The organism is Bradyrhizobium sp. 147 (assembly GCF_023073935.1).
Classification (GTDB): Bacteria; Pseudomonadota; Alphaproteobacteria; order Rhizobiales; family Xanthobacteraceae; genus Bradyrhizobium.
The window spans coordinates 167,450-220,632 of the sequence record NZ_JADPKL010000087.1 but is presented as its reverse complement, the minus strand read 5'-3'; the positions used below and the strand labels follow the sequence as shown (position 1 = coordinate 220,632).

The following is a 53,183-nucleotide window of genomic DNA, read 5'->3' as shown; positions in this document are numbered from 1 at the left end:
CAAGACACTCGCCGAGCAGGCCCATCAGAACCTGCCTGAGAAAGAGCTGACCAAGGCCGAGGCCTCCGAGCTAATCGACACGATGCGGCAAAAGGCCGGGCTGGAGGAATGACCCCCATGATTGCGGGAACCCGGGGCCGTGTGTATGCAAACGAAATTGGGAATCGAAAATGCCTTATTTCGTTTGCGCCCGCGACGGTGCCGGGCAGATCATTTTGAAGAGGGACACCAGGGAAGCGGCCGAGAAGAAGGCCGCCGAGCTCCGTGACGTCGGCTACTTCGAAGTCGAGATCATCGCGAAAGCGGCCGAGAAGGCCGCCTGAGCAACTGGTGTCGCGTTGCGCGCCCTGGCGGAGGTGCTCCTCCGTCTGCGCCGCATTTGGGTCGCCCCTGCCAGAACGGATGCAAGCGTGCGAGGGCGCGGCGGGCCCTGCCGTCCATGGGGAATGGACGACCGCTGCTCGTTTTGGCTAGGCTGATCCAAATTCTGGAGAAGCCAAGATGCCGTACTTCACATCCAGGCAGGACCAGGCGCAACGCATTTGCAAGGTGCTGGCCGACGTCTTCTGCGCGATTTTGCTCGCGACCTTCTCGATTGTGTTCTTCGGACTGCTCGGCGGCATTGCCGCCTTCGTTGTAGTTGAGGCCGGCCTACTTGCGATTGATTGGCTCTTGCCGAACGAGGACGATGCGGCAGGCGTAGTTCGCTAATGGACTTTCCCGTGGCTCCATACCGAAGCAGGCGGGGCAGTCGAGCTTTGTCAAAACAGATCGCCTATGAACTTGATGATGCTGACGATCAGGCCAGAGAGACATGCTGCAGTGCCGAGGTCGGCCAGATAAAGCAACACGTCACGTTCGTCCTCACTTAGTTCTGCCAGTGCCTTGCGCATCTTCCCTCTCCATGGCCTCGATCAGCTCTTCGTCATCGAGAACATCCAGCAGATCATTGATTGTCTTATTGCCGTCGCGCGACCCCGGCTCGACATAACTTGCTAGAATAACCTGGGCCTGTTTGACGGCTACCCTCACGCGATCCGGTTTCACGGCCGGTACTCTACTCACACTGTGGAAGCTAAAACGCAGATAGGAACGGCGCGTTCCTTTGCTCAGCCCCTTGAATAAGCTGGCGCGCAACAACCCTTCGGATGTGATGTCGCGAGACTCCACGTCAGCTTAGAACTTCGGCTCGACTCTGACGGGCTTGTCAGAAGGACTTGGCCAGCGGGCCACAGGACGCTGTATTCCGCTCACGCACACCTGCGCCCGCCCCCTGCCCCTCATTCCCTTTTCCTGCTATCTCCTAGCCCTCGCCGTCCCGGCCGAAAAGCAAGACCCTCCATCCGTTCTAGGGAGCAACAACCATGCGATACCTCCACACCATGCTGCGCGTGCGCAATCTCGATGTCGCGCTCAAGTTTTACCAGGATGCGCTGGGCTTGAAGGAGGTGCGCCGGATCGAGAACGACAAGGGGCGCTTCACGCTGGTGTTCCTGTGCTCGACGGATGATCTTGAAGGGCTGAAGAAGCAGCCGCAGACGCGCGGCGCGCCGCTGGTCGAGCTCACCTGGAATTGGGACGAGGAGAAGTACGGCGAGGATCGCTTCTTCGGCCATCTCGCTTATGAGGTCGACGACATCTACGCCACCTGCGAGAAGCTGATGCAGGCCGGCGTCACCATCAACCGGCCGCCGCGCGACGGCAACATGGCTTTTGTCCGCTCGCCCGACCTGCACTCGATCGAGCTGTTGCAGAAGGGCGAACCGAAGCCGCCGCAGGAGCCTTGGGCATCGATGCCCAATACCGGCCATTGGTAAGACCCAGCAGGAACAAGCCCTCTCGCCCGTCGTTCTCTTCCCAACGAAGCCGATTGGAGGAGGATGCGATGGCGAGAGGGCTGTTGCTGTGGATGCTTGGCGTGCCGATTCCGGTGATCATTCTGTTGTGGCTGTTCTTCGGCCGCTGAGCGTCGCGTTGAATTTGCAATGAAGGCTCCGCCCCGGGCGGAGCTTTTTGCATGAGGGGCTCGGCGCAATCGCGCATCGCTCGCTGAGGCGAATTCCGCTATCAGGCGCGCAAACGACAACGCCGCGGGAGACGCCTCATGCCTGACACCAAACTGACGATTTGGGGCCGCGCCAACTCGGTCAACGTGCAGAAGGTGCTGTGGTGCCTCACCGAGCTCGGCCTGCCCTACGAGCGCATCGATGCCGGCATGCAATACGGCAAGACCCGCGAGGCCGAGTATCTGGCGATGAATCCCAATGCGCGGATTCCGACGCTGGTCGAGGGCGATTTCGCGCTGTGGGAGTCCAATTCGATCATGCGCTATCTCTGCCTCGCCCATGGGCGCAGCACGCCGATCTACCCGGAGGCGCCGAAGTTGCGCGCCTCGGTCGACCGTTGGCTCGACTGGACGCTGTCGACGGTGCAGCCGGTCGATCGCCCGGTGTTCTGGGGCATCGTTCGCACCGCGCCCGCCGAGCGCGACATGCTCCAAGTGCAGCGCGATGCCGATGCCGCTGCCGAGGTTTGGGCCATCGCCGACGGCCTGCTTGCCTCGCGCCGTTTCATCGAGGGTGATGCATTCACGCTCGCCGACATCGCGATCGGGTCCTACGCGCGGCGCTGGCTCGGCGTCGAAGGCATCAGCCGTCCGGCGCAGCCGCACCTCACGCGCTGGCTCGCCGAGCTCGGCAAGCGGTCCGGATTTGCGCAATTCGTCGCACCGCCGATGTCGTGACCACTGACGCGGCGTAAGTTGCGATGATCGCGCGAGGAATCGTCGTCGCGGCGCAAGCGCCCGGCGTCACGGCAGCACTTGATGGCTACTGTGCATGGGGTTGTTTTCGCATATTTTGTTGTGGCCCTAGAGCCAGCCGCGTTCGACCAGCAGCACGCAGATGATCAGCACCAGCGTCACCGCCGCGGTGGCGAGCCGTGCGGTCCAGCTGAGGCCACGGCCGACCCACCACAGCAGCGCGCAATACATCAGCACGGGGACGAGGATATCGAGCCGCAACAGGTCCGCCGACATGGGCCTTAGCGGCGGATGCTGGTGTCGACGCTGACCGAGCCGCCGACCTTCACGCAGGTCCCGGTGGCCTCGACCATGACGAAGCGCGGACCATAGGAGGCGCAGGAGCCGGCCTTTCCCGCACCGGCCGTGCCCTTCAGCGGCAGGGTCTTGCCGGTCTCCTTGCCCGTCTGCGGCCGCTCCGCAGGCGGCAGGTGCAGGCTCTCAGCCGCGCTCGCGGACACGGCAGCAAACGTGATCAGGATGAGGAGCGGCATGCGCATGGCCGCGTTGTAGCCCGGACGGGCCGTACGCGCCATCGCATCGGCGCACAGCGATGTCAGAGGAATTTGATGCCGGCCGACTTGCCGCGGCGCCAGACCACCTGGCAGCTTCGCCCGGTCCGCGCATCGCGCGCGAAGGCCATCCGGATTACTCCGGGAAGCTGGCTCGCGTCCTCGTCCATCGTGATCTTCGCGCCCGTAGCCGAGATGTCCTGGACCAGGCAATGCCGCGCCGCGAATCCGCCGTCGAGCGTGATCCAGGCGTGCCGCGACAGCAGCTTGCGCTCTGAGCGCTTCTTGGGCGGTGGCATCGGAAAAATCTCCCACTCCAGCGCTACTCAGGGAACCCTAAGAAACCGTTGAATTCGCCCCCTGATCATCCCGGCTCGGCGCTATCCACCGGGAGCAAAAGAGCGTTCCCGAACGGCTTGCCCGGGAGCGCAAAGGCCACTATACGTTCGCGCGCTGCAAGCTGCCGGGCACTGTTCGGCCGGCCAGCGGCCGTGCCGCGGAAAGCGGCGGGGCCCTGCGTTTGCTCCCTTCGTCTATCGGTTAGGACGCCACCCTTTCACGGTGGAGAGAGCGGTTCGATTCCGCTAGGGAGCGCCACGCTCTATCGAGCTCCCGCCTCTTCAGCCTGCCATTTCGGGGCAAGGCGCGCCTGATGCAGGCCGCCTGCACGTCATCAGCCCAATATCCGACCGATCCGCGCATTTACCGGAAATTTACCCCTGCTCCTGCGCGATGGTATCGTTTGCTTAGAATTTGGCCGCTACCGTCGAATTACGGAAATCACCCCGAAACCCCCGGTTGGCGTTCATGTCTGTTGCAGAGTTCCTGAGGCAGCGTGCAGTGGAAGTCACCTTGAACGGCAGCTACTCGCTGCCGCGCTGGTATGATTGCGAGGGCAAGCTGCGCAGCTTCGCCTGCCGCACGAAGCGCGTCTCACCCTTCCGCATGATCGTCGACGTACCTGTGGTCGGCAAGGTCGGCGAGCGCTTGACCTCCTACTTCCAGGATTTCGGCGAATTCCAGTGCACGATCAGCGCGACGCTGAAGTCAGGCTTCCTGATGGAGCTCGACATGACGCGGGCGCGGCGCGCCTGGATGTCCGAAAAGCTCACCTGGCTCGAGAAAAAACAGAAGGACGCCAGCGTTCAGGAGTTGCGGCAAGACGCGCGTTTCGTTCCGCAAGTCCCGCACACGTTCCTGACGCTTGCCAACGGCAGCACCCATTCGTGCTTCATCATCGACGTCTCCACCGCAGGCGTCGCGATCTCCTGCGAATACGACCCGCCGATTGGAACCCCGCTTGCGGTCGGCGCCTGCGTCGGGCGCGTGATCCGCAAATTCCACCACGGCTTTGCGGTCAAGTTCGCCGAGAAGCAGTCCCGGGACGACCTCGTCCGGCTGATTGTCCGCACGCCCATGCTCCAGTCGGCCTGAGAAGCCGGGCAGATCGCTGCCCTATCGCGGCCCCATTGCAGGATCAGTTTTTGCCGATCCGGATGTCACATTGCAGACTTGCGATCGGGGGACCGAATGGCAGTCGACAAGATCACGGTTGATAAGATCACAGTTGATAAGATCACTTGGGACAGGGTTGGCCGGGTCACCGAGCCCGGACGCTACATCTATACCTTCGGCTGGCTCACCATCACCGCCGGCGATCTCGAAATCTGGAAGCGATATCCGCAGGCCGCCTTCACGCTGCTAGCGCAACCAGCCGAGCCGGACGATTCCGTTGGCGCGGAATTCCATCTCGGAGCCTTCGATATCGCTCCCAGCGGGCCACCGCCGTTCACCACCCATTGAGCGAGGAAACCCACCCATTCGCTTGATCTGACTTACCAATCAGATCCCGTGACGGGGCGCGCTGCCACAGGTGACGAGCTGGCTTTGCCATGCAATTGATGATGCTCACATTTGGCGTTTGGCGCCCTGATGAAGCTGGCTGTCGCGCTCGTTAAGCGAGCCGACAGCGAGCGCATGACACATGGTCGCACCGGTGAATGTAGATAAGCTCATCAAGGGAACCTATTTTCGGCGCCGATGTACCTGATTGAAGCGCTACCCACTGTCATCGGAACTGCCGCCGTCGCGCCTGCGCTGCTGATGCTGTGGCTTGTCATCGCCGCCGAGGAGCGCCCGGGCCCGCCCGCCCAGGTCTGGACCGCCTTCCTGCTCGGGGCGGCCAGCATCTCGCTGCTGGGCCTCGCCCGTGCCCCCTTCGCCAAGATGGTCGCAGCGCCCGACGATCCCTGGGCGGCGCTCGCCATGCATTCGGTCTTCGGCGTCGCGCTGCCGGAGGAAGCCGTCAAGGTGATCGCCATCGTGCTGGTCTCCTCGACCAAGCGGCGGACCTTCGCCAATCCGATGGACACCGTGGTCTATGGTGCCGCAGTCGGCCTCGGCTTTGCCGCTTACGAGAATCTTGCCTACCTGGTGCAGCATGCCGAGATGTGGCGCTCGCTGGCCGCCCTGCGCAGCGTGCTGACGGTGCCGTTCCACGGCGCGCTCGGCATCATCGCGGGCGCCTACCTCACCATTGCCCGTGCCGGCACGGCGCTCGGAGCCAACCGCCACCATCGCGACTGGGCCCGCCTGTCCAGCCGCTTGCTGATCTTCGCCGGCCCGCTCGCGCTGCATTCGGCGTTCGATTTCCCGCTGCTCACTCTCCAGCGCATGCCGGACCTGGACCCGACGCTGCGGATGTGGCTGGGCGCGGCGAGCCTGTTGATCGGCTTCAGCTCGATCGCGTTCGCCATCCGCCTGGTCCGGCGGGTCGCGCGCCATCACGCGCCGCGGACCGAGGTCGCCCGCGAGCGGCTCAGCCAGCTGCGCCGGATGTGGGCGCTGCTGCTTGCCGGCGGCGGCGTCGGCTTCCTCGGCCTCGCCTTCGTGCTGACCTCGCTCCATCACTGGCTCATCAATCCCGAGCGCAATCTGACGCTGGCGCTGATCCCGATCGGCCTCACCTCGATCCTGCTCGGTCTTGCACTTCTGATTGTCACGACCGCGATCTACATTCTCGGCCGCAACCGCATCCGCACCAGCGCCGAAGGTTTTTCCTCGGCGCCCGGCGGGGGGTGACCCTCGCGGGATGGCCAGCGCGCCACGCACCTAGTAGATTGAGTCCAGCCCTCTCGTCCCGGAGCCTGCCGATGACATCGCCCGAGGAGTTTTCACGGATGCAATCGGCGATGAGCCAGGCGGTCAAGGCGCATTGGAAGGCCTTTCTGTTCGAAGGCATCCTGCTCGCCGTTCTCGGCATTGCCGCGCTGATCCTGCCGCCGCTCGCGAGCCTTGCGACCGCGATCTTCCTCGGCTGGATGTTCCTGATCAGCGGCATCGGCGGATTGATCGCGACCTACTGGGCGCGCAGCACGCCGGGGTTCTGGTGGTCGCTGATCTCGGCCGCGCTGGCGGTGCTCGCCGGCGGAATTCTGCTGGCGCGGCCGATCCAAGCGGTGCTGACGCTGACCATCGTGCTCGGTGCGTATTTTCTCGCCGAAGGCGTCACCACCATCATGTACGCACTGGAGCACCGTCGCGAGCTGAGCAGCCGCTGGTCATGGCTTCTGATCTCGGGCCTCGTCGACATCGCGATCTCCTTCATGGTAATCGCCGGACTGCCAAGCTCGGCGGAATGGGCGATCGGCGTCCTGGTCGGTATCAACCTGCTGTTCGGCGGCGCCACCCTGATCGGCATGGCCCTGGCGGCACGCAAGAGCAACACCTGAGACGCTCGTTGCGCCGTGTTCTGTTTGGGGGGTGACAACCCGCCAGCGCCGCGCTATATGGCCTGCCATGATCACCGTCACCACCAGCTATTTTTGGTACTTTAGCTACGACAGCTCGCTGGCGGCGGGAGGATCGCGCTCAATCTGACACATTGCAGCAAACGTCCGAACAAGCCGCCAGACCTGGCGGCTTTTTTATTGGCCGGCAGGTTCTTAACAGACAGGAGCCCGCCGTGCTGAGCACGACCGACGATCTTCGTATCCGCGAACTGAAAGAGCTGAACACGCCGGAAGAGGTGATGCGGGAGGTCCCGCGCACGCTCACCGCGACGCGTGTGGTGATGGCGGCGCGCAACGCCATCCATGCGATCCTGGGCGGCCAGGACGACCGCCTGCTGGTCGTGGTTGGCCCGTGCTCGGTGCATGATCCCAGGGCCGCGCTCGACTACGCCGAGCGCCTCGTACGCTTGCGCGAAGACCTCGCCGACCAGCTCGAGATTGTGATGCGGGTCTATTTCGAGAAGCCGCGTACCACGGTCGGCTGGAAGGGCCTGATCAACGATCCCGATCTCGACGGCAGCTTCGACATCAACAAGGGCCTGCGTCTGGCGCGCAACGTGCTGTCGGCGGTGAACAATCTCGGCCTGCCCGCCGGCACCGAATTCCTGGACATGACGACGCCGCAATACATTGCCGACCTGGTGTCATGGGCCGCGATCGGCGCGCGTACGACCGAGAGCCAGATCCATCGCGAGCTGGCGTCGGGGCTGTCCTGCCCAGTCGGCTTTAAGAACGGCACCGACGGCAACGTGCGGATCGCCGCGGACGCGGTGAAGTCGGCCTCGCATCCGCATCATTTCATGGCGGTGACCAAGCTCGGCCGCTCGGCGATCGCCTCGACCGCGGGTAACGAGGACTGCCACATCATCCTGCGCGGCGGCAGCAAGCCGAACTATGACGCGGCAAGCGTCGCGGCCGCCTGCAACGAGCTGACCAAGTCCGGCGTTGCGCCGCTCGTGATGATCGATGCAAGCCACGCCAATTCGAGCAAAAAGCCGGAGAACCAGCCGCTGGTGACGACCGATATTGCCGGCCAGATCTCGAGCGGCGAGAACCGCATCATGGGCGTGATGATCGAGAGCAATCTGGTCGCCGGCCGTCAAGATGTGGTGCCCGGCAAACCGCTCACTTATGGACAGAGCATCACCGACGGCTGCATTGACTGGACGACCACGGCCGCCGTGCTTGAGCAGCTCGCCGATGCAGTCGAGATCCGCCGCAACACCCAGCGCGCTGGTCTGCACGAGCGATCAGCTTAGGAGGTGACGAGGCGAAGTGCCAGTCGCGGGCTCAATTCTTCACCTCTCCCCGGCGGGGAGAGGTGCGGTCCCTAGCAGCCCCGGCAGATGCTCTTGATCTTCTTGTCGAGCGCCTGGTTTTCCTTGCTCAAGGGATCGTTGGCGTCGCTCAGATTCTTTTCGCTCGGCACGTCGGCCGCGCGCGGCTGGCGGTGACCGACAGGTGCCGGCAACACCGTTCCAGAGGTGGCGCCGCCCGATGTCGATCCCTTGGAGCCGCCGGTCTGTGCAACCGCCGCGCCACCGAGCAAGACCACGAGCGATGCTGCCACCATGATCTTTTTCATGTCCGCTTCTCCATTCTCAAACCGACGCACGCTCCGGCACCGCTCATGTTTCCGGCGGATAGAGATGAACGTCGCCGCAATAGTCCATGATACGATAGCGCGTTTCGGCTCCCGCTTCACCCGCATCGCCTGCGGTATTTTGTGCCACCACCACATAATTCGGCCCGACCGGCGACTTGCCGGCGCCGCCGGGAATATCGACGACATAATCAGGCTGACACAGCCCTGACACCCGCCCACGCAACTGCCGCATCAATTCCTGTCCCTGCGCCAGCGTGGTTCGCAGATGCGCAGTGCCCGGCGCGAGATCGCCATGATGCAGGTAATAGGGTTTGATCCGGCATTCGACGAAAGCTCGCATCAAATCCGACAGAGCGGCGACGTCGTCATTGACGCCGCGCAAAAGCACGGACTGGCTCACCATGGGAATGCCGGCATCAACGAGCCGCGCGCAGGCGGCGCGCGCCGTTCCGGTCAGTTCCCGCGCATGATTGGCGTGCAACGCGACCCAGGTGGTCGCTCCCTCGACCTTGAGCGCGGCGACCATCTCGTCGCTGACGCGTGCGGGATCGGCCACGGGCACGCGGGTGTGAAGACGGATGATCCTGACGTGATCGATCCCCGCCAAATCGGCCATGATCTCGCTCATGCGGCGCGGCGACAGCATCAGTGGATCGCCGCCGGTAAGGATGACTTCCCAGATCTCGCCATGCGCGCGGATGTAGTCGATCGCTGCGCGATAGGCGCTGTCCGAGAGCGCGTTTTCCTTACCGGGCCCGACCATCTCCCGGCGGAAGCAGAAGCGGCAATAGACCGCACAGACGTGAACCAACTTGAACAGCGCGCGATCCGGATAGCGGTGGACAATTCCGGGAACCGGCGAGTGCGGATGATCGCCGATCGGATCGGCGTTCTCGCCCGGCTGTGCGCTCAGCTCGGCCGCGCTCGGAACGAACTGCCGTGCGATGGGATCGTGGGAATCGGCGGTATCAATCAGCTCGACCAGCGCCGGCGTAATCGCCACCGCATAGCGCGCGGCAACGCGCTCCAGCGCCGGCAGCGTCGCTGCGGGCGCCAGGCCTTCGGCGACGAGCTCAGCCGGCTCGCGCAAAGTGCGTGCAAGATTGGTCTTCGTCATGCCTCACCCGCAGGCGGTGTCCACACCACCTGATCAATTCGCGATGCGCCGCTCGCCAGCATGACCAGCCGGTCGAAGCCGAGCGCGACGCCGCTCGCCTCCGGCATCGCAGCGACCGCGGCCAAAAAGTCCTCGTCCAGCGGATAGGCCTCGCCGTAGCGGCGCTGCTTCTCCGTCATCGATTCCGCGAAGCGCTTGCGCTGCTCCTCGGCGTCGGTGAGTTCGCCAAAGCCGTTGGCAAGCTCGACCCCGCAGGCATAGACCTCGAACCGTTCCGCAAGCCGCGGATCATCAAGCTTCACCCGCGCCAGCGCCGCCTCTGGAGATGGGTATTCGAACAGAATGGTCAAACGACCCTGCCCCAGATGCGGCTCGACATGCTCAACCAGAACCTTGCTGAAGATGTCGGACCAAGTGTCGTCCTCGGCCACACGGACCTTGGCGCCGGCCGCCTCGGCGAGCGCGGCACGGTTACCCTCGCCGCCCGAGATTGTCGACAGCAGGTCGATGCCGGCGAACCGCTCGAACGCCCCCGCGACCGTCACAAGCTCCGGCTCGGCGAAGGGATCGGCGGTCCGGCCTCGGAACGAGAAGGTTCCGATGCCGGTCGCCCGCGCCGCACGGGCAATGACGACGACGGTGTCCGCCATGATGGCGTGATAGGGGGCGCCTGCGCGGTACCATTCCAGCATGGTGAATTCGGGGAGATGCAGGTCGCCGCGCTCGCGGTCTCGGAACACACGGGCAAACTCGAAAATCCGCGTCTCGCCCGCCGCCAGCAGCTTCTTGCAGGCGAATTCCGGCGAGGTTCGCAGGTAGCGGCTGGCGCCGCTGCCGTCCGGCCGAATGATCTCGGTCCGGGGCGCGTGCAGATGGGTCTCATTGCCGGGCGAGATCTGGAGGATGGAGGTTTCGACCTCGACGAAGCCCTGCTCGGCGAAAAATCCCCGGAGAGCCGCCGTAATGGGCCCCCTCGCCTGGAGGAAAGGCTGCCGGTCGCGGTGCCGCCCGGGCGACCAGAACGGCGAAATCGGCTTGTCCCCAGCCATCAACCGATTGCCCCTCGGAACAGCAAAATGCTGGCATCCAACGGCAAAATCAGTATGTTGCGGCCCGAAACGGGCGCCGAGGTCCGATTTGAGGCCCCAAGTCCCCCATCGATTCGACCACGTCCTGGCCGGTGCCGGGCCAAGCAAGCAGGAAATACAGCTTTGAGAGTCATCGCCAGTTCTATTCGCAAGGGCAACGTGATCGAGCAAGACGGCAAGCTTTATGTCGTCGTCAGCGCCGAGAACATCCATCCCGGCAAGGGCACCCCGGTCAGCCAGATTGAAATGCGCCGAATCTCGGACGGGGTAAAGATCTCCGAACGCTACAAGACGACCGACCAGGTCGAAAAGGCCACGATCGAAGAGCGCAACTACACCTACCTCTATGAGGACGGTGACGGCTACCATTTCATGAACCCGGAGACTTACGACCAGGTCCAGGTCTCCAAGGATGTCGTCGGCGACGCTGCTGCCTATCTTCAAGAGAGCATGACGGTCAAGCTGTCCATGCACGACACCAACCCGGTCTCGATCGCGCTGCCGCAGCGTGTGACGCTGGAAGTGGTCGACACCGAGCCGGTGACCAAAGGCCAGACTGCCTCCTCCTCCTACAAGCCCGCGGTGCTCTCCAATGGCGTGCGCACCACCGTGCCGCCGCACATCACCGTCGGCACCCGCGTCGTGGTGATGACCGAAGACGGCTCCTACGCCGAACGCGCCAAGGACTAACGGGGAACAGAGCGATCGCAACAAGTGCCGCCGGGGGGCGAGACAGTGGTTGGGAAGGGTTTCCGCTTCGTCTCGCAACTCCTGGCGTCGCTTTCGCTCTTCATTACCACCTCGCTTGCTGCGGAAGAATTTCGCAGCCCCTCACTCACGGCCCTGCGCGTCGATTGGCGCGCAGCGCTCGACCAGCTCCGCGCCGAGATCAATAGTCGTCCCCGGGTCGCGGACGATTTCATTTTCGCACCCCGCCGTTCGGTGCCGCGCCATGATCCGCGCGCAATACCCGCGTTGGTGCAGCTCAACGCGGTCTCCTCGCAATTCTTCACCGGCATCGCCCGCAGCCCCGTGCCGGTGCTACTGCCGTTCGATGCCGCCGCGTATCTCGAGGCGCAGCGCAACGGCGCGCCGGCTATGCTCGCGCTGTCGCGCTACCAGGCTGAATTCAATCCAGTCGACATGTTCGACGCCGGTCCCGCCGGCTACAGCGCGACGTTCTCGTTCGAGCCTGGCGCCGGCGACGGTATGCCGAGCCGGGTGTACGCAAGGCCCGTCGAGGTGCAGATCACGGGCTCGGCGCTCGTCTATGACATCGCCGATCCCTCTGGCGGCAAGGGCGAGCCGGTCAAACCCCTCGCAGCAACCTATCCAGACCTGCGCAGGTTCATCCGGGAAGGCTATGTGCGCTATGCCTTCACCCGTTTCGGCGTTGCCTATGTGGTGTCGATCCAGTGCCTTGACAGCATCGCCAAGCCGCGGCGGCTCGCCTGCAAGGAAGCCTATCCGGTCGCAGAACGCTTCCTGAAGGCGCTCCGGATTGCGGGCGGGCAACGGATGCGGCCTCTGATGGACGTTGCCTCCAACGTCCTCGATCGTCCGGCCGGACGCTCGGCTGATTTCAGCTATCGACCGAGCGGCGATATCATCCCGAATACAGGCTATCGCAAGCAAGGCGGCCATCCCGACGTGATGGCCTATGCACAGATCCGCTTTCCGCTCGAAAAGGCGCCGGCCTTCGTGCGCTCGCAATCCCATGGCAGGCGTGACAGGAGCGACAGCCCGACCGTCTATCCTTGGCGCGACAATTTCTGCGAGTCCCGCAGTTTCGAGGTCTGGCAGTGCGCCGGCGGGTATGGTCACCAGGGCGAGGATATTCGCGCCGCCGATTGCCCGCCGCCCGGCGAAGGCCGCGAGCCCTGCGATCCCAAGCGGCGCGGTGTCGTCGCCGTCCGCGACGCGATCGTGATCCGCTCTGCCAAGGACCAGGCCGTGACGCTGCAAGTCAACAGCCGCACCGAGCACATCCGCTTCCGCTACATGCACATGAACCCGCAGGCGCTGAACGCCGATGGCGTGCTCAATGGCCGCATCGTCACCGAAGGCGAGAAGATCGGCGTGATCTCGAACTATCTCGACCATCCCGCCGGCACCTCGATGCATTTGCATTTCGACGTGCAGGTATTTACCCGCGACGGCTGGATCTGGGTCAGTCCCTACGTCACGCTGGTCTCGGCCTATGAGCACCTGATCCGCGCCCGCGGCCGCGAGATCGGCCCGGAGGTCGCAGGCACTCCGCAGCCCGTGGCACACGCGCTGCCGGAAGATTTGATCAAGCAAGACCTGCGCGAGGGCTCGAGCGGCGAGGAGAATTGAGGACTTGCTCGTTCCAAGCCCAGGCGGAGCAAGAGCGGGTCGTCGCGCACACCGCCGGCTCGAACGAAGAAGGGAAAGGTTTATGAGTGTCGGACTGATCGGTCTTCTCGACGATATCGCGGCGATTGCAAAGGCGGCAGCAGCCTCGCTCGACGATGTGGCGAGTCAGGCTGCCAAAGCGGGCACAAAGGCGGCTGGCGTGGTCATCGATGACGCGGCGGTCACGCCTAACTACGTCATCGGTTTTGCCTCGAAACGCGAACTGCCGATCGTCGCCAAGATTGCCGTCGGATCGCTACGCAATAAGTTGCTGCTTCTGCTTCCCGTTGCCCTGCTGCTTGGCTATTTCCTTCCCGCCGCGGTCACGCCGCTGCTCATGCTGGGCGGAGCCTTTCTCTGCTACGAGGGTGCCGAGAAGGTGCTCGAGGCCATGATGCCGCATCATGCACGCCACCACGAAGCTCAGCTCCAGCCGATTGCGCTGAATGCCCGGTCGGTCGAGGACGAGAAGGTCGCGAGCGCCATCAAGACAGATTTCATCCTGTCGGCGGAGATCATGGCGATCACGCTGGCAGCACTCCCGGCGGGGAGCATCTGGACGCAGGCGCTGGTGCTTGCGCTGGTTGGCGTCTGTATCACTGCCGGGGTCTACGGTATGGTAGCCCTGATCGTGAAGGCGGACGATGTCGGCATGGCCCTTGCCCGCTATGACAGCGCCTCCGTCACTGGCGGCGCGATCCGCTTGCTTGGACGCGCGCTCGTCCGCGGTATGCCCACCTTCCTGGCGGTGCTAAGCACCATCGGCACCGCCGCCATGATCTGGGTCGGCGGCGGCATCATCCTGCACGGCATTGAAAAATACGGCCCACCCGAGGTCGGCCGCACGGTCCATGCCGCAACCGAGGCTGCCGCACATGTCCTTCCATCCGTTGCCGGCATCATCGAATGGTCGGTCGAAGCAGCCATCTCAGGCGTACTCGGACTGTTTGTCGGCGCACTTGCGATCCCGGCAGTCGAATACGGTCTCTCACCCCTGTGGAAACGATTGAGGCGATCGCAGCCAACCTGAACAAATGCGGTCCCGGGCTAGGAGTGCCAGCTACTCCAAGAACGTCGTCAACTGCGCGCCCTCATCCGCCACGAACACCGCGATCAATTCTGCCGGCTCTGTTGTACTGGCATTGGCGGAGACGAGATGTGTCGAGCCCGGCGGCTCGAAGAAGGACTGGCCGACGCCAAACGTCTCGATCGGGCCGCCGCCGAGTTGCGAGCGGATCTCGCCCTTGGTGATGTAGGCCGTCACAGAGCCCGCATGACGATGCGGCTGCGAAAACCCGCCCGGATCGTAGGACACACGCACGATGGTGACGCGCTTGCCCGGGACGTTCGGCAGCGCGTAGGACCCGATCGGCTCGACCTTGTCGAGCGGCGAACCCTCCGCAGCCGTGGCGCAGAGCGGCGCCAGCGCGCCTGACACAGTGTCGATCGTCACCGGCAGCGCCTTGCCGATTGCGAGTGCGCAGGCGAGCCCGCCGAGGGCGGCGATCGCCATTGAACGAGACGCTATCGGGCGCTGCGCAGCGGCCAAACTCATTGCTGTCATGCTGACCTCCTCGCGCTGCGATCAGGATGCCGCGGCAATCGTGGCCACAGGCCGTTTGGCCGGCGTCCAGCGATACGCCGCACCAAACCGATTCCAGACGTTGATCGAAGCAACCGCCGAAGTCAGGTAGGTCAGCTCGGTTTCGGAGAACTCGCGCTTTGCCTCCGAATAGACCTCCTCGCTGACGCCACCGGGAAGCATCGTCAAGGCCTCCGTCCAGGCCAGCGCCGCGCGCTCGCGCGCGGAAAAGATCGGCGCCTCGCGCCAGACCGCGACCAGATGGAGCTTGTCGGTGGGAACCCCGATCCGTTCCGACAGAAGGACGTGATGCTGCACGCAGAAGGCACAGCCGTTGATCTGCGAGGCGCGCAGCTTGACGAGTTCGATGAGCTGCTTGTCGAGACCGGCCTTGGTTGCAAGCTGACCCAGCGCCAGCACCAGATCATAGACATCGGGCGCGAGGCGCTTGAAATCCTCGTATTCGCTGCGGGCGTGTGACATTGCCGTTCACCTCGATTATTGTAAGCGTGCTTATATCTTATAAGAGCTCTTATATGTCACACAAGACCGCTGTCGTCACAAGATCGAAAACCGCGCGCGCGGCGCCCGCCGGCGACGTCGCCGTGCGTGTACCCGCTCCCGGCGAAGGCAAGCGCGGCGAGCAAGGCTATCTCGGCTATCTGCTGCGCCAGGCCCACGCCGCGGTCCGTCTGAAAATGGAGCGCACCCTCGCCGATCTCGGCGTGACCTCGCCGCAATTCGCGGTGCTGACCATGCTCAACGCCTATCCCGGCCTGTCCGGCGCCGACGTCGCCCGCCTCACCTTCCTGACCCCCCAGACGGTCGGCGTCATCATCCGCAACCTCGAACGCGACGGCGCCATCGCAATGACGCCGCATCCGGTCCATGGCCGCATTCAGCAATGGACGCTGACGCCGCGGGGCGCGACGCTGCTAAAGGCGTGCCGGCAACGTGTGCTCGAATTGGAGAAGCGCCTCGCTCTGGGTTTGGACAGTAAGACGGAAACGACGATCCGGCGCTGGCTCGCCGGGGTCGCGACCGAGTTGCAGGAGGATTAGCCGCCCTTCAACGCGTTCTTGACCTCGCCGTCGGGCCAAGTCTCGCCCGCGGCAATCACCCGCACCCGGGTTCGGTCCGCGGCATTGACCAGCACATGCGAACTCACCCGGTCGCGGCTCGGCTCCAGGTGCAGATCGGTTTCGGGCTTCCAGCTCAGCGTAGTCGCAAGATCGCCGGGAAAGATCTGCCATTGCGATCCGTCGTCGAGCTCGACGACATGGCTTTCCGCATGTGCGTGTATCTTCATTCCACCCCAATTCTTTTCGCCGAGTGCGGGCCCCGGCCGCAGGCCGAGACCCATGCTCCGTCAATCGTTGTCGTGATGAATCACAGTCTTCTCGCGATTGCCGAATTCATCTTCCTTCTTGATCACGGTGGTGCGGTCGGCGGGCTCACGCTCTTTGATGACCGTGGTGTGGTCGCGATCTCGATCGCGCTCGCGATATTCATGGGACTGACCAACCGTCACACCGGCGCCGGCCGGCCCGACGTGAACGCCGACCTCGTCCGCGAATGCGGGCGCCGCGATGACTGTGGCCATGGCGGCGGCAAACAGATATTTCCTCATCTTCTCCTCCTCGTTGTCGCAAGGGGAATGCGAGGCTGCGGCGATTTGTTCCGACGGAACGATTGATCCGGCCGCGCAAGATCAGGCGCGGCATCCGTTCCAGGAACCGACTCACACGCGCCATGTTTCGGGCTAGAATGTGCCCATGACGCACGTTGATTCCTCATCCTATCCAACTCGCCGCGCCCTGCTGCAATCGACGTTCGGTGCAGCGGCGTTACTTGCACTCCCGAAACGCGCCCTCGCCGCGCCTCCAGGCTTCGATGAATGGCGCGAAGCCTTTCGCGCGCGGGCATTGGCCAAGGGCATTTCGGCGGCGACCTGGCAGCGCGCGATGGCGCGGGTCGAGCCGGACATGAGCGTGTTCAAGCAGATGCGCAACCAGCCGGAATTCCACGAGCAGGTCTGGCAATACATCAACCGCCGCGTCTCGGACTGGCGCATCATCAACGGCAAGATCGCGCTGAAGAACAACGAAGCGCTGTTCGCGCGCATCGAGCGCGATTTCGGCGTCGAGCGCGGCACGCTCCTGGCGCTGTGGGGCGTCGAGTCCGCCTATGGCGATCCCCTGGTGCAGCAGAACCATATGACCCCGGTATTTCCCTCGCTCGCTGCGCTCGCCTGGAACGAACCGCGGCGCAAGACCTATTGGGAGACCGAGCTGATCAACGCGCTGCGCATCGTCGACAAGGGCTGGAGCACGCCGGAGCAGATGCAGGGATCCTGGGCCGGCGCGATGGGTCATTCGCAATGGATGCCGGAAGTCTGGCTCAATGTCGGCATCGACTATGACGGCGACGGCAAGGTCTCGCCCTTCGGCAAGCCCGATGACGCGCTGGGCTCGATCGCAAAATATCTCGTCAATCGCGGCAAGTGGCATCGCGGCGAGCATTGGGGCTACGAAGTGCGCGCGCCCGGCAACATCAGCGGCAGCCGCACCTATGCGGCGTGGCAAGCGGCCGGCGTCACCCGCGCCGACGGCCAGCCATTCCCGCAACCGAATGCGTCGGCGCAGCTGTGGACGCCTGTTACGGGCGGGCCGAGCTTCCTGCTCGGACCGAATTTCTACTCGGTGAAGAGCTACAACCCTTCCATGAACTACGCGCTCGCGATCTGCCATCTCGGCGACCGCTGCCTGGGCGCGCCCCCGTTCATCCAGCCCTTCCCCGGCTCCGAGCGCGCGCTGACGCTTGCCGAGGTGCAGGAGATGCAGACGCGCCTGACCAAGGCCGGCTTCGATACCGGCGGCACCGACGGCCGCGTCGGCAACGACACGATGAAGGCGGTCAAGGATTTTCAGCAGCGCGCAGGGATCACGCCGGCGGACGGCTATGGCGGGCTGAAGGTGTTGGCGAGACTGCGGCAGGGATTGTAAGCGGCTCAGTGCCTATACTGCGGCTCCTCCGCGTCGAGGTGGCGGCGGATCGCGGCGAGATGCAGCCGCGCGGATTCGGAATCGCCTTCGCGCATCTGCTTGTAAGTTTCAGCCGCAACAGCGGGATCGACCGGCAGCACCTTTCGTCCGGTCGACATCGCCAGTACCTGCACCTCGGCTGCGCGTTCGAGGTAATAGAGATCGTCCCAGGTCTCGGCGATGGTCGGGGCCAGTACCATCACGCCGTGATGCTTCATGAAGACAATATCGGCATTGCCGACCGCGGACGCGATGCGCGCGCCTTCGCGGTTGTCGAGGGCAAGGCCGTTATAGTTGCGGTCCACCGCGGTGCGGCCGTAGAATTTCAGCGCGGTCTGGCCGGCCCAGATCAGGGGCTCGCCCTCGGTCATAGAGAGCGCCGTCGCATAGGGCATGTGGGTGTGGAAAGCGACCTTGGCGCGCGGCAGACGCTTGTGCATCTCGGCATGGATGTAGAAGGCGGTCGCCTCGGGTACGCCCTCGCCGTCGAGCACGTTGCCGTGGAAGTCGCAGATCAGCAGCTTTGACGCGGTCAGCTCGCGGAAGGCGTAGCCGTACGGGTTGACCAGGAAGAGATCGTCATGCCCGGGCACCAGGGCCGAGAAATGATTGCAGATGCCTTCCTCAAAACCGTTGCGCGCGGCCATGCGGAAGCAGGCGGCAAGATCCTCGCGCGCGGTGCGGATCGCCTCGGTGGCGAGGTCCGGCCGGTTCGAACGATGGGGCGCGGGAGAGGAAGCGTGAAGACTATGCGCCATGGCGAAGGACACCTATGTCGGTCGGAGCTGGCCGCGTTGTACAGGGGCTGCGCCTGCGCGTCAGCCCCTGAGGGCACCACCCTGCCCTGCGCGGCTTATGCGCGCCGCGGCACGCCGCCGGCATTCATGCCGCCGTCAATGACGAGTTCGCTGCCGGTGACGTAGCGCGAGGCATCGGAGGCCAGATACAGCACGCCAGAAGCGATCTCCGCAGCCTGGCCGGCACGGCCGAGCGGCGTGACGAGCTTGGCGCGCTCTTCTGGATCGATCGGCGCGTTCTGGCCGGCACCGGTCGCGCCAGTCGGAATCTTGCCCCAGATCGGCGTGTCGATGATGCCGGGATGCACCGAGTTGACGCGGATGCCGTCGCCAGCGGCCGCGCATTCCATCGCGATCGATTTCGCAAACAGCCGCACTCCGCCCTTGGTGGCCGAATAGGCCGACAGCCCGGGGGCACCGCGCAGGCCCGCCAGTGACGACATCATCACGATCGAGCCGCCGCCGGTCTTGCGCATCAAGGGCAGGCAATGCTTAACAGAGAGGAACACGCCGTCGAGGTTGATGGCGTTCTGCTTGCGCCAGTCGGCCAGCGTCATGTCGACGATCGAGGGCACGGAGATGCCGATGCCGGCATTGGAGACCATGATGTCCAGCCGGCCGTAGCGCTTTGCGACCTCGGCGACGACCTCGATCCAGCGTTCCTCGCTGGTGACATCCTGCTCCAGGAAGATCGCCTTGCCGCCGGCTCTTGTAATCCGGTTGGCAAGCTCTGGGCCGCGCAGCTCGTCGATGTCTGTCGCAATGACGGTGGCGCCCTCGCGCGCGAACAGCTCGACGATGGCCTCGCCAATGCCGGAGGCGCCGCCCGTCACCAGCGCGACCTTGCCCTCAACCTGCCCTGCCATGTTCACTCCCTTTTTTGTTGTTTGAGCGATCTATTTTTTCGCATGATCTTGCCGAAAACCGCGTCGCTATCTAATCACGGATGGCCCCTGGTCCGGTAGCGCGACGTCGACGACGCGGAATTGCACACGCTCGACGCCCTGGTAGCGATCGACCGACAATGATCCCGCGACATGCAATTGCTGACCGCGGTTGGCGAGCAGCGCATTGCCGAGCTTCTGGCCGACCGAACGGAACGCGATGCCGTTGACGATGGCGCCGTCACCGGACTTGAAGCGCAGCCTCAAATGCGCCTGGCCGACCTCATCGGCATAGACGAGCTGATGCGCCGGCAGCGCCAGCACGACTTCCGGATTGCCGCTGCCGAACGGGCCGGCGCGATTGAGAGTGGTCGCAAGCTCCGGCGTCACTGCGCGCGCGGAGACTGCGCCGTCGACATAGAGCTCGTTGACGTGCCGCGCCTCCGCGACGTCGCGCGCCAGCGCGTTCTCCAGATAGGCGCGGAATTCGGCGAGCTTCTCCTTGCGCAGCGTGACGCCCGCGGCCATCGCGTGGCCGCCGCCCTTGAGCAGAATGCCGTCAGTAACCGCTTGCCGCACCGCCTTGCCGAGATCGACGCCGGCGATCGAGCGGCCCGAGCCGGTGCCGATGCCGCCGGGCTCAAGCGCGATGGCAAAAGCAGGCCGGGAAAACTTCTCCTTCAGGCGTGAGGCGACGAGGCCGACGACCCCGGGATGCCAGCCTTCGGAGGCCGTGACGATGACGCCGAGCTTGTCTTCCAGGCCGATTGAGGCAAGCGCCTCGGCTTCCGCCTGCGCTTCGGCCGCCTGCTCGATGATTCGGCGCTCACTGTTGAGGCGGTCGAGCTCGGCGGCGATGCGTGCGGCCTCGATGCTGTCAGCTTCGAGCAAAAGGCGCACGCCGAGATCGGCCCGACCGATCCGACCGCCGGCATTGACGCGCGGCCCCAGCATGAAGCCGAGATGCCAGGCCTCCGGCGGACCATTGAGCCGCGCCACGTCCATCAGCGCGGTATGACCGACATGGTCGCGCCGCCGCATCGCGATCAGCCCTTTTGCGACGAAGGCGCGGTTAAGGCCGATCAGCGGCGCAACGTCGGCGACGGTGCCGAGTGCGACGTGATGCAGCATGCCGAGCAGATCGGGCTCGGGCATCTCGGCGCCCCAGAAACCGCGCTGGCGCAGCTCGCGATTGACGGCGACCAGCGTCACCAGCACGAGGCCAACGGCGGCGAGATGTCCGAGGCCCGAGAGATCGTCGGGGCGGTTCGGATTGACCAGCGCATCGACCTCGGGGAGATCGAGGCCGCATTGGTGATGGTCGATCACGACAACGGACATGCCGAGGCGCTTCGCCTCGGCCAGCGGCTCGATACTGGTGGTGCCACAATCGACGGTGACGAGCAGCGTGGCGCCCTTTGCTGCCAGCGCGCGCACCGCTTCGGTGTTGGGGCCGTATCCCTCAAAGATCCGGTCCGGAATGTGGATCAGCGGATCGAGCCCGCAATGGCGCAGATGCCAGGCCAGCAGCGCCGCCGAAGTGGCGCCGTCGACGTCGTAATCGCCGAAGATCGCGACCCTTTCGCCCTTCCCCGCGGCATCCGCGATCCGCTGCGCGGCAGCTTCCATCTCCGTCACCGTGAACGGGTCCGGCAGCAGTTTTCGGATGGTCGGATCGAGGAAGTCCGGCACGGTATCGATGTCGACGCCGCGGCCGGCCAGCACCCGCGCCAGCAGTTCCGGCAATTGGTGACGTTGCACGATCGCAAGCGCCTTGGCCGCGCCGCGCGCGTCGAGCCGGTCACGCCAGAGCTTGTCCGTGAGCGAGCGCGTCACCCCCAGGAACGCCTGGGGCGCTTCGACGGGCAAGGCAGTTGCGGGCGGGGTCATGAATGATGATTGATTGAGGAGCCCGGACGGATGGCAGCAGATTGGTCGGCAGGGACGATTGGCCCGGAATCGCTCTGGATATGCAATGGCTGCGCCGCACAAAGCGGTGGATTGCCCTTTTGCGGCGCTGATCTGACTATCATTTGGGCATTCCAGGGAACCGCAAATTAAGCGGGCGTTAGGTGGAATCCTCGAAAAAGCTTTCCATTCGATCTGTATCTTTGTTCCGGGTTCATTGCAGGTCAGACCTCATTGCCAAGGGAAGCTCCCCGATGTCTGCTGCGCTGGGTCTGAAAGCCAAGCCGATCACCACCACCGAACCCGCTGATGATGATTCCGACATCTCCGCGCTGATCAACCGCCTGACTGCGGAGGTCAACCAGATCGCGGTCGACAAGACCAAGGCGATCCAGCAAATCACCAATCAGATGAAGATGCTGGCGCTGAACGCCCTGATCGAGAGCTCGCGCGCCGGCGCGCAGGGCGCGGGCTTTGCGGTCGTGGCGCAGGAGGTGCGTGGCGTCGGCCAGCAGGTCGAGACCATCGCCCGCGAGCTCGAGACACAGCTGACCAAACGAACCGGCGAGCTCGTCGCCTCGATCGACCGCATGAGCCAGCGCTCGCGCGGCGAGCGCATGATCGATCTGTCGCTCAACGCTATCGAGCTGATCGACCGCAACCTCTATGAGCGCACCTGCGACGTGCGTTGGTGGGCGACCGACTCGGCCGTGGTCGATTGCGCGGCCTCGCCGGCCGCGGCGGCTGTAAACCACGCCTCGCAGCGCCTCGGCGTGATCCTCGGGGCCTACACCGTCTATCTCGACCTCTGGCCTTGCGATCTCGACGGCAACGTCATCGGCCAATGGCCGCGCCGACCGCTTCGCGTCGTCGGCCAGAACGTCGCCCACACCAAATGGTTTCGCGAGGCGCAATCCTTGCGCTCCGGCGACGACTATGTCGCCGGTGACGTCGAGAACCAGCCGCTGCTCGGCAACGCCCAGGTCGCGACCTATTGCGCCAGCGTCCGCAGCGGCGGCCAGGCCAACGGGGTGCCGATCGGCGTGCTCGCCATTCATTTCGACTGGGAGGCGCAGGCCCGCGCCATCGTCCAGGGCGTGCGCGTCGGCGACAGCGACAAGACCCGCGTACTGCTGGTCGATTCGAGCCTTCGTGTGATTGCCGCCTCGGACGGCCAGGGCATCCTCAGCGAGCGCATCTCGATCGCGCTGAACGGCCAGCGCTCCGGCTTCCACCACGACCGCACCGGCGCGCTGGTCGCCTTCCATGCCACCCCGGGCTATGAGACCTATCGTGGGCTCGGCTGGTACGGCGTGATCATCTGCGGGGCGTGAGGCGCCCGCAAAGCCGGCGAGTAGCCCGCCTTTATCAGAACTCGCGAAAACAACCCCATGCACAGTAGCTAGAGGATTGCTTTCATTGCTGTTTTTTCAGCGGGACTTCCTTTCGGTTTTTGGCTTCCGCCAGAATGTTTTGACACGTCGGGCAAAACACTGGCAATCTGTGATCATCGCCAGGTTGTGTTTACGCGCGAGGGAATGATCCCTAAGCGGATTTTTTTGACATCGCGCCCGGGCTTGCGAAGCATTTTCCGGCAAGCCATGCTCGCTACGGGCAAGAGCTCCGCGCCATTGGTCGTGAGAGTCGCTTCGGATCACATTCGTCGACGTGAGAGCGTAAGTTTGCATTGGCTTTGATCATCTCGCGCTCCGAAACATCGAGGAGACGTGCCATGAAGATCGTCGTGATCGGCGGGACCGGATTGATCGGATCTAAACTGGTGGCGAAGCTGAAGCAGCAGGGCCACGAGGCGGTGGCAGCCTCGCCAAGATCAGGCGTGAACGCCGTGACCGGGGAAGGTCTCGCTGCGGTGCTGGCCGGCGCCGATGTTGTCGTCGACGTCGCCAACGCGCCGTCCTGGGAGCCGGCCGCCGTGCTCGATTTCTTCCAGCGCTCGAGCAAGAATCTCCTCGCGGCAGAGGCCGCAGCGGCCGTGAAACATCATGTGGCGCTCTCCATCGTCGGCACCGAGCGGTCGCCCGACAACGCCTATTTCCGTGCCAAGCTCGCTCAGGAGACCGTCATCAAATCCTCTTCGGTCCCCTACTCGATCGTGCGCGCCACCCAGTTCTTTGAATTCCTCGGCGCCATTGCCGAAACGGCTGTGACGGGCGGCAGGATTGTCGTTCCATCGGCGCAGTTTCAACCGATCGCGTCCGACGATGTGGTCGATTGTCTCGCGGAGATCGCAACGGGCCGGCCGCTCAACGGCACGATCGACATTGCTGGACCCGAGAAGGCCCCCTTCAATGAATTCATCGCGCGACGCCTGAAGGCGTCCGGCGATGCCCGACCTGTGGTGGGAGACCCAAAGGCGCCCTATTACGGCGCTCTCATTGACGACACATCGCTGAATCCGCTCGGCGAGGCGCGGCTCGGGAAGACACCGCTCGCAACATGGCTCGCGAGCCTCTGAAGCTCCGTCAGCCTCAATCACGACGGAAATGACAATGAAGGGAATCCCATGTGCAGATTGCTGATGGCAACGGCGGTTTACGCTGCGTCTTTCCTGACGGCCCATGCAGCCGAGACAGCAGCACCATTAGCCAAAGTAACGGTGGTGTTCGATCAGGCCCTGCCAACGTCCCCGGCAAGAGCATGAAGGGCGTGCTGGTCGAATATGGTCCGGGAGGCTCCTCACCCGCGCACATGCACCCGCGCTCCGCGTTTATCTATGCGACCATCCTGGAAGGAGCGATCCGCAGTCAAGTCAATGATGAGCCCGCCAAGGTCTATCGCAAGGGAGAAAATTTTTTCGAGAAACCCGGCGACCGCCACGCCACAAGCGCCAATGCCAGCGATTCCGAACCTGCGAAGCTGCTGGCCGTCTTCGTCGTGGATACAGCAGACAAGGAGCTAGTGACACCTATCGCGAAGTAACGCCGGGGCAGCAGGCGGGACGCCGTATCGAATTCTCAAGTCGCGGCGGCAACCAGCTTGCTGTACTCGCCTTCGTACTCTCGCGCCATTCGGCGCGCCGAGAAACGCTCCTCGAACCGTGCGCGCACCTGCCTTCGATCCAACTTGCCCACTTCGCCGACCGCCTGAACGGCTTGCTCTTCGTTCTCGACGATGAAACCAGTCAGGCCGTGCTCGATGACCTCAGGGACGGCGCCTGAGCGGTAGGCGATCACGGGAGTTCCGCAGGCCATTGCCTCGATCATGACCAGCCCGAAGGGCTCCGGCCAATCGATCGGAAACAACAGAGCGGCGGCTCGACCAAGGAACTGCTGCTTTCCGTCATCATCGACTTCGCCGACAAGCTTGATCTTCTCGTCGTCAATGTGGGGCTCGACATGTTTCTTGAAGTAGGCGGTCTCGGCGCGCGGGATCTTCGCGGCGATGCGCAGTGGCATACGGGTTAGATGCGCGATGCGGATGGCATCCTCCGGACCCTTGTCTTTCGTCAGGCGGCCAAGAAATGCAAGGTATGATCCCTGCTCGTAGCACGGGCGAAGCAGGTCGGACGGCATCCCGTGCTGGATCGTTCTAATCCAATTCGCATTTGGAAGCGGCAGGCGCTGCCGGTCGGAAATCGACACGAGCGCTGCTTCGGGGAATTGCCGAACCACGTCAGGCAACCCAGGCAAGTCGAGGCGGCCATGCATGGTCGTCAGGAACGGCACGCCCAGGCGACTGAGCAACGGCAGATGCAGCCAGTCGATGTGCGCGTGGATCACGTCGAAGTCTCTCGCTCGCTTCGCGATCGCTTCCAGCAGCATCGCGCAAGCTGCACTCGGATCGGCGCCCTTGCGCCCGAGACGCAACGCACGGGACCAAACCGGATAGAGTCTCCCGGCCGTCCGGGAATCGCCGCTCGCAAACAACGTGACGTCGTGGCCGAGCTGCACCAGCTCATCCACCAGCCAAGCTACCACCCGCTCCGTGCCGCCGTAGAGCTTCGGAGGAACGCTTTCGGCCAGCGGAGCGAGCTGAGCGATACGCATGTGCTAAACTGCCAAGCGCACGATCAGCACGATGACTGCCGCCAGAAGGTTCGAAATCGCGAGCAAGGTCCAATTCGGCCTCGCACTCGCGGCCGCCAGGCAGCAGGCCAGTTCCTCCACCAGCGCTAACATTCGTCATCGCGAAGCCGCTCGAGATAGGCAAGGCCAGATGCCGTCAGGTCCTGGGCATCACCGCCACTCTCGCGCGCTTCCCGCCTCCCTTGTAGATGACGCTCGAGCAGACAGCGACGACCATCCGCGGCATCGACGTGACGATGCCGGGCGCGGTAGACGGACCAAGCAGTATCCACGGCCGTTCGTAGCGGATCGTGGTCGACCATGTTCCAGCTCCCACATTGAGACGTTCATGGGACCGCAACTCGTTACGACGGAGGAAGTTTCCACTTTTTCCCGAAACTCGCAGGGCTTTGCGGGTTCGAACTTGATGAGTGGGCTCCCCCCGTGTGGCATCAGGCGGCGCGAGGCGCGGCCATCTCCGCTGCGAGCAGCACAGCGGCGCGGCTAGCGCCAATCGATGCGATGCCCTGCCCGGCGATATCATAGGCGGTGCCGTGCGCGGGCGTGCAGATCGGGAACGGGAAACCACCGAGCAAGGTGACACCCCGATCAAAACCCATCAGCTTCATCGCGATCTGACCCTGGTCGTGATACATCGTCAGCACCGCATCGAAGGCGCCGCCCTTGGCGCGCAGGAACACCGTGTCGGCGGGGAACGGTCCCTCCGCGGCGATGCCCTCGCGCTGGGCGGCCGCGACCACGGGCGCGATGATGTCGATCTCCTCGCGACCAAAATTGCCGCCGTCGCCGGCATGCGGATTGAGACCAGCGACCGCGATGCGGGGCCGCGTGAAACCGGCATTGCGCATACAGGAATCGGTCAGCTTGAGCGCGCGATGGATGCGCTCGCTGGACAGCTTTGCAGCGACGTCCTTGAGTGGGATGTGGGAGGTGACCCGCGCGTTCCAGAGCCGGTCCAGCACGTTGAACTCACTTGCCGCGGTCTTGAGCCCGACCACCTCGGCGGAGAACGCGATCTCGTCGTCGTATTCGGCGCGGGCAAGGCGCATCGCCTGCTTGTTGAAGGGGGTAAAGCAGACGGCATCGACACTTCCGTCACGGCCGAGCTCGAGCGCGTGCCGGTAATTGGTCAGGGCGAAGTTCCCGCCGACAAGCGTCGCGGCCTTCGGCTCGACCTCCCTGGGATCGAGGTGGCGGAGATCGACAAACAGCGTCTCGCCCTGCGCCGCGCCAAGGTCGGCGCCCTGCTCTACCATGGTCAGCTCCGGCTTGACGCCGGCAACCCGCGCGCCTTCGTCGAAGATGCGGCGGTCACCGATGATGACGATCCGGCTGCGGGCGCGGACGTCATCCTGCACCGCGAGCTTCGCCGTCAGCTCCGGGCTGATGCCGGCGGGATCCCCCATTGCCAATGCAATGAGCGGCTTTGCCGTCATATGATCACCTTTTCCTCAGCTGTCGTCCGATCGGTAGACGGCGCGGGTTTGCGCCAGAGCCGCGTGAGCTGCAGCACGAGCGGAAGCAGCAACAATGCGATGCCGGCAACGATCAGGCACGTCACCAGCTTGTTTGCAAAGAAGATCCCGAGCGATCCCTTGGAAATCAGCATCGACTGCCGGAACGCGTCCTCGGCCTTGTCGCCGATGATGATCGCGAGCACGAGCGGCGCCAACGGATAGAACAGCTTCTTGAAGAGATAGCCGACGATCCCGAAGCCAAGCATCATGACGACGTCGAGATAGGAATTCGACACCGAATAGGCGCCGACGACGCAGATGATCACGATCAGGGGCGCGATCACCACAAAGGGAATCCGCATCAAGGCTGCGAAGACCGGAACGGTGAGCAGCACCAGCGCGACGGCGACGATGTTGCCGACATACATCGAGGCGATCAGGCCCCAGACGAAATCCTTACTGTCGACGAACAGCATCGGCCCGGGATTGAGACCCCAGATCATCAGGCCGCCCATCATGACCGCCGCGGTCGCCGAGCCGGGAATGCCAAGCGAGAGCATCGGCAGCAGCGCGCTGGTGCCGGCGGCATGGTCGGCCGTCTCCGGCGAGATGATGCCTTCGACCTCGCCAGTGCCGAAATATCGGCCCCGGCGCGAGAAGCGGCGGGCGATGCCGTAGCTCATGAAGGAGGCCGCGGTCGGGCCGCCCGGCGTAATCCCCATCCAGCATCCGATCGCGGCACTGCGCAGCAAGGCAATGCCATGCCGCGGCAGGCGGCCGACCGCGCGAAACACCTCACGCCAGTCGATCTTGGAGGAGACCGCGCGCGCGTGAAACTCCTCTTCGACGGCAACCAAGAGCTCGCCGATACCGAACAGACCCATCACGGCGACGACGAAGCTCACGCCCTTGACGAGTTCATCGACCCCCATGGTGAGGCGCACGCTGCCAGACACGGTGTCGATGCCGATGGCAGCGATCGCAAAGCCGATCGCCAGCGCCACGACGGTCTTGATCGGCGCGGCACCGCCCATGCCGACGAAGCTGGCAAAGGCCAAGAAATAGACCGCAAAATACTCGGCCGGCCCAAACGCGAGCGCCACCTGGGCCACCCAGGATGCGAGGAAGGTGATCAGGATGACGCCGATCAGCGCGCCGAACGCCGCCGAACCGAAGGCCGTGGCGAGCGCCGTCGTTGGCCGGCCGTCGCGCGCCATCGGGTAGCCGTCGAAGGTGGTCGCGACCGACGACGGCTCGCCGGGAATGTTGAACAGGATCGAGGTCACGGAGCCGCCGAACAGCGCGCCCCAATACATGCTGGAGAGCAGGATGATGGCCGAGACCGGCTGCATGCCGAAGGTCAGCGGCAGGAGCAGCGATACTCCGTTTGGCGCGCCCAGCCCCGGCAGCACGCCGACGAGAATGCCGAGCAGCACGCCGATTACCATGAGCAGCAGATGTGGCGCGGTGACCGCGATGGTGAAGCCGTGCAGGAGCTCTGCGAGATTATCCATCGGACCTCTCCGTCAGAACCCAAACGCGGCGGCGAGCGCGCCATGCGGCAGGCTGACCTGGAACATGCGCTCGAACACGACGTAGAGCGCGAGTGCCGTCGCCCCCGCCATGGCGAGCGCACGCGGCACGGATTGATGCCTGGGGATCGCCGGCACTGCGAAAACGTATAACGCCGAAGCGACGTACATCCCGGCCAGCGGGATCGCGGCAACAAAAATCGCAGCCGGCACGAACAGGCCGGCGAGCCTGCGCAGCTCGATGGACGTGATGGCGATGGGGACATTTGCCAGTGTCGCGGCCGGTAGCACGCCCCGCACCAGATTGTAGAGGCTCCCGATCACGACGATGATCCCGGTCAGGAACGGAAACGTGCCGGCGTCTACCCCGGCGCTCGACCAGCCGATGCCGTTGTCGAGGCTGGAGATGACGACTGCCACACCGAAGGTCCCGGTGAGGGTAGCGGTCGCAAGTTCAAGCGCGCGGCGGGAGATCATGGTCCGTTACCTCTGAGCTATCCCATGTGACGGCGGTGAGATCTGCCGAACGAGCTCGGCCTGCATGGTTCGAGACGCCCGCTTTGGCGGGCTCCTCACCATGAGGGTCGGATATCTCGCCACGACGCGCGACCTCATCCTGAGGGCCCGCCGCAGGCGGACGTCTCGAAGGATGGCCGCAAACGACCTGCCCGCCGCCTCACTTGACGAGCCAGCCTTGCTCGCCCGCGACCTGCTTGACGTGCTCGAGGTCGTCCTTGATGAATTTTTCGAACTCGGCGCCGGTCAGGAAGGTGTCGACCTGCGAGGTCTTCTCGATGTAGTCCTTCCATTCCGGCGTCGCCTGCACCTTCTTCATGAGATCGATATAGAACGCCGCCTGGTCCGGCGTGACCTTGCCGGGCAGCCACACCGTGCGCGGCTGCTCATACTGCTTGATGTCGAGGCCCTGCTCGACGCAGGTCGGAACGTCGCTCCAGCCTTCGGTTGCGGTGACCTTCGGGCCCTGCGGCAGCCGTTTCGGGCTAAAAACGCAGAGCGGGCGCTGCGTGCCGCCGCGCCATTGCCCGAGGCTCTCGCTGGGATTGTTGACATGGGAGTCGAGATGTCCGCCGGCGAGCTGCACGGCGGTCTCGGCGCCGCTCTTGAACGGGATATAGGTCAGCTTGACCTTGCCAGCCTTCTCGATCATGCGCGTCAACACCTCGTCGGTGTCCTTGGATTGCGCGCCGCCCATCTTGAATTCGCCCGATGCGGCCGCCTTGAGATAATCGCCCGCGGTTTTGTAGGGCGCGTCCTGCTTGACCCAGAGCAGGAACTCATCCTGCGCCATCGCCGCGATCGGGGTGAGATCGGTGTAGTTGAAGGCGACCTTGGAGACGAGCGGCTGCTGCCAAGCGTTGGAGGTGCCGAAGATCACCTTGTGCGGATCGCCAGCGGAGGCCTTGCCGTAGACATAGCCTTCGGCGCCGCTGCCGCCGCCCTTGTTGACGACGACGATTGGCTGGTCTGTCAGCTTGTACTTGGTGATGATGTTCTGCACCGCGCGCGCGAGATTGTCAGTGCCGCCACCCGGCCCGGCCGTGGCGACGAACTCGATCGGCTTTTGCGGTTGCCAGGCGGCGAGCGCCGGCATCGTGCCGGCGAGCACGGTCGCGGCCGCGGAGAGCAGAAGTGTTGACGTCCGACCCATGATGTCCTCCAGCTGATTTTTGTCTTTTGTTGTTGTCTTATCGACGTCCGCTCAGGCGACGCGTTCCTCGCGACTTGCCGAGGCCAGCACGATTGCGCCTTCTTTTTCGAGCGCTTCGATCTGCTTCTGGTCGAACCCATGCTCGGCCAGCACCTCACTTGTGTGCTCACCATAGACCGGCGCGCCTGACCGAACTTTGCCTGGCGTCTCCGAAAACTTGATGGGAAGCCCGATCGTCTTCACCGGACCGAGCGTGGAGTGCTCGACCTCGACAACCATCTCGCGCGCCAGCGTCTGCGGATCACTGAGGGCTTCCAGCATGTCGTGCACGGGGCCGCACGGCACGCCTTTCTCGTCCAGCGCCGCAAGCCAATGCGCGCGCGATTTGGTGCGGAAGCGTTCGCTCAAGACGGCTTCCAGCTCCTTCAGATGTGCCATACGGTCGGAGCCGGTGAGGAAGCGCGGATCAGTGGCGAGCTCGCTGGCGCCGAGTGCTTCCAGCATCAACAGCCAATGCTTCTTGTTGGCGCCGCCGACGACGAGCCAGCCATCCGAGGCTTCGAACGCCTGATAGGGCGCATTGAGCGGATGGGCCGAGCCCATCGCGCGCGGCGCCGTGCCCGCGGCCAGCGCAATGGTGGACTGCCAATAGGTCTGCACCAGGGCCGCTTCATAGAGCGAAGTCTCCACCCACTGTCCTTCGCCGGTCTTGAGACGGTGCGTATAGGCCGCGAGGATGCCCATGCTCGCCAGCAGACCGGCGGTGATGTCCGACAGTGGCGGGCCGCATTTGACGGGCGGACCGTCGGGACGTTCGCCGGTAAAGCTCATGATGCCGCTCATGGCCTGCGCGACCAGATCGAAGCCGCGGCGGTGCTTGTACGGGCCGGTGCGGCCGAAGCCCGACAGCGAGCAGTAGATCAGCGCGGGAAATTCCGCGTGCAGTGCCTCGTAACCGAAACCGAGACGCTCCATCGCGCCGGGCGCAAAGTTCTCCACCAGCACATCGGCGCTCGCGATCAACCGCCGAAGCACCTGCTTGCCACCGTCGGTCTTCAGATCCAGCACGACGCCGCGCTTGTTGCGGTTCATCATCAGGAACGAGGCCGCCTCATCGCCGATCTTCGGCGGCACCGAATGGCGGGTATCGTCGCCATTGGGCCATTTCTCGATCTTGATGACGTCGGCGCCCATGTCGGCGAGCATCAAGGTGCAGGTCGGCCCGGCCATGACATGGGTGAGATCGATGACCTTGAGACCGGCGAGCGGTCCCGAACGGCGGGAGGTGGATTGCGATCGATCGCTCTGCATTGGCCCGTCCTATTGGCCGCGCCATTGCGGCGCGCGCTTGTTGAGGAAAGCATCGAGCCCTTCGCGAAAATCCTGGCTCGTGTAGCACGTCAGGATGAGGTCTTCGCCCTCGTCCCGCGTCAGCCGTCTTTGCAGGCGGGTCACCGCCTGCTTGGTCGCATTCAGCGTCAGCGGCGCATGACTGGCGAGCAGCCGAGCGACCTCGTCAGTGCGCCGATCGAGCGCGGCAAGATCGTCCACGACCTCGCCGAGCAGCCCGATGCTTGCGGCCTCGGTGGCATCGACCAGGCGCGCGGTGAAGATCAGATCCTTGACGCGCGCGGCGCCGATGAGCGCCGTGAGACGGCTGACATTGGACATCGACAGGCAATTGCCAAGCGTGCGGGCGATGGGGAAACCGATCTTGGCGCTGTTGGTGCCGATGCGGAGGTCGCAGGCCGCGGCGATGCCGGCCCCGCCTCCGGTACAGAACCCGTTGATCGCCGCGATCGTCGGCACACGGCACTGCTCCAGCGTTGTGAGCACGCGATCGATGCGGTTCTCGTAATCGATGGCGTCCTGCGGCGTCTTGAATTCGCGGAACTGGTTGATGTCGGTGCCCGAGGCGAACGCCTTGTCGCCAGCCCCGCGCAGCACCAGCACCTTGATCGCAGGGTCGCGGTTGGCCTCCTCGCAAATCGCAGCGAGCCGCTCGTACATGGCAAACGTGAAGGCGTTGCGGGCCTGCGGCCGGTTAAAGGTGATCCGCCCGATGCCGTCCTGGCGCTCGAAAACGAGGTCTTCTGCCTCCACTTGCAGGTCCATTCCCCACACCCTTTCTGCTTTTTTACAGTTTTGAATGCAAAATTTGGAATTTTCAAGCTGGAACTTGCGAATTTTTGTCTGTATGTCCATTTTTGCATGCAAATAGAGTTTCAGGACCATGCTTCACGAAGAAGTCGTCGGCCGCATTCGCGCCATCCTGCTCGACGGTGAAATCCCGCCAGGGGCGCGCATTCCGGAGCGCGAGCTATGCGAGCGGCTCGAAATCTCGCGCACGCCGCTGCGCGAGGCGCTCAAGGTGCTGGCCGCCGAAGGCCTCGTGCAGCTGCTGCCGCATCGCGGCTCGCGCGCGGCGAAGCTGACCGACCAGGACATGCGCGACCTGTTCGAGGTCTGCCAGGGCCTCGAAGCCCTTGCCGGCGAGCTTGCCTGCGAGCGCATCACGGACGCCGAGATCGACGCGATCGCCACCGCGCATGCGGACATGGTGCAGCATTATCGCGAGGGTGACCTGATCCAGTACTATCGCGGCAACCGCGCAATTCACGAAGCCATCGTCAACGCGGCCGGAAACCCGGTGCTCGCGAGCCTTTACACCTCGGTGACAGCGCGCATCCGCCGCGCGCGCTACGTCACGCCGATGACGCCGCAGCGCTGGGCGCTCGCCGTTAGGGAGCACGAGGCAATCCTCAATGCGCTCCAGCGCCGTGACGGTGCCGGCCTCGCCCACATCCTGCGTGCGCATCTGCGCCATAAGCGCGAAGAGGTCTTACAGGCCGGCTTTGCCGAAACAGACGGCAATGACCTCACGCTGAGAATTGCGTAAGGCGCAATTCCGCGGTGCTTTGTTTTTGCGGAACGTGCCTCCGCACGCCGTGTCCCTGCCCGGTATGCGTCCGCGAACCAATTCCACTTGCTAGCTCATCGCAACCGGCGCAGCATGCCTTCCGCCGACCTCCGGTCTCATCGCGGACCGGGGCCGGTCACACCGCGCCAACAATCGCGCAGGTCAAAAAAGCGGAGAAAACGCATGACAATCGATGTCTCACGTCGATCTCTTCTCGCACTCGGGGCCGGCCTTGGCGCCAGCGCGCTGCTCGGCAGCAGCGCGATGGCGCGGGCACCCAAGCTCGGCACCCAGACGCCCTACTGGCACCGCTTCATTCTCGGCGATGCCGAGGTGACCGTCGTATCCGATGGACCGCTGCCGCTCGGCGATCCCTCCGGGACCTTCACCGGCGTTCCCAAGGAAGAGGTCAAGAAGATGCTGGCCGACAATTTCCTGTCGCCGGACAATGTCGTGCTCGAACAGAATTCGCCGATCGTGAACACCGGCGACAAGCTCATCCTGTTCGATACCGGCATGGGCAGCTCAAAGATGTTCGGCGCCAGCACCGGCCGCCAGCAGAAGAGCATGACGGAAGCCGGAATCAAGCCGGAGGACATCGACGCCGTGGTGTGCTCGCACGCCCATATCGACCACATCGGGGGCATCGTGGACGAGGGCGGCAAACCGTTGTTTCCGAACGCGCAGGTCTACATCTCCCAGTCCGATTTCGACTTCTGGACCGATGAGGGCAAGCTCGGCAGCCCGGCCAAGGACTTCGTCCTCCACGCCCGCAAGAACCTGCTGCCGGTCCGCGACCGCATCGTGTTCTTCAAGGACGGCCAGGAATTTTTGCCGGGCGTGCAGGCCATCGCCGCGCCCGGTCACACCGTCGGACACACCATCTTCATGGTCTCCTCGGCGGGCAAATCGTTCGCCTTCCTCGGCGATCTCTCGCACCATTCGGTGCTGCTGCTGGAGCGGCCGAGGATGGAGTTCTCCTACGACACCGACCCGAAGCAGGCGGCAGACTCGCGCGTCAAGCTGCTGACGATGCTTGCGGCAAACAAGATCCCGGTGATGTCCTATCACTTCGCCTGGCCCGGCTACGGCCATGTCGCCAAGACAGGCGAAGGCTTCCACTACTATCCGGAGCCGATGAAGATGACCTTGTAGCTTCGAAATCAGGTCCGGGCGGCGCGCGCTGCCCGGACCGGCGTTGCCGCGGACAAGCTATCAAGGACGTCGCTAGCACCCGAGCTTGTCGGCGATCCCGCCAAAATTCTTTGCGACGATGTCCCAATTGCCGGTCGCCTCGAAGTCGACCTTCTGCAACGGTCCGTACTCGGTCGGCCGCGCCACGAACGCGGTCTTCAATCCGTTCTTCTGCGCGGCCGCAAGATCGCCGTTGTGGGCCGCGACCATCATTACCTCTTCGGGCTTGAGGCAGAGCAGGCGCGCGGCGCCGAGATAGGTCTCGGGATCGGGCTTGTAGTGCTCGAACAGTTCGGCGGACATGATGAGGTCCCACGGCAGCCCTGCAAACTTCGCCATGTTGGTGAGCAGCGCGACATTGCCGTTCGACAGCGGCGCGATCACGAATTTCGTCTTCAGCCGGGTCAGGCCGCGGACGCTGTCCGGCCAGGGATGCAGGCGGTGCCAGCCTTTGGTGAGATAGTCGAGATCGGCTCCGGTGAGGCCCTTGATCGAGAATTGATCGACCAGCTTTTCCAGCGAGCGGCGGTGCAGATCGTCGAGCATGACATAGCCGCGCTCGGGATGTTTGCGCACGTCGTCCATCGAAGCCATGTACATGCCGCGCCAGCCATCGACGAGCGCAGTCCAATCAGCGCTGATGCCGCGCTGCCTGCCCCACCACATGAAGTCGGTGATCAGGCTGGTGCGCCAGTCCACCACGGTCCCGAACACGTCGAAAACAAGGGCTTTGACGGCGGAGAGATCGGACATGGCGCTTCCCTCTTTTTCTTATCGTCATTCCGGGGTGATGCGCAGCATCGAACCCGGAATCTATTGCGCGTCGGAGACTGTCGCCCGATGGATTCCGGGCTCTCCGGGCCGCGCGTTGCGCGGTCCCGTCGCCCCGGAATGATGACAGTGGTGTTGCCTGGATCAATCCAGATGGAACTTGGCCAGCTCGCGGTGCTCGGCCTTGATGTAGCGCACGGTGCCGGTGACGGAGCGCATCACCACCGTCTCGGTCTCGATCACGCCGTCCTTGCGGAATTTGACGCCCGAGAGCAGCGAGCCCGTGGTGACGCCGGTGGCGGCAAACAGGCAGTCGCCGCGCGCCATGTCCTCGATGCCGTAGATCATCTTGGGATCGTTGACGCCCATCTTGGCGGCGCGCTCGCGCTTCTCCTCGGAGTCGAGGATGAGGCGGCACTGCATCTGACCGCCGATGCAGCGCAGCGCCACCGCGGCGAGCACGCCTTCCGGCGCACCGCCGGTGCCGAGATACATGTCGACGCCGGTATTGTCGGGGTCAGCGCAATGGATCACGCCGGCGACGTCGCCGTCGGTGATCAGGCGCACGGCGGCGCCGGTCGAACGCACGCTCGCAATGATGTCGGCATGGCGCGGACGATCGAGCACGAGAACGGTGATGCCATCAGGCTTGACGCCCTTGGCCTTGGCGAGGCGGCGGACGTTGTCAGCCGGCGAGGCATCGAGATCGACGACGCCCTTGTCGTAGCCGGGTCCGATCGCGAGCTTCTGCATGTAGACGTCCGGGGCATGCAGCAGCGTGCCGCCGTCGGCCATCGCCATTGTGGCGATCGAGCCCGGCATGTTCTTGGCGCATAGCGTGGTGCCTTCGAGCGGATCGACCGCGATATCGACCTGGGGACCGGCATTCATGCCGACCTTCTCGCCGATGAAGAGCATCGGTGCCTCGTCACGTTCGCCTTCGCCGATCACGATAGTGCCTTCGATCGGCAGCTTGTTGAGCTCGCGGCGCATGGCGTCGACGGCAGCCTGGTCAGCCTGCTTCTCGTTGCCGTGCCCGCGCAGCCGCGCCGAGGACACCGCCGCCCGCTCCGTCACCCGCACGATCTCCAGCGTGAGGATGCGCTCGAGCAACGCTTGCGGCGGGACTGAAATATGGGTCGACATCGGCTCACTCCTTCGAAACGGTTTTGGACGTACATCTCCGTCCGCGTCAACTCGTAACACCCACAGTTCGTTCGAACCGTGTCAGTTCTTCTCGATCCGGATCACCTGCGGCCGTCCGCTGATCACCTTGTCGCGCTGGACTGCGGCGAGCGCGCGGCGCACGGCGTCCTCATGGGTCGCATAAGTGATCAGGATGACCGGCACGGGGACCGTCTTGCCGTCGCTGGGAGCAGCGCCGCCATTGGGATGACGCTGCACGATCGATTCGATCGAAATCTTCTGTTCTGCGAGCCGCGTGGCGATCGCAGCCGCAGTACCGGGAAAATCGCGGGCGAGCAGGCGGATGTAATAACCGCCCTCATGCCGCTCCATCGGCGCCTTCTTGGTGTCGCGCAAGTGCGAAATCGGCCGTCCGAACGGATTGGCACGAATGCCGCGCGCAACGTCGGCGATGTCGGCTACCACCGCGGACGCGGTCGCGGCGCCGCCTGCGCCGGGCCCGACCAGCGTGATCGGCGGAATCCCCTCGCCGTCGATCGTGACCGCATTGGTGACACCCATCACCTGCGCGATCGAGGAGGATTTTGGCACCATGGTCGGATGCACGCGCTGCTCGATGCCCGTGGCCGTGCGAACCGCAACGCCGAGCAGCTTGACGCGGTAACCGAGATCCGCCGCCGCGCGCAGATCTTCCGGCGCGATGGATGAGATGCCTTCGACATACACCGCGCTTTGAGCAACTTTCGTGCCGAAGGCCAGGCTGGCGAGAATGGCGAGTTTTTGCGCGGTGTCGTGGCCGTCGACGTCGAAGGACGGATTGGCCTCGGCATAGCCGAGCCGCTGCGCGTCCTTCAGGCATTCGGCAAAGGACAGGCCCTCCTGCTCCATCCGGGTCAGGATGTAATTGCAGGTGCCGTTGAGGATACCATAGACGCGGTTGACGCCGGTTCCAGCAAGCCCCTCGCGTAACGTCTTGATGACAGGGATCGCGGCGCCGACCGCTGCCTCGAAATTCAGCGCGCCGCCGTGCTTTTCAGCCGCCTTGGCGAGCTTGAGGCCATGCTTGGCGAGCAGCGCCTTGTTGGCGGTGACAACCGACTTGCCGGCATTGAGCGCGGCTTCCACCGCCGATAGCGCGGGATCGCCGGCGCCGCCCATCAGCTCGACGAAGCAATCGACCTCGGCATGGGTGGCAAGCGCCATTGGATCCCTCGCCCATTCGACGCCGCGCAAGTCGACGCCGCGCTTCTTCGCCTTCGAGCGCGCGGTGACCGCAACGACGCGGATGCCGCGGCCGCTGCGTCCCGTCAGCACGCGCGCTTGCGTTTCGATCAAACGGACGACTTCGGCACCCACGGTGCCGAGCCCCGCTATGCCCACTTTCAGGGGTGCGACCATGATAGTTCAGAAAACCTGCAGAAGAGAACTAGCGCCGATTGGCGAGCGGAACCACGTTGTGCAACGTTTCGACGCCGCTTTCAAGGAAACGGCGCACGCCGCGCGCGGCCTGCCTGATCCGTTGCTCGTTTTCCACCATGGCGATGCGGACATATCCTTCGCCATGCTCGCCAAAGCCGACGCCGGGCGAGACCGCGACGCCGGATTTCTCCACCATCAGGGTCGCGAACTGCATGCTGCCGATGCTGCGGAAGGCCTCCGGCAGCGGCACCCAGGCGAACATCGAGGCCTCCGGCGGCGGAATCTCCCAGCCGGCGCGGCCGAACGATTCCACCAGCGCGTCGCGGCGCTTGCGGTAAGTGTCGCGCATCTCCTTGATGCAATCGTCCGGACCGTTCAATGCGGCGGTCGCCGCGACCTGGACCGGCGTGAACGCGCCGTAATCGAGATAGGATTTGACGCGGGCGAGCGCCGCGATCACGCGCTCATTGCCGACCGCAAAGCCCATGCGCCAGCCGGCCATCGAATAGGTCTTCGACATCGAGGTGAACTCGACGGCGACGTCCATCGCGCCGGGCACCTGGAGCACCGAGGGCGGCGGGTTGCTCTCGTCGAAATAGACTTCGGCATAAGCGAGATCAGACAGGATCAGGATCTCGTGCTTCTTCGCGAACGCGACGAGGTCCTTGTAGAAGTCGAGGCTTGCGACATAGGCGGTCGGGTTCGAGGGGTAGCAGACGACGAGCGCCAGCGGCTTGGGGATCGAATGGATGATCGCCCGCTCGGCCGCCTCGAAGAATTGCGGCGTCGGCTCGGAAGGCACCGAGCGGATCACGCCACCCGCCATCAAAAAGCCGAAGGCGTGAATCGGATAGCTCGGGTTCGGACAGAGGATGACGTCGCCCGGCGCGGTGATGGCCTGCGCCACGTTGGCAAAGCCTTCCTTGGAGCCGAGCGTCGCGACGACCTGGGTATCGGGATTGAGCTTCACGCCGAAGCGGCGGGCGTAATAGGCAGCTTGGGCCCGGCGCAGCCCCGGAATGCCGCGTGAGGCCGAGTAGCGGTCGGTGCGCGGCTTGCCAAGAGTCTCCTTGAGCTTCTCGAGCACGTGCGGCGGCGCCGGCAGGTCCGGATTGCCCATGCCGAGGTCGATGATGTCGGCGCCGGCATTCCGCGCGGCCGCCTTGGCCCGGTTGACCTGTTCGAACACGTAAGGCGGCAGGCGGCGGATGCGGTAAAACTCTTCCATGGCTCTCTGGGCTCCGGGCAACCGGTCAGGACAGAATCGACAGGCCATGACGGCCCTTCGGAAACGCGCCCAGCCCCTTCACGAAAATTACTCGAAATCAAATACTTAGAGCAATCATCGACGATGGCGGCTGAAGTCGTTCGCCCTGGCTATTGGCTGAACTGAGGTCTTTTAGCACGGCAAGACGGGGGCGCCAGCGATTACCTTGCACCGCCTCACTTGCTCACTTGGCGTCCTTTGCGGCCAAGGCCTGACGATCGCGCGCCGCGGCAAGCTCGGCCTCGATCTTGGCGCGCTGCTCCGGCGGGATGGTCGCCTGATCGCGATCCGGCGGCAGATCATGCACCGGCAGATAGCTGCCTGGCTCCCTGGGATGCGCCTGCGCATCCGCGGGCGTCATATCCGCGAGCTGGCTTGAGCAGCCGCCCAAGGCAAGCGCCGCGATCAACAGCGCGCCGCAGATCGGCAGCGTCTTTTGCAGGTCCCATAACGCCAACACTTGGGAAATCCCCTACTCGTCCCGAAGCACGGCCCCCAGGGCAACCTTACCCAAGACCGCCCCCAAGCTCAAACCATGGCTGCCCAAAATGGTGTGAGCGAGAAAACCACCCGGCACTACCAAGCCGAGCGGTGCGGCTCGATTGTGACGGAACCAAGAAAATTTGTCGCGCTGCAACACATCTTCGAGAGTGTTTAACGCCAAACATGCGAGCTTCGCGGTGACGAATACAGAATGAATCGTTACTGTTCTGCGCATGAGTACCGTCACAACCGACACGCCCAAATCCGGCACCCCGTTCGAGACGAAGTTCGATGCCGAAGCTTTCGCGATGAATGTCGCGCGGGCGATGGAGAGCGGTGGCAAGGCGCTCGCTGCCTACCTCAAACCGCGCGAGACCGGCGAGGTGCAGGATCGCCCGCCGCCCGAGCTTGCCGAGATCGTCAGGACCTTCACCTCGGTCGCCGAATACTGGCTGTCGGACACGTCCCGCTCCTCCGATCTCCAGACCAAGCTCGCCAAGGACTATCTCGACCTCTGGGGCTCGGCGGTCCGCCGCATGGCAGGCCAGGACGCCCCGCCCGCGATCACGCCCTCGCCGCGTGACAAGCGCTTTGCCGATCCCGAATGGAAGTCGAACCAGTTCTTCGATTTCGTCATGCAGCTCTATCTGCTCACGACCAAATGGGCGCAGGAGCTGGTGCGCGCTGCCGAAGGGCTCGATCCGCATACCCGCCGCAAGGCCGAGTTCTACGTCCAGCAGGTCACCAACGCGCTGTCGCCGTCCAACTTCGTGCTGACCAATCCGGAGGTGCTGCGCGAGACACTTGCCACGTCCGGCGACAATCTCGCGCGCGGCCTGAAGATGTTGGCCGAGGACATCGCGGCCGGCAAAGGCATGTTGAAGATCCGCCAGTCCAATCCGGACAATCTCGTCGTCGGCGTCAACATGGCGACGACGCCGGGCAAGGTGATCTACCAGAACGAAATGATGCAGCTGATCCAGTATGCGCCGACCACCGAGAAAGTGCTACGCACCCCGCTCCTGATCGTGCCGCCCTGGATCAACAAGTTCTACATCCTCGATCTCAAGCCGGAGAAATCCTACATCAAGTGGTGCGTCGACCAGGGCATCACCGTGTTCGTGATCTCATGGGTCAATCCCGACAAGCGGCTCGGCAACAAGGGCTGGGAAGACTACATGAAGGAAGGCCCGCTCGCGGCGATGGACGTGATCGAGAAGATCACTGGCGAGATGAAGGTACACACAGCCGGCTATTGCGTCGGCGGCACGATGCTCGCGACGACGCTGGCCTGGCTCGCCGAGAAACGCCGCCAGCGCGTTGCATCGGCGACGTTCTTCGCCGCCCAGGTCGACTTCACCCATGCCGGCGATCTCCTCGTGTTCGTCGACGAGGAGCAGATCGCAGCCCTCGAGCAGGACATGAAGGCGGCCGGCGTGCTCGAAGGCTCGAAGATGGCGATGGCCTTCAACATGCTGCGCTCCAACGATTTGATCTGGTCCTATGTCGTCAGCAACTACCTGAAGGGCCAGCAGCCGAGTGCGTTCGATCTGTTGCACTGGAATTCGGACGCGACACGGATGACCCAGGCCAACCATTCCTATTATTTGCGCAACTGCTATCTGGAGAATCGGCTCTCGACCGGCACGATGGTGCTCGACAATACCCTGCTCGATCTCTCCAAGGTCAAGGTCCCCGTCTACAATCTCGCCACCCGCGAGGATCACATCGCGCCGGCGGAATCGGTGCTGTACGGCTCGCAATTCTTCGGCGGCCCGGTGAAATATGTGCTGTCGGGCTCGGGCCACATCGCTGGCGTGATCAATCCGCCAGCCTCGAACAAGTATCAGTACTGGACCAACGACAACATCAAGAACGTCAGCGTCGCCGAGTGGATGAAGGGCGCGGTGGAGCACAAGGGCTCATGGTGGCCGGACTGGCGCCAATGGCTCGGCGAGCTGGATCCAGAGGAGGTCCCGGCGCGTCCGGTCGGCAGCGAGACGTTCCCGCCGATCGAGGATGCGCCCGGCAGCTATGTCAGGGTTCGCGCATAGCGGAATCGTCCGCGCTTTCGTATAGACTCGCTCTCACCACAGCGACGACAGAAGGGACCGGACCATGACGCGCGAACTGTTCTGGCTGACACTGACGGTGATCCTGACCGGAGTGCTTTGGATTCCCTACATGATCAACCGCTGCCAGGTTCGCGGCTTCAGCGGCGCCATGGCCAATCCGTCGCGCAACGACAAGGCGCAAGCCGAATGGGCCAACCGGCTGATGTTCGCGCACGACAACGCGGTCGAAAACCTCGTGATCTTCGCGCCGCTGGTGCTGATCCTCAACGCAATCGACTATTCGACGAAATGGACGGTGCTCGCCTGCGCGGTGTATTTCTGGTCGCGCGTCGCACATATCATTGTCTACGCCATCGGGATCCCGATCTTCCGCACGCTCGCATTCACCGTCGGCTTCCTCGCCCAGGCCGTGCTGGCGCTGGCGGTCTTCGGGGTACTTTGATGCTGCAGTGTCCGGGGTCACTGGACGCTGTTGCACTCCAAAGGTATGCTCGCACGCAGAACAACCGAAGCGGGGAAACCCGATGCGTATTCTTTTGCGGGTCGTCGCAATGATCGCGCTCGCCGGGTTGTGCCGTGAGGCCCGCGCCCAGCCGCAATGCCCCGAACTGACACGCCTGCGCAGCGAGGCGGTCGAAGCCTCAAAGCCGACGACACGCGCAGTAATGGCCGGCCGCTGCGACCGCTACATCCAGGCCTCGCGCGCCTGGAACGCCGTCGTCGATTACGCCTATGACCATCAGGACGTCTGCGGCATTTCCGACCGCGTGCTCGGCGACCTCGAGACATATCGCCGCGACGCCGTGACGGCCCGCAACAATGTCTGCGCTGGTCGCCCCGTTCGACCGTTCCCGGCTGATATTGTTTTGCAGTGAGTGACGGCACTACTGGACCCCGGGTCTGCAGGGCATCACTGAAGAAGTGCTGCGCTGCGTCCGGGGCACGAGCCAGCCCTACTCCTCCGGCAATCCCAACATCAGCCGCATGTTCTGCACGGCTGCACCCGAGGCGCCCTTGCCGAGATTGTCGAGCCGGGCGACCAGCAAGGCCTGGTGATATTTGTCGCTGGCAAAGACGTAGAGCTCGAGCATATTGGTCTCGTTCAGGGCCTCCGGCTCCAGCCGACCACCCTTGGTCGCCTCGTTCTGAAGCGGCATCACCTTGACGTATTTCGAGCCGGTGTAGCGCTTGGCGAGCGCCGCTTGCAGGTCGGCGCCGCCCGGCTTGCCGGGCAGCGTGTCGAGTTGGAGCGGCACGGAGACCAGCATGCCCTGCCGATAATTGCCGACTGATGGAATGAAGATCGGCCGCCGCGTCAGGTTCGAGTAGAGCTGCATCTCCGGCAGATGTTTGTGCTCGAAGCCGAGACCGTACAGCTCGAAGGACGGCGCGCTGCCATCCTCGAAGCTCGCAATCATAGACTTGCCGCCGCCGGAATAGCCGCTCACGGCATTGACAGTGACGGGATAATCCTGCGGCAGCAGGCCGGCATCGACGATCGGCCGCAGCAGCGCGATCGCGCCGGTCGGATAGCAGCCGGGATTGGAGACCTTTTTCGCGGCCTTGATCTTGCCGGCCTGATCGGGCGTGAGCTCGGGAAAGCCATAGGCCCAGTCGGGCGCGACGCGGTAAGCGGTCGAGGCGTCCAGCACCTTCGGCGCCGAAGTGCCCATGCTGTCGACGAGAGCAACGGTCTCCTTGGCGGCGTCGTCCGGCAGACAGAGGATGACGAGATCCACCTCCTCCATCAGCGCCTTCTTGGCCGCGGGGTCCTTGCGCTTGTCGTCGGCGATGGTCTTCACCGCGACGTCGCCCTGGAGCTTCAGCCGCTCGTTGATGCCGAGCCCGGTGGTGCCGGAGCCGCCGTCGACGAAGACGGTGGCCGGCTTTTTCGCCGCGCCGGGGGTCGGGGCTTTGGTGGTGTCAGCGAGGCTCATGGCGCGCTCCCTTCGAGCATGTTCATATCGTCTGCAAAAGCCTGCGGCCGGGCCTGCCGCATCAAATGTGCGATCTGCTTCGCATCGGCGTCGCCGGCGCCAAGCGCATTGGCGATCGCCGTATAGTCGGCGTCCGATTTGTGCTGGTTCAGCTTGAAGCTGCCTTCGACCTCCTCAACCGTCATCACCAGCCCAACGATCGCCTTCTTCATCGTCTCCAGCCGGCCCGCCGTCATTTTGCCTGATGTCCACGGCTTTTTCGGCAGCAGCCAGCTCTCGAACTTGTCGCTGAGCGTATCGATCTGCACCGCCAGCTCGTCGTCCGACAGCAGCCGTACCGGCCCGCTGAGATGCACCGACTGGTAGAGCCAGGTCGGCACCTGGTCGGGCGAGACGTACCAGTCCGGCGATACATAGGCATCGGGGCCGTTGACCGCGAGCAGCCAGGACGCATCACCGCCCGCGAGCTTTAGCAGCGGATTTTGACGGGCGACATGAAAGGCGGCCTGCGGCGTGCCGTCAGCCGCGTAGGTCAGATAGAACGGCAGCGGGGAAGCCACCGGCTTGTGGCCATCGAAGGCGCACATGGTGCCAAAGCCGCGCTCCTCGGCGAATTTCAGGCTCGCGGCGCGGTCCTGCTTGAAAAAGGCTGGCGTGTACATCGTGGTCTCCTGCTGGGCCTCCTTGGGGGCCGCCGGATCAGATCGCGCTGACAGGAGAGAGAATGCCGCGGATCGGATCCAGCGGCACAGACGATGATCTCAAACGCGATCGACCGCCCAAACCGCAAAAGAGCGGCGGCGGCGACGGGCGAACAGAATGGTCGCGGCGTTGATCATGGCGCGCGGCTATAAGGCCAGATCCGGTTCCCGTCAAGGTTCATGACATCAGATGAGACGCCAGATCCATTCCATCAGCTTCGCGATCACGTCGCCGAACAGCAGCAGTGCCGCCGACCAGACCAGGGCCGAGACGAAATTGGCGACCTGGAAGCTCCAATACGGCATCTCGAAGATGCCGGCTGCAAGCGGCACCGAGGCGCGCAAGGGGCCGAAAAAGCGGCCGATGAAGATGCTGGGCACGCCCCAGCTGCGCACGAAGGCCTCGCCCTTGGGCAGGAGTTCCGGATAGCGCGAAAGCGGCCACATCTGCGCGACCCTTTCCTTGTAGCGGTAGCCGAACCAGTAGGAGACCCAGTCGCCCAGTGCCGCGCCAATACCGCCGGCGATCCAGACCGGATAGAAGCTGATGCCGCTCGCCCCGATCAGCGCGCCGATCCCAACCAGCGCGCCCCAGGCCGGGACCAGCAGCGAGATGAAGGCAAGCGACTCCCCGAAGGCGAGCAGGAACACGATCGGGGCGGCCCAAGCCTGGTGAGCGCGCACGAAGTCGGCCAGGGCGTGCGCAAACTGCTCCATTCCAGATTAGCCTTCCCGCCCTGCCTCAAGGTGCTGCTCGATGAAAAGGACTGGTAAGCCAAGGGCTTGTGTGACATCAAGTCACAAAGCCCGGCCCAAGGCGGGCGGGACGTCAAATTGCCGGGAATTGGCGGGCCGACGGCGTAAAATCGCCGGGATTGGCTCTCAACCACACGGCCCGGCCCGCCCAGCGGTAACCTTTCCAAGTCAGAAGTGGCATAGTCGGCCTAACCGATTCGCCGCCCATGCGGCCTTCAAAGCGTATCAAGATATATGTCCAAGCAATTGAAAACCAAAACGAAAGACGACCTGTTCGGCGCCGACGAGCCAAAGTCTCGCGCGCCCGCCGCCAAGACGGCCCCGCGCGGCAGCGGCGGGGAAGCCGACTATACGGCGGCCGACATCGAGGTGCTCGAGGGTTTGGAACCGGTGCGGCGCCGACCCGGCATGTATATCGGCGGCACCGATGAGAAGGCCCTGCATCACCTCTTCGCCGAAGTCATCGACAATTCCATGGACGAGGCGCTGGCCGGGCATGCGACCTTCATCGAGGTGGATCTGAGCGCCGACGGATTCCTGACCGTCACCGACAACGGCCGCGGCATCCCGATCGATCCACATCCGAAGTTCCCGAAGAAGTCGGCGCTCGAAGTCATCATGTGCACGCTGCATTCGGGCGGCAAGTTCGACTCCAAGGTCTACGAGACCTCGGGCGGTCTGCACGGCGTCGGCATCTCCGTGGTGAACGCCCTCTCCTCGCGTCTCGAGGTCGAGGTCGCGCGCAGCCAGAAGCTCTACCGCATGACGTTCGAGCGCGGGCACCCCAAGGGCAAGCTCGAGGATCTCGGCAGGGTCAACAACCGCCGGGGCACGCGCGTGCGCTTCAAGCCCGACACCGACATCTTCGGCGCCAAGGCCGCGTTCAAGCCGCAGCGCCTTTTCAAGATGACGCGCTCGAAGGCGTATCTGTTCGGCGGAGTCGAGATCCGCTGGAACTGCGCGCCCGAGCTGCTCAAGGGCGTCGAGGACGTGCCGGCGGAGGCGACGTTCCACTTCCCCGGCGGTCTCAAGGATTATCTTGCCGCGGCGATTCACGCCGACACGCTGGTGCATCCCGACATCTTCTCCGGCAAGTCCGGCCGCAACGGTGCTCATGGCGCCTGCGAATGGGCGGTGGCGTGGACTGTGGATGCCGACGGCTTTCTCTCCTCCTACACCAACACCGTGCCGACACCCGATGGCGGCACGCATGAATCGGGTTTGCGCAGCGCGCTGCTGCGCGGCCTGAAGGATCACGCCGAACGCGTCGGACAGGGCAAGCGCGCCGCGTCCATCACCTCCGAGGACGTCATGGTGGGCGCGGCCGTGATGCTGTCGGTGTTCGTGCGCGAGCCCGAATTCCAGGGCCAGACCAAGGACCGCCTCGCCACCGCGGAAGCACAGCGCATTGTCGAGCAGGCGATCAAGGATCCGTTCGACCATTGGCTCTCGGGCAATCCGAACATGGCCAACCGGCTGCTCGATTTCGTGATCGATCGCGCCGAGGAGCGGCTGCGCCGCCGCCAGGAGAAGGAGACCGCGCGAAAGACCGCGGGCAAGAAGCTGCGCCTGCCAGGCAAGCTCGCCGACTGCATCAACGCCGGCACCGAGGGCTCCGAGCTCTTCATCGTCGAGGGCGACTCGGCCGGCGGCAGCGCCAAGCAGGCGCGCGACCGCAACACCCAGGCCGTGCTGCCCCTGCGCGGCAAGATCCTCAACGTCGCCTCCGCAGGCAAGGACAAGCTGACGGCGAATGCCCAGCTCTCCGATCTCGTGCAGGCGATCGGCTGCGGCACGCTTGCGCATTATCGCGAAGAGGATCTGCGCTATCAGCGCATCATCATCATGACCGACGCCGACGTCGACGGCGCGCATATCGCTTCGCTGCTGATCACTTTCTTCTACCGGCAGATGCCGCGGCTGATCGACGAAGGACACCTCTTCCTCGCGGTGCCGCCGCTTTACAAGCTGACCCACGGCACCAAATCGGTCTACGCGCGCGACGACAAGCACAAGGAAGAGCTGATCAAGAGCGCGTTCAATGCCAACGCCAAGGTCGAGGTGAACCGCTTCAAGGGCCTCGGTGAGATGATGCCGGCGCAGCTCAAGGAAACCACCATGGATCCGGCCAAGCGGACGCTGCTCAAGGTGGTGCTGCTCGCCGACGATCGCGACACCACGGCGGATTCGGTGGAGCGCCTGATGGGCACCAAGGCCGAGGCTCGTTTCGCGTTCATCTCGGACAAGGCCGAATTTGCCAGCGAAGAGCTGCTGGACGTCTAGAGCGGGAGGCAGCGGGCCAGCCACTTGCGGTTTCTATCTGCTCATCGCTTCGCGGTGGCGAGAGATGAACAGTCCAGCCGAATTCCGGCTCCGACTCATCCCAGACCGCACCGCAGAGATAAGAATCGGGGGCGATTTGATTTTCGCTGTTTCGCCGGCGGCTGAGGCAACTTTCTCCCTCTCCGTCGAACATGGTGATCTTCGCGACGACCTTCATCTTTAGCGTGTAATGGAAGTCATCGCGTAAGTAACTGTACGCCTTCACTTTTAGGACGGGTGACATCACTCCGGCGTCTCTGTGTCCTGCGTACAACACCGGATCGTTTTCAGTTATCTGTGTCCGCTCAGCAACAGCATTTCAGCAGAATCCGTCTATAGTCCAACCATCGAATTTGAACGGAACGGCGCTCGCACCTGCTAAGCGAACCAAGGTTGGGGATTTGGAAATGAAGAAGATTTTGCTTGCTCTGACCGCGGTTGCGGCTTTGACCGGTTCGGCCTCGGCGGCCGATCTTGGGGCCCGTCCGTATGTGAAGGCTCCGGCGCCCGCGCCGGTCGCCAACTGGACCGGCTTCTACATCTTCGGCGGTGCCGGCGGCGGGCTCTGGAACGCGGACAGCAACGTTCAGAGCACTGGTGTTGTCGGGCCGTTCGGCGCCTTTGGTGCGGCAGGCACTGCGCTGACCCGCGATCAGCGTTTGGGCGGTAGCGGCTGGTTCGGAACGGTCGGTCTTGGTTATGACTGGCAGTTCACCCCGAGCTGGGTGGCGGGCGTCTTCGCCGATGGTCAATTTGGTGACATTCGTGGTTCCCTCAGCGATCCCTTCAATTTCGTTGAAGGACGCGAAAAGCTCCGGACCAGCTACGCCGCTGGCGTCAGGCTCGGTTATTTGGTTGCCCCGAACGTTCTTTCCTACGTGAACGCTGGTTATTCCGGATCGGAATGGTCTGGCACCAGCCTGTCCACACTGGCTGCCGGTGGAGGCCCGACCGTCCTGAATACGTCGTCTTTCCGGCGTGACGGCTGGTTCGTGGGCGGCGGTGTTGAGAACAACCTCAACATCTTCGGGATCAGCGCCCCTGGTTGGTTCATGAAGACCGAATATCGGTCCGCCTTCTACGATCGGATCAGCTTGCCTGAGACCTGTACTGTTGCCGGTTGCGGTGTTGTTGCGCCGTTTGGCACGGCCGCCACCTTCAAGCCCTGGGTCCAGACCATCAGCACCTCGCTGGTCTATCGCTTCAACTGGAGCGGCCCGGTCGTCGCGAAGTACTGATCTGGTCTCAAGACCAAACGTCAAAGCCCCGGCATCGTCCGGGGCTTTTTCGTTGTGATCTCCTCACCGTCAATGACGTTCCTGCATGAGCCGGCGCCCCGCGTGTCAATCGCGGCCCATTGTATCGGAGCCGAAGCTACGGCTAGTCTGCGTCCAAGTTTTCGCGGGTGCGCGGCAATCGTTCATGCCGCGTCGCGACAGAAGCGGACTGATGGGAGGAACGCATGCGCAGATTTCTGCTGATCGCAGGCCTGTTTGCGACTGCCGTCGGGCTGCTCTGGATCGGACAAGGCACGGGCACACTCGCCTGGCCGCGATCGAGCTTCATGGTCGACCAGCTGCAATGGGCTGGCTATGGCGCAGCCATGGCCGGCTTCGGGCTGGTGCTGATCTGGCAGAGCAGCCAATAGAACAAACCAGGACAAGAAAAGGTAGTGAGAGCATGACATCCAGCCGATTCGACCTTCGCGGCAAGGTCGCTGTCGTAACAGGGGGCAACGGCGGCATCGGGCTTGGCATGGCCCGCGGCCTTGCCGACGCCGGAGCCGACATCGCCGTGGTGGGACGCAATGAAACCAAGTCCGCCGCAGCCGTGGCCGATCTCAGACGGCGCGGCGTGAAGGCGATCGCGATCACCACCGACGTGACCGACAAGGCCGCCGTGGCGGCCATGGTCGACCGTGTCGTCAGCGAGCTCGGCCGGATAGACATCCTCATCAACAATGCCGGCATGAGCATCCGCAAGCCCCCGCACGAACTCGAGCTCGACGAGTGGAACAAGGTGATCGACACCAACCTCACCAGCGCCTTCGTCTGCTCGAAGCTGGCCTATCCAGCCTTGAAGGCGTCCGGCAATGGCAAGGTGATCAATATCGGCTCGATGATGTCGATCTTCGGCGCGAGCTTCGCGACCGCCTATGCGGCGAGCAAAGGCGGCATCGTGCAGTACACACGCGCCTGCGCCAATGCGTGGGCGCTCGACAACATCCAGGTCAACGCCATCCTGCCGGGCTGGATCGACACCGACCTCACCCGCGGCGCACGACAGCAGGTCTCAGGGCTGCACGAGCGCGTGCTGGCGCGCACGCCTGCAGGACGTTGGGGCGACATCGACGACTTCGCCGGCATCGCCGTGTTCCTCGCATCGCCCGCCTCGAACTTCGTCACCGGCACCGCGATCCCGGTCGACGGCGGCTTCTCGGTGATGGCCTGAGGCGGGGGTCCTGCCCGCATCCACCGACGCAAAAAAGAAGCCCCGGACCATGCCGGGGCTTTGAATTTAGGCCGTGCTTTTTTTGATCGTTGGTCGCGTTGCGTCGACGTGCTCAGTAACGGGCGATGGTCGGGGCGTCGAACTTGTAGCTCGCGCGCACGACCGCCCACTGGAGGTCGCGCGGCTTGGCATCGAAGGTGTAGTTACCCGAGGTGCCGCCCAGCTGATAGGTCTGGCTGCCGAAGGCCGCGTAGTTGTATTCGAGGCCAACGATCCAGTTGCGGGTGACGCCGTATTCCCAGCCGGCGCCGACGGTCCAGCCGTTGGCCCAGTGGGTCTGTCCGCCCGAGCCCGACACACCGACGGTGTCGCTGACCGACAGACGGTTGTTCGCGCCGGCATAGCCACCCTTGATGTAGAAGAGATTGTTCTGCACGGCAAAGCCAGCGCGGCCGACGATGGTCGCGAGCACGTTGGTACGCCAAGAGAACACGTCGTCCGCGGCGCCAAACACGTTGTTTACGACCGTGCCCTTGTTGTCGAGGCCGGAGATCGTGCCTTCCATGCCGAACACGTAATTGTTGGCCTGCCAGTTGTAGCCGATCTGGGCGCCGCCCATGATGCCCGACTTGCGCTGGCGGAAGCCTTCGCCCGGCGAAAGATCGCCGAACGGCGCGCCGGTCCCGTTGTTGATGAACTGCTCGTTGGTCCACGCGCCGCCGATGTGGCCGCCGACATAGAAACCGGTCCAGTTGAACAGCGGCTCGACATAAGCGGGCGCCTTCGTGTAGCGCGCACGGAGATCGGCGGCGGAAGCTGCGCCGGTCGAAACCAGAGCGGTCGTGCAGGCGAAGGCGGCAATCAATTTGTTACGCATGGTAGACCCCGTGTCCCTTTGATGGGGCGCACGCTCTCAGACGGCCCTTACTAAAATTGAAATCAACACGGTTAATGTGGCGGATGAGCACACGCTGCGCCATGAATCCATTTGCGATGTTGCAGGCGTGCAACGTACCGTGCGTCATTTAATGCAGCGTTATCCCTACCCAGGTCTTACGCTACGATGGCGGCGCCGCCTTCGACTGCACATGCTCGGGCCGAACGCCGAGCGCAAGCAGGCGCGCCGGAATGCCCTGCAGCCAGGGCAGCGCAGTGATGAGGCGCACGATCAGCGGCACCTTCAACGGCCGGTCACTGCCCAGCAAGGCGCCGCTGATGATGTTGTTCTGCACGACGACCTGCATTCGCTGCGTCATCTTCACCGGGAACTCGCGCCGGCGTCGCACCGCATCGAGCTCGTTCTCCGAGGGACAACCGTGCTGCAGCTTATCCGCCAGCAGGTTCGCGGTTGCGACCGCATCCTGCACGGCGAGATTGACGCCGACGCCGCCGATCGGCGACATCGCGTGCGCGGCGTCGCCGATGAGAAGCAGGCCGGGCCGCGTCCAGCGCGTCAGGCGGTTGATCGCGACGGTGAGCAGCTTGATATCGTCGAAGCTCTTCACGTCCGCGATGCCGCTTTTCAGGATCGGCGCCATGCGCACGACGTCGTCGAGCAGCGCCGGCAATCCCCCCGCCTTCACCGCATCAAATTGCCCCTTGGCGATGACGTAGGCGCATTGCCAATAGTCGCCGCGATCGAAGGTGATCATCATCTTGCCGGGCTCGACGCGCGCGAACACATTCTCCGTCTCGTCTGGTCTGCGGCCGGCGCGGAACCACAGCACGTCCATCGGCGCGCCGATCTCCTCGACGGCAAGGCCGGCGCGCTCGCGCACGGTCGAATGCCGGCCGTCGCAGGCAATGGTGAGATCCGCCTCGATGTCGATGATGCCCTCAGGCGTCCTCGCCCGCACGCCGGCGACCGTCTCCCCGCGGCGGATCAGATCGACCGCCTCCGTGCTCATCATCACCTTGAGCGAGGTAAAGCGCCGGCCGGCCTCGCGCAGGAAATTCAGGAAGTCCCATTGCGGCATGAAAGCGATGAAGGGGTACTTGGTGTGGAGCCGGCTGAGATCGGCGATGCGCACTGGCGTGCCACCGAACATGCCATCCATCTTCTGCAAGCGCTGATGCGGCAGCTTCAGGAAGCCGTCGATCAGGCCGAGTTCGTCCATCACTTGAAGCGTCGAGGGATGCACGGTGTCGCCGCGGAAATCGCGGAAGAAATCCGCATGCTTCTCCAGTACCACGACATTGATGCCGGCGCGGCCCAGGAGATAGCCGAGCATCATGCCCGCTGGCCCGCCGCCGACGATGCAGCAGCGGACCTTCATGGTCCGGTTTGGTTGTTGGTCGGATGTCATGGCAGCCGCGATCCGCGATGTGAGTATCGAGGAAGATATGCCTGATGATACTAACGCGATCCAGGCCGAGTTCAGTCTCAATTTGCAGGCAAAAGCTCACCGCGACCGCTTTGCTGCAGCAAACAAGCGCCAAATAAAAAAGGCCCGCAGAGCGCGGGCCTTGGGTGAAAACGGGATGGACCTATTTCTGGTCCTCGTTGCTGGTCCCGGTGCCTGGACTGCCGATCGGCAACCCATTGGTCGCATGACCGACACCCATGTTCCGCTCGGCTTGTGCTGCTGACGGCGTCTTACTATTTGCGGTTGGGGCCTGAACGTTGGGGTTGACCGGGCCGGTATTGGTGTTGACGTTGGCCCCCGTGGTGGTGCCATGCGTCCCCATCCCTGAGGGAGCCGATGGCCCGGAGTTGGCGCTGTTGGGTGACGTGCCTACCCCTGCACCTGAGCTGGCCCCCGATCCGGCGCTGGCGCCACCGGCGCCGCCCGCCGCACCACCGCCCGCTTGGGCAAAGGCAGCCGTCGAAAGTGCAACGCAAGCGATCGGTACGAAGATGGATCTGCGGATCATGGATCGTCTCCCTGGTTTGACTGACAATCCAGGTCAGCAGGAGTTGTTCCTCTCCCGTCGCAGCGACGAAGACGCTCAATTATTGCTGCGGTTCGCGCTGCGAAAGCTCTTGATCTCCGACACGCTGCCGTCGCGGTAGGTCAGCTCAACCGAGACGGACTGCGTTGCCGGGGCGAGCTTCATGTAGAGCGGCATGCCGGCGCTGATCGCGCTGGGATCGCGCATGTCGCAAGGAGGCATCTTCAGCACCTGGTTCGGCACGGCGGTGTCGATACCGATGCGCACCTCGCGAATGGCGCAGCGGTAGGACACGAGATGCGTGTAGTAGACCAGCAGTCCATTGAACTCGCGGAATGACAGCCAGCTTGTCGCGGTCATGTCGAGGATCTTGCGCTGGTCGCGGATCAGCGCGGCCTCGGGATCGAATCTGATCGGGAACGGCCCCTGCATCTCGCCGGACTGATCGACATAGCGGACCTCGATGGTGCCGGCTTGCGCATCCGGCGGCAATTCGACCGACGGGTTCGGCATCCGCTTGCGCGTGCGCGGATCGAGCGTGTCGATGAAGCCGGTTTCGCGGAAATCGCCCTTGCCGGCCATGCGCCAGGAGACGCCGAGCGTCGGATCGGCGAAGGAGAACACCACGCTCCAGCCGCCA

61 protein-coding genes, 1 tRNA gene and 1 pseudogene (2 of these 63 running past the window's edge) are annotated in these 53,183 nt (G+C 63.9%); 29 read left to right on the top strand and 34 right to left on the bottom strand.

Annotated features, from left to right (window positions below; genetic code table 11):
* From IVA87_RS20890 to IVA87_RS20880, 3 genes are all read left to right on the top strand, one after another.
* On the top strand, positions 1-112 hold the 3' portion of the coding sequence (locus tag IVA87_RS20890; RefSeq protein ID WP_247334833.1) for a DUF3072 domain-containing protein. Its footprint begins 80 nt before the window's first position; 112 of the gene's 192 nt are visible here — the last part of the coding sequence; the start codon falls outside the window, past its left edge; the stop codon is at positions 110-112.
* Between the two features lie 58 nt (positions 113-170).
* Positions 171-323, top strand: a complete 153-nt coding sequence (locus tag IVA87_RS20885) for a hypothetical protein (protein WP_247281008.1) — start codon at positions 171-173, stop codon at positions 321-323.
* A gap of 178 nt (positions 324-501) precedes the next feature.
* Positions 502-711, top strand: a complete 210-nt coding sequence (locus IVA87_RS20880; protein ID WP_247334831.1) for a hypothetical protein — start codon at positions 502-504, stop codon at positions 709-711.
* A gap of 50 nt (positions 712-761) precedes the next feature.
* On the opposite strand, the gene IVA87_RS35170 is transcribed toward IVA87_RS20880, so the two are convergent.
* Positions 762-893: a hypothetical protein gene (locus IVA87_RS35170; protein ID WP_256466494.1), complete on the bottom strand. Its 132-nt coding sequence runs from the start codon at positions 891-893 to the stop codon at positions 762-764.
* A gap of 471 nt (positions 894-1,364) precedes the next feature.
* Between IVA87_RS35170 and IVA87_RS20875 the strand changes: the two genes are divergently transcribed.
* Positions 1,365-1,817 (top strand): VOC family protein, encoded by a 453-nt coding sequence (locus IVA87_RS20875; protein ID WP_247334828.1) that lies wholly within the window; start codon positions 1,365-1,367, stop codon positions 1,815-1,817.
* A gap of 287 nt (positions 1,818-2,104) precedes the next feature.
* Positions 2,105-2,743, top strand: a complete 639-nt coding sequence (locus IVA87_RS20870; RefSeq protein WP_247334825.1) for a glutathione S-transferase — start codon at positions 2,105-2,107, stop codon at positions 2,741-2,743.
* A 126-nt stretch (positions 2,744-2,869) separates the two neighbouring features.
* Here the strand turns inward: IVA87_RS20870 and IVA87_RS20865 are convergent, their stop codons facing one another.
* From IVA87_RS20865 to IVA87_RS20855, 3 genes are read right to left on the bottom strand one after another with little or no spacing between them, the layout of a single operon-like run.
* Positions 2,870-3,037, bottom strand: coding sequence for a hypothetical protein (locus IVA87_RS20865; RefSeq protein ID WP_247334822.1), 168 nt, complete (start codon positions 3,035-3,037; stop codon positions 2,870-2,872).
* A 5-nt stretch (positions 3,038-3,042) separates the two neighbouring features.
* Positions 3,043-3,300 carry a hypothetical protein gene (locus IVA87_RS20860; RefSeq protein ID WP_247334875.1) on the bottom strand — a complete coding sequence of 86 codons (258 nt, stop codon included), beginning with the start codon at positions 3,298-3,300 and terminating at the stop codon, positions 3,043-3,045.
* Between the two features lie 56 nt (positions 3,301-3,356).
* Positions 3,357-3,611, bottom strand: a complete 255-nt coding sequence (locus tag IVA87_RS20855; RefSeq protein WP_247296819.1) for a PilZ domain-containing protein — start codon at positions 3,609-3,611, stop codon at positions 3,357-3,359.
* A gap of 223 nt (positions 3,612-3,834) precedes the next feature.
* On the opposite strand from IVA87_RS20855, the gene IVA87_RS20850 reads away from it, so the two are divergent.
* From IVA87_RS20850 to IVA87_RS20825, 6 genes are all read left to right on the top strand, one after another.
* Positions 3,835-3,909: transfer RNA gene (locus tag IVA87_RS20850), tRNA-Glu, on the top strand.
* Positions 3,910-4,119: 210 nt separating this feature from the next.
* Entirely contained in the window at positions 4,120-4,746 is a 627-nt protein-coding gene (locus IVA87_RS20845) for a PilZ domain-containing protein (RefSeq protein ID WP_247296822.1), read from the top strand.
* A 96-nt stretch (positions 4,747-4,842) separates the two neighbouring features.
* Positions 4,843-5,115, top strand: a complete 273-nt coding sequence (locus tag IVA87_RS20840) for a carbohydrate porin (protein ID WP_247296825.1) — start codon at positions 4,843-4,845, stop codon at positions 5,113-5,115.
* Between the two features lie 237 nt (positions 5,116-5,352).
* Positions 5,353-6,393, top strand: coding sequence for a PrsW family glutamic-type intramembrane protease (locus IVA87_RS20835; RefSeq protein WP_247334820.1), 1,041 nt, complete (start codon positions 5,353-5,355; stop codon positions 6,391-6,393).
* 71 nt (positions 6,394-6,464) lie between these two features.
* Positions 6,465-7,043 (top strand): HdeD family acid-resistance protein, encoded by a 579-nt coding sequence (locus tag IVA87_RS20830; protein ID WP_247334817.1) that lies wholly within the window; start codon positions 6,465-6,467, stop codon positions 7,041-7,043.
* 233 nt (positions 7,044-7,276) lie between these two features.
* Positions 7,277-8,362, top strand: coding sequence for a 3-deoxy-7-phosphoheptulonate synthase (locus IVA87_RS20825; protein ID WP_346657675.1), 1,086 nt, complete (start codon positions 7,277-7,279; stop codon positions 8,360-8,362).
* A 71-nt stretch (positions 8,363-8,433) separates the two neighbouring features.
* On the opposite strand, the gene IVA87_RS20820 is transcribed toward IVA87_RS20825, so the two are convergent.
* Genes IVA87_RS20820 through epmA form a run of 3 tightly spaced genes read right to left on the bottom strand, consistent with a single transcriptional unit; the run spans position 8,434 to position 10,875 of the window.
* Positions 8,434-8,688: a hypothetical protein gene (locus tag IVA87_RS20820; protein ID WP_247280996.1), complete on the bottom strand. Its 255-nt coding sequence runs from the start codon at positions 8,686-8,688 to the stop codon at positions 8,434-8,436.
* Between the two features lie 43 nt (positions 8,689-8,731).
* Positions 8,732-9,826 carry a lysine-2,3-aminomutase-like protein gene (locus tag IVA87_RS20815; protein ID WP_247334814.1) on the bottom strand — a complete coding sequence of 365 codons (1,095 nt, stop codon included), beginning with the start codon at positions 9,824-9,826 and terminating at the stop codon, positions 8,732-8,734.
* Positions 9,823-10,875 carry an EF-P lysine aminoacylase EpmA gene (gene epmA, locus IVA87_RS20810; protein ID WP_247334811.1) on the bottom strand — a complete coding sequence of 351 codons (1,053 nt, stop codon included), beginning with the start codon at positions 10,873-10,875 and terminating at the stop codon, positions 9,823-9,825. Before epmA ends, IVA87_RS20815 begins: the two co-directional genes overlap by 4 nt.
* Positions 10,876-11,037: 162 nt before the next feature.
* On the opposite strand from epmA, the gene efp reads away from it, so the two are divergent.
* From efp to IVA87_RS20795, 3 genes are all read left to right on the top strand, one after another.
* A complete protein-coding gene (efp, locus tag IVA87_RS20805) occupies positions 11,038-11,604 on the top strand; it encodes an elongation factor P (RefSeq protein ID WP_028177546.1) in 567 nt (188 codons plus the stop codon).
* Positions 11,605-11,628: 24 nt separating this feature from the next.
* The gene (locus tag IVA87_RS20800; RefSeq protein ID WP_247334808.1) at positions 11,629-13,251 is read left to right on the top strand and encodes a M23 family peptidase; all 1,623 of its coding nucleotides are present in this window, start codon (positions 11,629-11,631) and stop codon (positions 13,249-13,251) included.
* Positions 13,252-13,333: 82 nt separating this feature from the next.
* A complete protein-coding gene (locus IVA87_RS20795; protein ID WP_247334804.1) occupies positions 13,334-14,320 on the top strand; it encodes a DUF808 domain-containing protein in 987 nt (328 codons plus the stop codon).
* Between the two features lie 30 nt (positions 14,321-14,350).
* On the opposite strand, the gene IVA87_RS20790 is transcribed toward IVA87_RS20795, so the two are convergent.
* Positions 14,351-14,854 carry a cupin domain-containing protein gene (locus tag IVA87_RS20790; protein ID WP_247334801.1) on the bottom strand — a complete coding sequence of 168 codons (504 nt, stop codon included), beginning with the start codon at positions 14,852-14,854 and terminating at the stop codon, positions 14,351-14,353.
* A gap of 21 nt (positions 14,855-14,875) precedes the next feature.
* On the bottom strand, positions 14,876-15,355 hold the full coding sequence (locus IVA87_RS20785) for a carboxymuconolactone decarboxylase family protein (RefSeq protein ID WP_247334798.1): 480 nt from the start codon (positions 15,353-15,355) through the stop codon (positions 14,876-14,878).
* Positions 15,356-15,408: 53 nt separating this feature from the next.
* On the opposite strand from IVA87_RS20785, the gene IVA87_RS20780 reads away from it, so the two are divergent.
* Entirely contained in the window at positions 15,409-15,933 is a 525-nt protein-coding gene (locus IVA87_RS20780) for a MarR family transcriptional regulator (protein WP_247334796.1), read from the top strand.
* On the opposite strand, the gene IVA87_RS20775 is transcribed toward IVA87_RS20780, so the two are convergent.
* Positions 15,930-16,181 carry a hypothetical protein gene (locus IVA87_RS20775; RefSeq protein ID WP_247280988.1) on the bottom strand — a complete coding sequence of 84 codons (252 nt, stop codon included), beginning with the start codon at positions 16,179-16,181 and terminating at the stop codon, positions 15,930-15,932. The two genes, IVA87_RS20780 and IVA87_RS20775, sit on opposite strands and share 4 nt — an antisense overlap.
* A gap of 60 nt (positions 16,182-16,241) precedes the next feature.
* Positions 16,242-16,502: a hypothetical protein gene (locus IVA87_RS20770; protein ID WP_247334794.1), complete on the bottom strand. Its 261-nt coding sequence runs from the start codon at positions 16,500-16,502 to the stop codon at positions 16,242-16,244.
* Positions 16,503-16,647: 145 nt separating this feature from the next.
* On the opposite strand from IVA87_RS20770, the gene IVA87_RS20765 reads away from it, so the two are divergent.
* Positions 16,648-17,877, top strand: a complete 1,230-nt coding sequence (locus tag IVA87_RS20765; protein ID WP_247334792.1) for a lytic murein transglycosylase — start codon at positions 16,648-16,650, stop codon at positions 17,875-17,877.
* 5 nt (positions 17,878-17,882) lie between these two features.
* On the opposite strand, the gene IVA87_RS20760 is transcribed toward IVA87_RS20765, so the two are convergent.
* From IVA87_RS20760 to recJ, 3 genes are all read right to left on the bottom strand, one after another.
* Positions 17,883-18,674, bottom strand: coding sequence for an aldolase (locus tag IVA87_RS20760; protein ID WP_247334790.1), 792 nt, complete (start codon positions 18,672-18,674; stop codon positions 17,883-17,885).
* A 95-nt stretch (positions 18,675-18,769) separates the two neighbouring features.
* A complete protein-coding gene (locus tag IVA87_RS20755; protein WP_247334788.1) occupies positions 18,770-19,579 on the bottom strand; it encodes a glucose 1-dehydrogenase in 810 nt (269 codons plus the stop codon).
* Positions 19,580-19,645: 66 nt separating this feature from the next.
* The gene (gene recJ / locus IVA87_RS20750) at positions 19,646-21,487 is read right to left on the bottom strand and encodes a single-stranded-DNA-specific exonuclease RecJ (protein ID WP_247334786.1); all 1,842 of its coding nucleotides are present in this window, start codon (positions 21,485-21,487) and stop codon (positions 19,646-19,648) included.
* A gap of 272 nt (positions 21,488-21,759) precedes the next feature.
* On the opposite strand from recJ, the gene IVA87_RS20745 reads away from it, so the two are divergent.
* The 3 genes and pseudogenes from IVA87_RS20745 (at position 21,760) to IVA87_RS20735 (ending at position 24,445) form a co-directional block, all read left to right on the top strand.
* Positions 21,760-22,839 carry a methyl-accepting chemotaxis protein gene (locus tag IVA87_RS20745; protein WP_247334784.1) on the top strand — a complete coding sequence of 360 codons (1,080 nt, stop codon included), beginning with the start codon at positions 21,760-21,762 and terminating at the stop codon, positions 22,837-22,839.
* Positions 22,840-23,237: 398 nt separating this feature from the next.
* Complete coding sequence (locus IVA87_RS20740; protein WP_247334781.1) at positions 23,238-23,981, top strand: SDR family oxidoreductase; 744 nt, start codon at positions 23,238-23,240, stop codon at positions 23,979-23,981.
* A gap of 48 nt (positions 23,982-24,029) precedes the next feature.
* Positions 24,030-24,445: pseudogene (locus IVA87_RS20735) on the top strand (cupin domain-containing protein).
* 35 nt (positions 24,446-24,480) lie between these two features.
* On the opposite strand, the gene IVA87_RS20730 reads toward IVA87_RS20735, so the two are convergent.
* From IVA87_RS20730 to IVA87_RS20695, 8 genes are all read right to left on the bottom strand, one after another.
* Positions 24,481-25,512 carry a glycosyltransferase family 4 protein gene (locus IVA87_RS20730; RefSeq protein WP_247334779.1) on the bottom strand — a complete coding sequence of 344 codons (1,032 nt, stop codon included), beginning with the start codon at positions 25,510-25,512 and terminating at the stop codon, positions 24,481-24,483.
* A gap of 125 nt (positions 25,513-25,637) precedes the next feature.
* Positions 25,638-25,853, bottom strand: coding sequence for a hypothetical protein (locus tag IVA87_RS20725; RefSeq protein WP_247296859.1), 216 nt, complete (start codon positions 25,851-25,853; stop codon positions 25,638-25,640).
* Positions 25,854-25,982: 129 nt separating this feature from the next.
* A complete protein-coding gene (locus IVA87_RS20720; protein WP_247334777.1) occupies positions 25,983-26,987 on the bottom strand; it encodes a 4-hydroxythreonine-4-phosphate dehydrogenase PdxA in 1,005 nt (334 codons plus the stop codon).
* Positions 26,984-28,522 (bottom strand): tripartite tricarboxylate transporter permease, encoded by a 1,539-nt coding sequence (locus IVA87_RS20715; RefSeq protein ID WP_247334774.1) that lies wholly within the window; start codon positions 28,520-28,522, stop codon positions 26,984-26,986. The genes IVA87_RS20720 and IVA87_RS20715 overlap by 4 nt, the downstream gene beginning before the upstream one ends.
* Positions 28,523-28,534: 12 nt before the next feature.
* On the bottom strand, positions 28,535-29,017 hold the full coding sequence (locus IVA87_RS20710; RefSeq protein WP_247334770.1) for a tripartite tricarboxylate transporter TctB family protein: 483 nt from the start codon (positions 29,015-29,017) through the stop codon (positions 28,535-28,537).
* A 199-nt stretch (positions 29,018-29,216) separates the two neighbouring features.
* Positions 29,217-30,209 (bottom strand): tripartite tricarboxylate transporter substrate-binding protein, encoded by a 993-nt coding sequence (locus tag IVA87_RS20705; RefSeq protein ID WP_247296887.1) that lies wholly within the window; start codon positions 30,207-30,209, stop codon positions 29,217-29,219.
* A gap of 51 nt (positions 30,210-30,260) precedes the next feature.
* Complete coding sequence (locus IVA87_RS20700; RefSeq protein ID WP_247334768.1) at positions 30,261-31,520, bottom strand: CoA transferase; 1,260 nt, start codon at positions 31,518-31,520, stop codon at positions 30,261-30,263.
* A 9-nt stretch (positions 31,521-31,529) separates the two neighbouring features.
* Positions 31,530-32,324 carry an enoyl-CoA hydratase/isomerase family protein gene (locus tag IVA87_RS20695; RefSeq protein ID WP_247334766.1) on the bottom strand — a complete coding sequence of 265 codons (795 nt, stop codon included), beginning with the start codon at positions 32,322-32,324 and terminating at the stop codon, positions 31,530-31,532.
* A 118-nt stretch (positions 32,325-32,442) separates the two neighbouring features.
* Here IVA87_RS20695 and IVA87_RS20690 point away from each other — a divergent pair, with 118 nt between their 5' ends.
* Both IVA87_RS20690 and IVA87_RS20685 read left to right on the top strand, forming a co-directional pair.
* On the top strand, positions 32,443-33,108 hold the full coding sequence (locus IVA87_RS20690; RefSeq protein WP_247296893.1) for a GntR family transcriptional regulator: 666 nt from the start codon (positions 32,443-32,445) through the stop codon (positions 33,106-33,108).
* Between the two features lie 204 nt (positions 33,109-33,312).
* A complete protein-coding gene (locus IVA87_RS20685) occupies positions 33,313-34,284 on the top strand; it encodes an MBL fold metallo-hydrolase (protein ID WP_247334764.1) in 972 nt (323 codons plus the stop codon).
* Positions 34,285-34,356: 72 nt separating this feature from the next.
* Here IVA87_RS20685 and IVA87_RS20680 read toward each other — a convergent pair whose 3' ends face one another.
* The 6 genes from IVA87_RS20680 to IVA87_RS20655 all read right to left on the bottom strand — a co-directional run bounded on the left by IVA87_RS20680 (position 34,357) and on the right by IVA87_RS20655 (position 39,644).
* Positions 34,357-35,076 carry a haloacid dehalogenase type II gene (locus IVA87_RS20680; protein ID WP_247334763.1) on the bottom strand — a complete coding sequence of 240 codons (720 nt, stop codon included), beginning with the start codon at positions 35,074-35,076 and terminating at the stop codon, positions 34,357-34,359.
* A gap of 162 nt (positions 35,077-35,238) precedes the next feature.
* Positions 35,239-36,240: a class II fructose-bisphosphatase gene (gene glpX, locus IVA87_RS20675; RefSeq protein WP_247280966.1), complete on the bottom strand. Its 1,002-nt coding sequence runs from the start codon at positions 36,238-36,240 to the stop codon at positions 35,239-35,241.
* An 81-nt stretch (positions 36,241-36,321) separates the two neighbouring features.
* On the bottom strand, positions 36,322-37,638 hold the full coding sequence (locus IVA87_RS20670; RefSeq protein WP_247334762.1) for a homoserine dehydrogenase: 1,317 nt from the start codon (positions 37,636-37,638) through the stop codon (positions 36,322-36,324).
* 28 nt (positions 37,639-37,666) lie between these two features.
* Positions 37,667-38,887: an LL-diaminopimelate aminotransferase gene (locus tag IVA87_RS20665; RefSeq protein ID WP_247280964.1), complete on the bottom strand. Its 1,221-nt coding sequence runs from the start codon at positions 38,885-38,887 to the stop codon at positions 37,667-37,669.
* 223 nt (positions 38,888-39,110) lie between these two features.
* On the bottom strand, positions 39,111-39,386 hold the full coding sequence (locus IVA87_RS20660) for a hypothetical protein (protein WP_247334761.1): 276 nt from the start codon (positions 39,384-39,386) through the stop codon (positions 39,111-39,113).
* 12 nt (positions 39,387-39,398) lie between these two features.
* A complete protein-coding gene (locus tag IVA87_RS20655; protein WP_247334760.1) occupies positions 39,399-39,644 on the bottom strand; it encodes a hypothetical protein in 246 nt (81 codons plus the stop codon).
* Between IVA87_RS20655 and phaC the strand changes: the two genes are divergently transcribed.
* The 3 genes from phaC to IVA87_RS20640 all read left to right on the top strand — a co-directional run bounded on the left by phaC (position 39,643) and on the right by IVA87_RS20640 (position 42,359).
* Positions 39,643-41,463, top strand: coding sequence for a class I poly(R)-hydroxyalkanoic acid synthase (gene phaC / locus IVA87_RS20650; protein ID WP_247334759.1), 1,821 nt, complete (start codon positions 39,643-39,645; stop codon positions 41,461-41,463). The genes IVA87_RS20655 and phaC overlap by 2 nt on opposite strands.
* A gap of 64 nt (positions 41,464-41,527) precedes the next feature.
* A complete protein-coding gene (locus tag IVA87_RS20645; RefSeq protein WP_247334758.1) occupies positions 41,528-41,926 on the top strand; it encodes an MAPEG family protein in 399 nt (132 codons plus the stop codon).
* 82 nt (positions 41,927-42,008) lie between these two features.
* Positions 42,009-42,359, top strand: coding sequence for a hypothetical protein (locus IVA87_RS20640; protein WP_247334757.1), 351 nt, complete (start codon positions 42,009-42,011; stop codon positions 42,357-42,359).
* 78 nt (positions 42,360-42,437) lie between these two features.
* Here the strand turns inward: IVA87_RS20640 and argC are convergent, their stop codons facing one another.
* The 3 genes from argC to IVA87_RS20625 form a co-directional block, all read right to left on the bottom strand.
* Positions 42,438-43,421, bottom strand: a complete 984-nt coding sequence (gene argC, locus IVA87_RS20635) for an N-acetyl-gamma-glutamyl-phosphate reductase (RefSeq protein ID WP_247334754.1) — start codon at positions 43,419-43,421, stop codon at positions 42,438-42,440.
* A complete protein-coding gene (locus tag IVA87_RS20630; protein WP_247334752.1) occupies positions 43,418-44,083 on the bottom strand; it encodes an FMN-binding negative transcriptional regulator in 666 nt (221 codons plus the stop codon). Before IVA87_RS20630 ends, argC begins: the two co-directional genes overlap by 4 nt.
* Positions 44,084-44,308: 225 nt before the next feature.
* Positions 44,309-44,839, bottom strand: a complete 531-nt coding sequence (locus IVA87_RS20625; RefSeq protein ID WP_247277201.1) for a DedA family protein — start codon at positions 44,837-44,839, stop codon at positions 44,309-44,311.
* 273 nt (positions 44,840-45,112) lie between these two features.
* On the opposite strand from IVA87_RS20625, the gene parE reads away from it, so the two are divergent.
* The 4 genes from parE to IVA87_RS20605 all read left to right on the top strand — a co-directional run bounded on the left by parE (position 45,113) and on the right by IVA87_RS20605 (position 49,651).
* Positions 45,113-47,161: a DNA topoisomerase IV subunit B gene (gene parE, locus IVA87_RS20620; protein WP_247334750.1), complete on the top strand. Its 2,049-nt coding sequence runs from the start codon at positions 45,113-45,115 to the stop codon at positions 47,159-47,161.
* A 446-nt stretch (positions 47,162-47,607) separates the two neighbouring features.
* Positions 47,608-48,438 (top strand): porin family protein, encoded by an 831-nt coding sequence (locus IVA87_RS20615; protein ID WP_247296963.1) that lies wholly within the window; start codon positions 47,608-47,610, stop codon positions 48,436-48,438.
* A gap of 224 nt (positions 48,439-48,662) precedes the next feature.
* Positions 48,663-48,848 carry a hypothetical protein gene (locus IVA87_RS20610; RefSeq protein ID WP_247334748.1) on the top strand — a complete coding sequence of 62 codons (186 nt, stop codon included), beginning with the start codon at positions 48,663-48,665 and terminating at the stop codon, positions 48,846-48,848.
* 32 nt (positions 48,849-48,880) lie between these two features.
* The gene (locus IVA87_RS20605; protein WP_247334746.1) at positions 48,881-49,651 is read left to right on the top strand and encodes a glucose 1-dehydrogenase; all 771 of its coding nucleotides are present in this window, start codon (positions 48,881-48,883) and stop codon (positions 49,649-49,651) included.
* Positions 49,652-49,763: 112 nt separating this feature from the next.
* Here IVA87_RS20605 and IVA87_RS20600 read toward each other — a convergent pair whose 3' ends face one another.
* Together IVA87_RS20600 and IVA87_RS20595 are read right to left on the bottom strand one after the other, a co-directional pair.
* A complete protein-coding gene (locus IVA87_RS20600; RefSeq protein ID WP_247334745.1) occupies positions 49,764-50,528 on the bottom strand; it encodes an outer membrane beta-barrel protein in 765 nt (254 codons plus the stop codon).
* 181 nt (positions 50,529-50,709) lie between these two features.
* Positions 50,710-51,957 carry an FAD-dependent oxidoreductase gene (locus tag IVA87_RS20595; RefSeq protein ID WP_247334744.1) on the bottom strand — a complete coding sequence of 416 codons (1,248 nt, stop codon included), beginning with the start codon at positions 51,955-51,957 and terminating at the stop codon, positions 50,710-50,712.
* On the opposite strand from IVA87_RS20595, the gene IVA87_RS20590 reads away from it, so the two are divergent.
* A complete protein-coding gene (locus IVA87_RS20590; protein WP_247334743.1) occupies positions 51,956-52,240 on the top strand; it encodes a hypothetical protein in 285 nt (94 codons plus the stop codon). The two genes, IVA87_RS20595 and IVA87_RS20590, sit on opposite strands and share 2 nt — an antisense overlap.
* Positions 52,241-52,600: 360 nt before the next feature.
* On the opposite strand, the gene IVA87_RS20585 is transcribed toward IVA87_RS20590, so the two are convergent.
* Positions 52,601-53,183: the final stretch of a caspase family protein gene (locus IVA87_RS20585; RefSeq protein ID WP_247334742.1), read on the bottom strand. It continues 932 nt past the right edge of the window; 583 of the gene's 1,515 nt are visible here — the last part of the coding sequence; its start codon lies off the right edge, out of view; its stop codon occupies positions 52,601-52,603.

Bases quoted from the DNA above. Each gene is read 5' to 3' on its own strand.
- IVA87_RS20885 (WP_247281008.1), top strand. From the start codon at position 171: ATGCCTTATTTCGTTTGCGCCCGCGACGGTGCCGGGCAGATCATTTTG.
- IVA87_RS20880 (WP_247334831.1), top strand. From the start codon at position 502: ATGCCGTACTTCACATCCAGGCAGGACCAGGCGCAACGCATTTGCAAG.
- IVA87_RS35170 (WP_256466494.1), bottom strand. From the start codon at position 893: ATGCGCAAGGCACTGGCAGAACTAAGTGAGGACGAACGTGACGTGTTG.
- IVA87_RS20875 (WP_247334828.1), top strand. From the start codon at position 1,365: ATGCGATACCTCCACACCATGCTGCGCGTGCGCAATCTCGATGTCGCG.
- IVA87_RS20870 (WP_247334825.1), top strand. From the start codon at position 2,105: ATGCCTGACACCAAACTGACGATTTGGGGCCGCGCCAACTCGGTCAAC.
- IVA87_RS20865 (WP_247334822.1), bottom strand. From the start codon at position 3,037: ATGTCGGCGGACCTGTTGCGGCTCGATATCCTCGTCCCCGTGCTGATG.
- IVA87_RS20860 (WP_247334875.1), bottom strand. From the start codon at position 3,300: ATGCGCATGCCGCTCCTCATCCTGATCACGTTTGCTGCCGTGTCCGCG.
- IVA87_RS20855 (WP_247296819.1), bottom strand. From the start codon at position 3,611: ATGCCACCGCCCAAGAAGCGCTCAGAGCGCAAGCTGCTGTCGCGGCAC.
- IVA87_RS20845 (WP_247296822.1), top strand. From the start codon at position 4,120: ATGTCTGTTGCAGAGTTCCTGAGGCAGCGTGCAGTGGAAGTCACCTTG.
- IVA87_RS20840 (WP_247296825.1), top strand. From the start codon at position 4,843: ATGGCAGTCGACAAGATCACGGTTGATAAGATCACAGTTGATAAGATC.
- IVA87_RS20835 (WP_247334820.1), top strand. From the start codon at position 5,353: ATGTACCTGATTGAAGCGCTACCCACTGTCATCGGAACTGCCGCCGTC.
- IVA87_RS20830 (WP_247334817.1), top strand. From the start codon at position 6,465: ATGACATCGCCCGAGGAGTTTTCACGGATGCAATCGGCGATGAGCCAG.
- IVA87_RS20820 (WP_247280996.1), bottom strand. From the start codon at position 8,688: ATGAAAAAGATCATGGTGGCAGCATCGCTCGTGGTCTTGCTCGGTGGC.
- IVA87_RS20815 (WP_247334814.1), bottom strand. From the start codon at position 9,826: ATGACGAAGACCAATCTTGCACGCACTTTGCGCGAGCCGGCTGAGCTC.
- epmA (WP_247334811.1), bottom strand. From the start codon at position 10,875: ATGGCTGGGGACAAGCCGATTTCGCCGTTCTGGTCGCCCGGGCGGCAC.
- IVA87_RS20795 (WP_247334804.1), top strand. From the start codon at position 13,334: ATGAGTGTCGGACTGATCGGTCTTCTCGACGATATCGCGGCGATTGCA.
- IVA87_RS20790 (WP_247334801.1), bottom strand. From the start codon at position 14,854: ATGACAGCAATGAGTTTGGCCGCTGCGCAGCGCCCGATAGCGTCTCGT.
- IVA87_RS20785 (WP_247334798.1), bottom strand. From the start codon at position 15,355: ATGTCACACGCCCGCAGCGAATACGAGGATTTCAAGCGCCTCGCGCCC.
- IVA87_RS20780 (WP_247334796.1), top strand. From the start codon at position 15,409: ATGTCACACAAGACCGCTGTCGTCACAAGATCGAAAACCGCGCGCGCG.
- IVA87_RS20775 (WP_247280988.1), bottom strand. From the start codon at position 16,181: ATGAAGATACACGCACATGCGGAAAGCCATGTCGTCGAGCTCGACGAC.
- IVA87_RS20770 (WP_247334794.1), bottom strand. From the start codon at position 16,502: ATGAGGAAATATCTGTTTGCCGCCGCCATGGCCACAGTCATCGCGGCG.
- IVA87_RS20765 (WP_247334792.1), top strand. From the start codon at position 16,648: ATGACGCACGTTGATTCCTCATCCTATCCAACTCGCCGCGCCCTGCTG.
- IVA87_RS20760 (WP_247334790.1), bottom strand. From the start codon at position 18,674: ATGGCGCATAGTCTTCACGCTTCCTCTCCCGCGCCCCATCGTTCGAAC.
- IVA87_RS20755 (WP_247334788.1), bottom strand. From the start codon at position 19,579: ATGGCAGGGCAGGTTGAGGGCAAGGTCGCGCTGGTGACGGGCGGCGCC.
- recJ (WP_247334786.1), bottom strand. From the start codon at position 21,487: ATGACCCCGCCCGCAACTGCCTTGCCCGTCGAAGCGCCCCAGGCGTTC.
- IVA87_RS20745 (WP_247334784.1), top strand. From the start codon at position 21,760: ATGTCTGCTGCGCTGGGTCTGAAAGCCAAGCCGATCACCACCACCGAA.
- IVA87_RS20740 (WP_247334781.1), top strand. From the start codon at position 23,238: ATGAAGATCGTCGTGATCGGCGGGACCGGATTGATCGGATCTAAACTG.
- IVA87_RS20730 (WP_247334779.1), bottom strand. From the start codon at position 25,512: ATGCGTATCGCTCAGCTCGCTCCGCTGGCCGAAAGCGTTCCTCCGAAG.
- IVA87_RS20725 (WP_247296859.1), bottom strand. From the start codon at position 25,853: ATGGTCGACCACGATCCGCTACGAACGGCCGTGGATACTGCTTGGTCC.
- IVA87_RS20720 (WP_247334777.1), bottom strand. From the start codon at position 26,987: ATGACGGCAAAGCCGCTCATTGCATTGGCAATGGGGGATCCCGCCGGC.
- IVA87_RS20715 (WP_247334774.1), bottom strand. From the start codon at position 28,522: ATGGATAATCTCGCAGAGCTCCTGCACGGCTTCACCATCGCGGTCACC.
- IVA87_RS20710 (WP_247334770.1), bottom strand. From the start codon at position 29,017: ATGATCTCCCGCCGCGCGCTTGAACTTGCGACCGCTACCCTCACCGGG.
- IVA87_RS20705 (WP_247296887.1), bottom strand. From the start codon at position 30,209: ATGGGTCGGACGTCAACACTTCTGCTCTCCGCGGCCGCGACCGTGCTC.
- IVA87_RS20700 (WP_247334768.1), bottom strand. From the start codon at position 31,520: ATGCAGAGCGATCGATCGCAATCCACCTCCCGCCGTTCGGGACCGCTC.
- IVA87_RS20695 (WP_247334766.1), bottom strand. From the start codon at position 32,324: ATGGACCTGCAAGTGGAGGCAGAAGACCTCGTTTTCGAGCGCCAGGAC.
- IVA87_RS20690 (WP_247296893.1), top strand. From the start codon at position 32,443: ATGCTTCACGAAGAAGTCGTCGGCCGCATTCGCGCCATCCTGCTCGAC.
- IVA87_RS20685 (WP_247334764.1), top strand. From the start codon at position 33,313: ATGACAATCGATGTCTCACGTCGATCTCTTCTCGCACTCGGGGCCGGC.
- IVA87_RS20680 (WP_247334763.1), bottom strand. From the start codon at position 35,076: ATGTCCGATCTCTCCGCCGTCAAAGCCCTTGTTTTCGACGTGTTCGGG.
- glpX (WP_247280966.1), bottom strand. From the start codon at position 36,240: ATGTCGACCCATATTTCAGTCCCGCCGCAAGCGTTGCTCGAGCGCATC.
- IVA87_RS20670 (WP_247334762.1), bottom strand. From the start codon at position 37,638: ATGGTCGCACCCCTGAAAGTGGGCATAGCGGGGCTCGGCACCGTGGGT.
- IVA87_RS20665 (WP_247280964.1), bottom strand. From the start codon at position 38,887: ATGGAAGAGTTTTACCGCATCCGCCGCCTGCCGCCTTACGTGTTCGAA.
- phaC (WP_247334759.1), top strand. From the start codon at position 39,643: ATGAGTACCGTCACAACCGACACGCCCAAATCCGGCACCCCGTTCGAG.
- IVA87_RS20655 (WP_247334760.1), bottom strand. From the start codon at position 39,644: ATGCGCAGAACAGTAACGATTCATTCTGTATTCGTCACCGCGAAGCTC.
- IVA87_RS20645 (WP_247334758.1), top strand. From the start codon at position 41,528: ATGACGCGCGAACTGTTCTGGCTGACACTGACGGTGATCCTGACCGGA.
- IVA87_RS20640 (WP_247334757.1), top strand. From the start codon at position 42,009: ATGCGTATTCTTTTGCGGGTCGTCGCAATGATCGCGCTCGCCGGGTTG.
- argC (WP_247334754.1), bottom strand. From the start codon at position 43,421: ATGAGCCTCGCTGACACCACCAAAGCCCCGACCCCCGGCGCGGCGAAA.
- IVA87_RS20630 (WP_247334752.1), bottom strand. From the start codon at position 44,083: ATGTACACGCCAGCCTTTTTCAAGCAGGACCGCGCCGCGAGCCTGAAA.
- IVA87_RS20625 (WP_247277201.1), bottom strand. From the start codon at position 44,839: ATGGAGCAGTTTGCGCACGCCCTGGCCGACTTCGTGCGCGCTCACCAG.
- parE (WP_247334750.1), top strand. From the start codon at position 45,113: ATGTCCAAGCAATTGAAAACCAAAACGAAAGACGACCTGTTCGGCGCC.
- IVA87_RS20615 (WP_247296963.1), top strand. From the start codon at position 47,608: ATGAAGAAGATTTTGCTTGCTCTGACCGCGGTTGCGGCTTTGACCGGT.
- IVA87_RS20610 (WP_247334748.1), top strand. From the start codon at position 48,663: ATGCGCAGATTTCTGCTGATCGCAGGCCTGTTTGCGACTGCCGTCGGG.
- IVA87_RS20605 (WP_247334746.1), top strand. From the start codon at position 48,881: ATGACATCCAGCCGATTCGACCTTCGCGGCAAGGTCGCTGTCGTAACA.
- IVA87_RS20600 (WP_247334745.1), bottom strand. From the start codon at position 50,528: ATGCGTAACAAATTGATTGCCGCCTTCGCCTGCACGACCGCTCTGGTT.
- IVA87_RS20590 (WP_247334743.1), top strand. From the start codon at position 51,956: ATGGCAGCCGCGATCCGCGATGTGAGTATCGAGGAAGATATGCCTGAT.
- IVA87_RS20595 (WP_247334744.1), bottom strand. From the start codon at position 51,957: ATGACATCCGACCAACAACCAAACCGGACCATGAAGGTCCGCTGCTGC.